57 protein-coding genes and 1 tRNA gene (2 of these 58 cut by a window edge) are annotated in these 57,671 nt (G+C 39.2%); 24 read left to right on the top strand and 34 right to left on the bottom strand.

Annotated features, from left to right (window positions below):
• The 8 genes from dusB to I6E72_RS06845 form a co-directional block, all read left to right on the top strand.
• On the top strand, positions 1 to 312 hold the 3' end of the coding sequence (dusB, locus tag I6E72_RS06880; protein WP_010553368.1) for a tRNA dihydrouridine synthase DusB. It extends 660 nt beyond the left edge of the window; only the last 312 of its 972 coding nucleotides appear in the window; its start codon lies off the left edge, out of view; the stop codon is at positions 310 to 312.
• A 19-nt stretch (positions 313 to 331) separates the two neighbouring features.
• Complete coding sequence (gene fis, locus I6E72_RS06875) at positions 332 to 622, top strand: DNA-binding transcriptional regulator Fis (RefSeq protein WP_002957804.1); 291 nt, start codon at positions 332 to 334, stop codon at positions 620 to 622.
• Between the two features lie 191 nt (positions 623 to 813).
• Entirely contained in the window at positions 814 to 2,400 is a 1,587-nt protein-coding gene (gene purH, locus I6E72_RS06870) for a bifunctional phosphoribosylaminoimidazolecarboxamide formyltransferase/IMP cyclohydrolase (protein ID WP_033031043.1), read from the top strand.
• Positions 2,401 to 2,506: 106 nt separating this feature from the next.
• On the top strand, positions 2,507 to 3,328 hold the full coding sequence (locus tag I6E72_RS06865) for a class I SAM-dependent methyltransferase (RefSeq protein ID WP_007586523.1): 822 nt from the start codon (positions 2,507 to 2,509) through the stop codon (positions 3,326 to 3,328).
• 15 nt (positions 3,329 to 3,343) lie between these two features.
• The gene (purD, locus tag I6E72_RS06860) at positions 3,344 to 4,627 is read left to right on the top strand and encodes a phosphoribosylamine--glycine ligase (RefSeq protein WP_197111581.1); all 1,284 of its coding nucleotides are present in this window, start codon (positions 3,344 to 3,346) and stop codon (positions 4,625 to 4,627) included.
• Between the two features lie 112 nt (positions 4,628 to 4,739).
• Positions 4,740 to 7,280, top strand: coding sequence for an EAL domain-containing protein (locus tag I6E72_RS06855; RefSeq protein WP_197111579.1), 2,541 nt, complete (start codon positions 4,740 to 4,742; stop codon positions 7,278 to 7,280).
• Positions 7,281 to 7,302: 22 nt separating this feature from the next.
• The gene (locus I6E72_RS06850; protein WP_010553372.1) at positions 7,303 to 8,112 is read left to right on the top strand and encodes a DUF2797 domain-containing protein; all 810 of its coding nucleotides are present in this window, start codon (positions 7,303 to 7,305) and stop codon (positions 8,110 to 8,112) included.
• Between the two features lie 6 nt (positions 8,113 to 8,118).
• On the top strand, positions 8,119 to 8,412 hold the full coding sequence (locus tag I6E72_RS06845; RefSeq protein WP_010553373.1) for a hypothetical protein: 294 nt from the start codon (positions 8,119 to 8,121) through the stop codon (positions 8,410 to 8,412).
• Positions 8,413 to 8,425: 13 nt separating this feature from the next.
• On the opposite strand, the gene I6E72_RS06840 is transcribed toward I6E72_RS06845, so the two are convergent.
• The 6 genes from I6E72_RS06840 to I6E72_RS06815 all read right to left on the bottom strand — a co-directional run bounded on the left by I6E72_RS06840 (position 8,426) and on the right by I6E72_RS06815 (position 13,468).
• On the bottom strand, positions 8,426 to 9,343 hold the full coding sequence (locus I6E72_RS06840) for a histone deacetylase family protein (protein WP_024590604.1): 918 nt from the start codon (positions 9,341 to 9,343) through the stop codon (positions 8,426 to 8,428).
• A gap of 107 nt (positions 9,344 to 9,450) precedes the next feature.
• Entirely contained in the window at positions 9,451 to 10,992 is a 1,542-nt protein-coding gene (locus I6E72_RS06835; protein WP_197111577.1) for a serine hydrolase, read from the bottom strand.
• Positions 10,993 to 11,007: 15 nt separating this feature from the next.
• Positions 11,008 to 11,502 carry a gamma-glutamylcyclotransferase family protein gene (locus I6E72_RS06830; protein ID WP_039488239.1) on the bottom strand — a complete coding sequence of 165 codons (495 nt, stop codon included), beginning with the start codon at positions 11,500 to 11,502 and terminating at the stop codon, positions 11,008 to 11,010.
• 27 nt (positions 11,503 to 11,529) lie between these two features.
• Positions 11,530 to 12,168 carry a LysE family translocator gene (locus I6E72_RS06825; RefSeq protein WP_197111575.1) on the bottom strand — a complete coding sequence of 213 codons (639 nt, stop codon included), beginning with the start codon at positions 12,166 to 12,168 and terminating at the stop codon, positions 11,530 to 11,532.
• 11 nt (positions 12,169 to 12,179) lie between these two features.
• Positions 12,180 to 12,953 (bottom strand): hypothetical protein, encoded by a 774-nt coding sequence (locus I6E72_RS06820; protein WP_197111573.1) that lies wholly within the window; start codon positions 12,951 to 12,953, stop codon positions 12,180 to 12,182.
• Between the two features lie 29 nt (positions 12,954 to 12,982).
• Positions 12,983 to 13,468 carry a CreA family protein gene (locus I6E72_RS06815; protein ID WP_197111571.1) on the bottom strand — a complete coding sequence of 162 codons (486 nt, stop codon included), beginning with the start codon at positions 13,466 to 13,468 and terminating at the stop codon, positions 12,983 to 12,985.
• Positions 13,469 to 13,675: 207 nt separating this feature from the next.
• Between I6E72_RS06815 and I6E72_RS06810 the strand changes: the two genes are divergently transcribed.
• Positions 13,676 to 14,005: a 5-carboxymethyl-2-hydroxymuconate Delta-isomerase gene (locus I6E72_RS06810; protein WP_002957818.1), complete on the top strand. Its 330-nt coding sequence runs from the start codon at positions 13,676 to 13,678 to the stop codon at positions 14,003 to 14,005.
• Positions 14,006 to 14,497: 492 nt separating this feature from the next.
• Here the strand turns inward: I6E72_RS06810 and I6E72_RS06805 are convergent, their stop codons facing one another.
• The 6 genes from I6E72_RS06805 to I6E72_RS06780 all read right to left on the bottom strand — a co-directional run bounded on the left by I6E72_RS06805 (position 14,498) and on the right by I6E72_RS06780 (position 17,600).
• Complete coding sequence (locus I6E72_RS06805; protein WP_024600168.1) at positions 14,498 to 14,899, bottom strand: hypothetical protein; 402 nt, start codon at positions 14,897 to 14,899, stop codon at positions 14,498 to 14,500.
• A complete protein-coding gene (locus I6E72_RS06800) occupies positions 14,896 to 15,420 on the bottom strand; it encodes a hypothetical protein (protein ID WP_197111569.1) in 525 nt (174 codons plus the stop codon). Before I6E72_RS06800 ends, I6E72_RS06805 begins: the two co-directional genes overlap by 4 nt.
• Before the next feature lie 172 nt (positions 15,421 to 15,592).
• A tRNA-Ile gene (locus I6E72_RS06795) sits at positions 15,593 to 15,669 on the bottom strand.
• 247 nt (positions 15,670 to 15,916) lie between these two features.
• Positions 15,917 to 16,423, bottom strand: coding sequence for a hypothetical protein (locus I6E72_RS06790; protein ID WP_101162741.1), 507 nt, complete (start codon positions 16,421 to 16,423; stop codon positions 15,917 to 15,919).
• Positions 16,424 to 16,802: 379 nt separating this feature from the next.
• Complete coding sequence (locus I6E72_RS06785) at positions 16,803 to 16,961, bottom strand: YqaE/Pmp3 family membrane protein (RefSeq protein ID WP_121953763.1); 159 nt, start codon at positions 16,959 to 16,961, stop codon at positions 16,803 to 16,805.
• A gap of 72 nt (positions 16,962 to 17,033) precedes the next feature.
• A complete protein-coding gene (locus I6E72_RS06780; RefSeq protein WP_165735438.1) occupies positions 17,034 to 17,600 on the bottom strand; it encodes a BON domain-containing protein in 567 nt (188 codons plus the stop codon).
• 328 nt (positions 17,601 to 17,928) lie between these two features.
• Here I6E72_RS06780 and I6E72_RS06775 point away from each other — a divergent pair, with 328 nt between their 5' ends.
• The gene (locus I6E72_RS06775) at positions 17,929 to 18,591 is read left to right on the top strand and encodes a LiaF domain-containing protein (RefSeq protein WP_076924056.1); all 663 of its coding nucleotides are present in this window, start codon (positions 17,929 to 17,931) and stop codon (positions 18,589 to 18,591) included.
• A gap of 38 nt (positions 18,592 to 18,629) precedes the next feature.
• Here I6E72_RS06775 and I6E72_RS06770 read toward each other — a convergent pair whose 3' ends face one another.
• A complete protein-coding gene (locus tag I6E72_RS06770; RefSeq protein WP_197111567.1) occupies positions 18,630 to 19,046 on the bottom strand; it encodes a VOC family protein in 417 nt (138 codons plus the stop codon).
• A gap of 276 nt (positions 19,047 to 19,322) precedes the next feature.
• Here I6E72_RS06770 and suhB point away from each other — a divergent pair, with 276 nt between their 5' ends.
• The gene (suhB, locus tag I6E72_RS06765) at positions 19,323 to 20,126 is read left to right on the top strand and encodes an inositol-1-monophosphatase (protein WP_002957826.1); all 804 of its coding nucleotides are present in this window, start codon (positions 19,323 to 19,325) and stop codon (positions 20,124 to 20,126) included.
• A gap of 53 nt (positions 20,127 to 20,179) precedes the next feature.
• On the opposite strand, the gene I6E72_RS06760 is transcribed toward suhB, so the two are convergent.
• The 6 genes from I6E72_RS06760 to queA all read right to left on the bottom strand — a co-directional run bounded on the left by I6E72_RS06760 (position 20,180) and on the right by queA (position 26,843).
• Positions 20,180 to 20,989 carry a substrate-binding periplasmic protein gene (locus tag I6E72_RS06760; protein WP_121953760.1) on the bottom strand — a complete coding sequence of 270 codons (810 nt, stop codon included), beginning with the start codon at positions 20,987 to 20,989 and terminating at the stop codon, positions 20,180 to 20,182.
• A gap of 314 nt (positions 20,990 to 21,303) precedes the next feature.
• Positions 21,304 to 22,251 carry a protein translocase subunit SecF gene (secF, locus tag I6E72_RS06755; protein ID WP_007586474.1) on the bottom strand — a complete coding sequence of 316 codons (948 nt, stop codon included), beginning with the start codon at positions 22,249 to 22,251 and terminating at the stop codon, positions 21,304 to 21,306.
• A 9-nt stretch (positions 22,252 to 22,260) separates the two neighbouring features.
• Entirely contained in the window at positions 22,261 to 24,120 is a 1,860-nt protein-coding gene (gene secD, locus I6E72_RS06750; RefSeq protein ID WP_007586473.1) for a protein translocase subunit SecD, read from the bottom strand.
• A gap of 19 nt (positions 24,121 to 24,139) precedes the next feature.
• Positions 24,140 to 24,475 (bottom strand): preprotein translocase subunit YajC, encoded by a 336-nt coding sequence (yajC, locus tag I6E72_RS06745; protein WP_007586472.1) that lies wholly within the window; start codon positions 24,473 to 24,475, stop codon positions 24,140 to 24,142.
• 25 nt (positions 24,476 to 24,500) lie between these two features.
• On the bottom strand, positions 24,501 to 25,628 hold the full coding sequence (tgt, locus tag I6E72_RS06740; protein WP_197111565.1) for a tRNA guanosine(34) transglycosylase Tgt: 1,128 nt from the start codon (positions 25,626 to 25,628) through the stop codon (positions 24,501 to 24,503).
• Between the two features lie 183 nt (positions 25,629 to 25,811).
• Positions 25,812 to 26,843, bottom strand: coding sequence for a tRNA preQ1(34) S-adenosylmethionine ribosyltransferase-isomerase QueA (gene queA, locus I6E72_RS06735; protein WP_010554380.1), 1,032 nt, complete (start codon positions 26,841 to 26,843; stop codon positions 25,812 to 25,814).
• Between the two features lie 187 nt (positions 26,844 to 27,030).
• Here queA and I6E72_RS06730 point away from each other — a divergent pair, with 187 nt between their 5' ends.
• On the top strand, positions 27,031 to 29,562 hold the full coding sequence (locus I6E72_RS06730; RefSeq protein WP_165722424.1) for a two-component system response regulator: 2,532 nt from the start codon (positions 27,031 to 27,033) through the stop codon (positions 29,560 to 29,562).
• Between the two features lie 181 nt (positions 29,563 to 29,743).
• Positions 29,744 to 29,956, top strand: coding sequence for a hypothetical protein (locus I6E72_RS06725; protein ID WP_197111563.1), 213 nt, complete (start codon positions 29,744 to 29,746; stop codon positions 29,954 to 29,956).
• Positions 29,957 to 29,980: 24 nt separating this feature from the next.
• Here I6E72_RS06725 and I6E72_RS06720 read toward each other — a convergent pair whose 3' ends face one another.
• The 7 genes from I6E72_RS06720 to I6E72_RS06690 form a co-directional block, all read right to left on the bottom strand.
• Positions 29,981 to 30,901, bottom strand: coding sequence for a hydrogen peroxide-inducible genes activator (locus I6E72_RS06720; protein ID WP_007586467.1), 921 nt, complete (start codon positions 30,899 to 30,901; stop codon positions 29,981 to 29,983).
• Between the two features lie 82 nt (positions 30,902 to 30,983).
• A complete protein-coding gene (locus tag I6E72_RS06715) occupies positions 30,984 to 32,252 on the bottom strand; it encodes an inorganic phosphate transporter (RefSeq protein WP_007586466.1) in 1,269 nt (422 codons plus the stop codon).
• 39 nt (positions 32,253 to 32,291) lie between these two features.
• Positions 32,292 to 32,969, bottom strand: a complete 678-nt coding sequence (locus I6E72_RS06710; RefSeq protein ID WP_002957838.1) for a TIGR00153 family protein — start codon at positions 32,967 to 32,969, stop codon at positions 32,292 to 32,294.
• Between the two features lie 150 nt (positions 32,970 to 33,119).
• Positions 33,120 to 33,821, bottom strand: a complete 702-nt coding sequence (gene phoU / locus I6E72_RS06705; RefSeq protein ID WP_007586465.1) for a phosphate signaling complex protein PhoU — start codon at positions 33,819 to 33,821, stop codon at positions 33,120 to 33,122.
• A 46-nt stretch (positions 33,822 to 33,867) separates the two neighbouring features.
• Positions 33,868 to 34,695 (bottom strand): phosphate ABC transporter ATP-binding protein PstB, encoded by an 828-nt coding sequence (gene pstB / locus I6E72_RS06700; RefSeq protein ID WP_007586464.1) that lies wholly within the window; start codon positions 34,693 to 34,695, stop codon positions 33,868 to 33,870.
• Between the two features lie 27 nt (positions 34,696 to 34,722).
• Positions 34,723 to 36,372: a phosphate ABC transporter permease PstA gene (gene pstA, locus I6E72_RS06695; RefSeq protein WP_197111561.1), complete on the bottom strand. Its 1,650-nt coding sequence runs from the start codon at positions 36,370 to 36,372 to the stop codon at positions 34,723 to 34,725.
• A gap of 15 nt (positions 36,373 to 36,387) precedes the next feature.
• On the bottom strand, positions 36,388 to 38,622 hold the full coding sequence (locus tag I6E72_RS06690) for an ABC transporter permease subunit (protein WP_197111559.1): 2,235 nt from the start codon (positions 38,620 to 38,622) through the stop codon (positions 36,388 to 36,390).
• A 380-nt stretch (positions 38,623 to 39,002) separates the two neighbouring features.
• Between I6E72_RS06690 and I6E72_RS06685 the strand changes: the two genes are divergently transcribed.
• On the top strand, positions 39,003 to 39,509 hold the full coding sequence (locus tag I6E72_RS06685; protein ID WP_024590589.1) for a glycine cleavage system protein R: 507 nt from the start codon (positions 39,003 to 39,005) through the stop codon (positions 39,507 to 39,509).
• Between the two features lie 176 nt (positions 39,510 to 39,685).
• Here I6E72_RS06685 and I6E72_RS06680 read toward each other — a convergent pair whose 3' ends face one another.
• From I6E72_RS06680 to I6E72_RS06650, 7 genes are all read right to left on the bottom strand, one after another.
• Positions 39,686 to 40,141, bottom strand: coding sequence for a hypothetical protein (locus I6E72_RS06680; RefSeq protein ID WP_007586459.1), 456 nt, complete (start codon positions 40,139 to 40,141; stop codon positions 39,686 to 39,688).
• A gap of 200 nt (positions 40,142 to 40,341) precedes the next feature.
• Entirely contained in the window at positions 40,342 to 43,461 is a 3,120-nt protein-coding gene (locus tag I6E72_RS06675; RefSeq protein ID WP_007586458.1) for an efflux RND transporter permease subunit, read from the bottom strand.
• Between the two features lie 8 nt (positions 43,462 to 43,469).
• On the bottom strand, positions 43,470 to 45,023 hold the full coding sequence (locus I6E72_RS06670) for an efflux RND transporter periplasmic adaptor subunit (protein ID WP_197111558.1): 1,554 nt from the start codon (positions 45,021 to 45,023) through the stop codon (positions 43,470 to 43,472).
• Positions 45,013 to 46,389, bottom strand: a complete 1,377-nt coding sequence (locus tag I6E72_RS06665) for a TolC family protein (protein WP_165736124.1) — start codon at positions 46,387 to 46,389, stop codon at positions 45,013 to 45,015. The genes I6E72_RS06670 and I6E72_RS06665 overlap by 11 nt, the downstream gene beginning before the upstream one ends.
• Positions 46,390 to 46,647: 258 nt before the next feature.
• Positions 46,648 to 47,010 carry a hypothetical protein gene (locus I6E72_RS06660; RefSeq protein ID WP_331459203.1) on the bottom strand — a complete coding sequence of 121 codons (363 nt, stop codon included), beginning with the start codon at positions 47,008 to 47,010 and terminating at the stop codon, positions 46,648 to 46,650.
• Between the two features lie 94 nt (positions 47,011 to 47,104).
• A complete protein-coding gene (locus tag I6E72_RS06655; RefSeq protein WP_197111556.1) occupies positions 47,105 to 47,719 on the bottom strand; it encodes a paraquat-inducible protein A in 615 nt (204 codons plus the stop codon).
• 2 nt (positions 47,720 to 47,721) lie between these two features.
• Entirely contained in the window at positions 47,722 to 48,987 is a 1,266-nt protein-coding gene (locus tag I6E72_RS06650; protein WP_197111554.1) for an EAL and HDOD domain-containing protein, read from the bottom strand.
• 150 nt (positions 48,988 to 49,137) lie between these two features.
• On the opposite strand from I6E72_RS06650, the gene I6E72_RS06645 reads away from it, so the two are divergent.
• From I6E72_RS06645 to I6E72_RS06635, 3 genes are all read left to right on the top strand, one after another.
• On the top strand, positions 49,138 to 49,887 hold the full coding sequence (locus I6E72_RS06645; protein WP_197111552.1) for a substrate-binding periplasmic protein: 750 nt from the start codon (positions 49,138 to 49,140) through the stop codon (positions 49,885 to 49,887).
• A 78-nt stretch (positions 49,888 to 49,965) separates the two neighbouring features.
• Entirely contained in the window at positions 49,966 to 50,532 is a 567-nt protein-coding gene (locus I6E72_RS06640) for a PhnA domain-containing protein (RefSeq protein ID WP_007586451.1), read from the top strand.
• A 121-nt stretch (positions 50,533 to 50,653) separates the two neighbouring features.
• Positions 50,654 to 51,472 (top strand): META domain-containing protein, encoded by an 819-nt coding sequence (locus I6E72_RS06635; RefSeq protein ID WP_121953749.1) that lies wholly within the window; start codon positions 50,654 to 50,656, stop codon positions 51,470 to 51,472.
• A 107-nt stretch (positions 51,473 to 51,579) separates the two neighbouring features.
• Here the strand turns inward: I6E72_RS06635 and I6E72_RS06630 are convergent, their stop codons facing one another.
• A complete protein-coding gene (locus I6E72_RS06630) occupies positions 51,580 to 52,419 on the bottom strand; it encodes a 23S rRNA (adenine(2030)-N(6))-methyltransferase RlmJ (protein WP_121953748.1) in 840 nt (279 codons plus the stop codon).
• Between the two features lie 238 nt (positions 52,420 to 52,657).
• Here I6E72_RS06630 and I6E72_RS06625 point away from each other — a divergent pair, with 238 nt between their 5' ends.
• The 7 genes from I6E72_RS06625 to I6E72_RS06595 all read left to right on the top strand — a co-directional run.
• Positions 52,658 to 52,888: a hypothetical protein gene (locus I6E72_RS06625; RefSeq protein WP_007586448.1), complete on the top strand. Its 231-nt coding sequence runs from the start codon at positions 52,658 to 52,660 to the stop codon at positions 52,886 to 52,888.
• Positions 52,888 to 53,193 (top strand): cell division protein ZapA, encoded by a 306-nt coding sequence (locus tag I6E72_RS06620; RefSeq protein WP_007586447.1) that lies wholly within the window; start codon positions 52,888 to 52,890, stop codon positions 53,191 to 53,193. The genes I6E72_RS06625 and I6E72_RS06620 overlap by 1 nt, the downstream gene beginning before the upstream one ends.
• A 63-nt stretch (positions 53,194 to 53,256) precedes the next feature.
• On the top strand, positions 53,257 to 54,279 hold the full coding sequence (locus tag I6E72_RS06615; RefSeq protein ID WP_197111550.1) for an MBL fold metallo-hydrolase: 1,023 nt from the start codon (positions 53,257 to 53,259) through the stop codon (positions 54,277 to 54,279).
• A 55-nt stretch (positions 54,280 to 54,334) separates the two neighbouring features.
• On the top strand, positions 54,335 to 55,804 hold the full coding sequence (locus I6E72_RS06610) for a LysM peptidoglycan-binding domain-containing protein (RefSeq protein ID WP_101164327.1): 1,470 nt from the start codon (positions 54,335 to 54,337) through the stop codon (positions 55,802 to 55,804).
• A 66-nt stretch (positions 55,805 to 55,870) separates the two neighbouring features.
• The gene (locus tag I6E72_RS06605; protein WP_007586440.1) at positions 55,871 to 56,359 is read left to right on the top strand and encodes an FKBP-type peptidyl-prolyl cis-trans isomerase; all 489 of its coding nucleotides are present in this window, start codon (positions 55,871 to 55,873) and stop codon (positions 56,357 to 56,359) included.
• Positions 56,360 to 56,380: 21 nt separating this feature from the next.
• Entirely contained in the window at positions 56,381 to 57,109 is a 729-nt protein-coding gene (locus I6E72_RS06600) for an SDR family NAD(P)-dependent oxidoreductase (RefSeq protein WP_197111548.1), read from the top strand.
• 10 nt (positions 57,110 to 57,119) lie between these two features.
• Positions 57,120 to 57,671, top strand: partial view of an amidohydrolase family protein gene (locus I6E72_RS06595; RefSeq protein ID WP_197111546.1) — the 5' portion only. The gene runs 288 nt beyond the window's last position; 552 of the gene's 840 nt are visible here — the first part of the coding sequence; the start codon lies at positions 57,120 to 57,122; the stop codon falls past the right edge of the window.

Genomic DNA, 57,671 nt, shown 5'->3' with positions numbered 1-57,671 from the left:
ATTATGATTGGCCGAGCCGCCCAAGGTCGCCCTTGGATATTTAGGGAGATAGACCACTATTTGCGAACTGGGGAACACTTACAGCCGCCTGCTATTGCAGAGGTGCGCAGTATTTTAATGGAGCATTTAACAAACCTCCATCTGTTTTACGGTGAGCCAATGGGAGCGCGAATTGCTCGCAAACATGTATCTTGGTATTTGCAAACCCATGACAGTGATGGTCAGTTTAGGCGAGTATTTAATGCGCTCGACAACCCACAAGCACAGGTCGTCGCATTAGAGCAATACTTTAAAACACTAGCAGCTAACTAAGAAAGAAAGAGACTTAATAATGTTCGAACAAAACGTGACTTCTCCATTTATCACTAACCCTCATGTTCAGTCACACGAGAAACCGCAGCCATTGCGTGATGCAGTAAAAAAAGCTGTTCACCACTATTTAAAGCAGCTTAACGGTCAAGATGTGCAAGACGTTTACGACCTTGTTCTTTCAGAGCTAGAAGCGCCATTACTTGAAGAAGTGATGACATATACACGTGGTAACCAAACTCGTGCAGCAATTTTACTAGGTATCAACCGTGGTACTTTACGTAAAAAGCTTAAAAAATACGGCATGAACTAATATGCTGGCTGTGATTTATCACAGCTAATTATTAAAAAAGCACCCTAGGGTGCTTTTTTTATGCCCGTAGTTTAATAGCCGAGTTGCAAAATGCTCACCCTCATCGGCGCTTTATAAGTCGTTTTTTGAGTTGTAATCAGTTAAAATGCCCGCTTCTAAGCTAGCTCATTAACTGAGGAAATCAAACTACAATGGATACTCATCGTCCCATTCGTCGCGCACTATTAAGTGTGTCTGATAAAACCGGTATTGTTGAATTTGCCCGCGCACTAGAAGCGCAAGGCGTTGATATATTATCAACTGGCGGTACATGTAAACTACTTGCTGATAACGGCATAAAAGTGACTGAAGTATCAGATCACACAGGCCACCCTGAAATCATGGATGGTCGCGTAAAAACTCTTCACCCAAAAATTCACGGCGGCATATTAGCCCGTCGCGGACAAGATGAAAGCGTAATGGCAGATAACAACATTTCTGCTATCGACATAGTTGTAGTTAACTTATACCCCTTTGCGAATACAGTCGCTCAAGAAAACTGCAGCCTTGAAGATGCTATTGAAAATATTGATATTGGCGGCCCTACAATGGTTCGTGCAGCCGCTAAAAACCACAAAGACGTAACAATCGTGGTAAACGCGAGTGACTACGACCGTGTTATTAGTGAAATGCAAAACAATAATGGCTCTACTACATATAAAACACGTTTTGACTTAGCGATTGCAGCTTACGAGCACACTGCCGCATACGATGGCATGATTGCTAACTACTTCGGTAAAATGGTTCCTGATTACACCGAGGAAGCTGCTGTAGAGACTAAATTCCCACGTACTATCAATATGCAGTTCACTAAAAAGCAAGATATGCGTTACGGTGAAAACTCACATCAAGATGCCGCTTTTTATGTTGAAAGTGACATTGCTGAAGCATCAGTTGCAACAGCAACTCAATTGCAAGGTAAGGCCCTTTCGTTTAACAACATTGCAGATACCGATGCAGCACTTGAATGTGTTAAAGAATTTGACGTACCTGCGTGCGTAATTGTAAAACATGCTAACCCGTGTGGTGTTTCAATTGGGGACGATATTCTACAAGCATACGAGCGCGCTTTTAAAACAGACCCTACATCAGCATTTGGTGGCATTATTGCCTTTAACCGAGAGCTAGATGCAGCAACTGCACAAGCAATTGTTGATCGTCAGTTTGTTGAAGTAATTATCGCACCTAGTATTTCGAGCGACGCTGCAAAAATTGTTGAAGCTAAAAAGAACGTTCGTTTATTAGAATGTGGACAGTGGACAGGTAAAGCAGCTGGCCAAGATATTAAACGCGTTAACGGCGGTATTTTAGTTCAAGACCGCGATTTAGGCATGGTAACGCAAGGCGACTTAAAAGTTGTTTCTAAACGTCAACCTACAGAGCAAGAACTTAAAGATTTACTATTTTGTTGGAAAGTAGCTAAGTTTGTTAAATCAAACGCAATTGTTTATGCCCGTGACGGTATGACCATTGGTGTAGGCGCAGGCCAAATGAGCCGCGTATACTCAGCTAAAATTGCAGGCATAAAAGCTGCCGACGAAAACCTTGAAGTTAAAGGTTCAGTTATGGCGTCTGATGCATTCTTCCCATTCCGTGATGGAATTGACGCAGCAGCAGCCGCTGGTATTACTGCGGTAATTCAGCCAGGTGGCTCAATGCGTGATGAAGAAGTGATTGCAGCTGCTGATGAAGCTGGCATGGCAATGGTACTTACTGGTATGCGCCATTTCCGCCACTAATCACACAAAGGGTTAAACGTTGGTTTAACCCTTTTTGTTTGCTATAAATTCACGTATTCTGATTATTCAATAACCTATTTAAAATTATAATGTGAAGGAACAAACAATGAAATTTGCGCTAAAATCGCTACTTGTAGCCACACTAACGATGACATCGACTATGGCGCTTAGCCATAACCACGAATCGAGCCTTGAGCATGCACTTCAATCAAGCGAACGTAGCGCTAAAAACAGCGTTCGTGACGAATATCGTCACCCGGCTCAAACACTGGCATTTTTTGGCTTTAAACCCACTATGACAGTTGTTGAAATTGCGCCAGGCGGTGGTTGGTATAGTGAAATTTTAGCGCCAGCACTAAAAGAGCAAGGTACTTATTATGCCGCGCACTTTCCTGCTGATTCATCAGTTGGCTACTACCAACGCTCTCTTGCGGGCTTTAAACAAAAAGTAGCTGAAGATGAGCGCTTTAGTAGCGTTAAAATTACTGAGTTTGCACCTGTAACACATTTAGATATTGCGCCAGCTGGCAGTGCCGATATGGTTTTAACTTTCCGTAATGTGCATAACTGGTATATGGGCAAAGATAAAAGCGGTGCATTAAGTGCATTCCAAGCTTTTTATAAAGCCCTTAAACCAGGTGGTACATTAGGTTTAGTTGAACACCGTTTAGCTGAAGAGCGTGCTGACGAAGATCAAAAAACATCAGGTTATATGAAGCAGAGCTACGTAGTAGACCTTGCTAAACAAGCTGGGTTTGAATTAGTAGCAAGCAGTGAAATAAATGCAAATCCAAAAGATACAGCCGATCACCCTAAAGGTGTATGGACGCTACCACCAAGCTTAAGACTCGGCGAACAAGATGCTGACAAATATAAAGCCATTGGTGAAAGCGACCGCATGACGCTGAAATTTAAGAAACCGCTTTAAATAGGAATTTTCGCCATGAATGTTTTAGTCATTGGCAGCGGCGGCCGCGAACACGCACTTGCGTTTAAAGCCGCTCAAAACACCAAAGTAAATACTGTATTTGTAGCCCCTGGTAATGCAGGTACTGCACTTGAACCAAAACTTGAAAACGTAGCAATAAACGTTGACGACTTAGATGGTTTACTTAGTTTTGCACAGCAAAACAAGGTAGAGCTTACTATTGTAGGTCCAGAAATACCGTTAGTACTGGGTGTTGTTGATAAGTTTCGTGAACATAACATGGCTATTTTTGGCCCAACGGCAGGCGCAGCCCAGCTTGAAGGCTCTAAATCGTTTACTAAAGATTTTTTAGCGCGCCACAATATCCCATCAGGCGATTATCAAACGTTTGAACAAATTGACCCAGCCCTAGCTTATTTAAAAGAAAAAGGCGCGCCAATTGTTGTAAAAGCAGATGGTTTAGCTGCAGGTAAAGGCGTAATTGTAGCAATGACGGAAGCCGATGCCGAAGATGCTATTCGCGATATGCTTGCGGGTAATGCTTTTGGCGATGCGGGAAGCCGTGTTGTTATTGAAGAATTTTTAGAGGGTGAAGAAGCGTCTTTCATTGTAATGGTTGATGGCAAAAACGTATTACCATTTGCTACCAGTCAAGACCATAAACGCGCTTACAATGGCGATGCCGGTCCTAACACGGGTGGCATGGGTGCATACTCACCTGCGCCAGTTGTTACGGATGAAATCCACCAGCGTATCATGAACGAAGTGATCTACCCAACGGTAGAAGGTATGGCAAGCGAAGGCCATCCGTACACCGGCTTTTTATACGCAGGTTTGATGATTGACGAAACAGGTACCCCTAAAGTAATTGAGTACAACTGTCGCTTTGGCGACCCTGAAACTCAACCAATGATGCTACGTTTACAATCAGACCTAGTTGAATTGATTGAAGCTGCTAACCGTGTAGAACTTGATAAAACAACGATTAAGTTTGACCCACGCGCAGCCGTTGGTGTTGTACTTGCAGCTAAAGGTTACCCTGGTGATTACCCTAAAGGTGATGCAATTTCGGGGCTAAAAGTTGATTACCCTGCGGGTGAAAAAGTGTTTCATGCGGGTACTAAGCAAAGTGGCAATGACGTTGTAACCGCAGGCGGTCGCGTATTATGCGCAACAGCACTTGGTAACACTGTTACAGAAGCGCAGCAGCGCGCCTATGAGCTTGTTAAACAAATTAGCTGGGATGGTATGGAATATCGTACTGATATAGCTTACCGTGCTATTGCACGCGAGCAATAGCCTGTAATACCTATTCATTGGTATAACCAGTTAATTTAACTACAAAAGCGCAGTTTATCTGCGCTTTTTTAGTGCTACACTAATTAAAAGGTTTTTTAAAAGTAAATTAACGTTGGAACTAAGAACTTTACGTTACCATGCAATTGCTGTTGCCATACTGATATTTATATTTTTTATAATCAGTACATTGGCATCAAACCTTGTCGTGCCTACACGATATACAATTGATAAAACGGCTCCAATGTACCTCGATTACGCCTACTATATTGACGAAACCAAAACTAAAACATTCGATACCATCATTAACCAACCTGAATTACTTACTCATCAACCATTTTCAGATGTTCCATGGAGTTTTAGCCAGCAAAACTATTGGTTGTTTCTTGATTTAGAAAATAAAAGCCTTAACAAGCAAAATGTTGTGGCACATTTTGACAACCCTATGGTCGATCACCTTACGGTGTATCGCCTCGATAAAAACAACAAACTAATTGAAACATACAAACTCGGCGATAAAGAAGAAGCCCTCTCTTTGTTTGAATACAGCGTACCGCATATTCGTTTTTTAGTAGAAAGAAAATCGTCACAGCGCCTAGTAATGAAAATAGACACAGTCGGCATAAGTAAAACACCTGTAAACTTATATCGTGATAAAGAGTTTATTGACTTAGTGCGCTCTCAAACTGGGATCTGGGGTATTTTTGTAGGCGTGCTATTGATGGCTGCGCTTTATAACTTGGTGCTTTATTTTGGCATAAAAGACCGTGTTTATTTAATTTATATTGGCTATATCATTAGTGCGTTAACCTTATTGGGTGCAGTGCTTGGTTTTGGATTTTATTTATGGCCAGTGCAATGGCAGTTATATATTCACGAAAAAGTCATATTTTTTAACTACGCAATATCATTTTTCACTCTCGCCTTTTGTACTATGTTTTTACGCTATCACAAGGACAATTGCTGGCGATACAAAATGAGCGTAAAACTGCTTTTGTTTATGTCAGTAATGGCTATAGCTAGTTTATTTATTCCTGAGTACATTGCAGCCCCGTTGTTTTTTTGTGTAATGGCACTTTTATACGTTGTTTGTATTATTTTAATTTATAACAAGCTACGTAGCGGCTTTAGGTGGGCTAAGTTTTATGTACTCTCGTGGATACCGCTGATATTTGGTGCGGTAATACAGCCTATGGAGCTCACCGGCTTTTTGGCTTATAGCTTTACCTCCCGCCATGCCTTTTTAATGGCTATTTTGTGCGAAGTTATTTTAATGGCAATGGCGTTAGCTGACCGAGTAAGGTATCAGCGCGAACGTGCGCTTTACCATGCCACGCACACACAACAAACAAAGTTACTTAATAGCTCCAAGCTAAAACAAGCATTTATGGCGCTACAAAGCCAAAACCGCTCAACAACTTTATGTTTAATAAAAATACGTCACTTTAATTCGCTCAATACAATTATTACCTCTTCTCAGGGCTACACACTTATAAAGCATGTAGCCAAAGAGCTTGAATTAGAACTCAGCCATGAACGCGAATTTACAAACCTCGAAACAGATTTAAACACCAGCCCACGCTTAGCCGATTTAAGCAGTGGCGTATTTGCCTGTATTTCTACTAAAACACAAAACCAAGAAATGCTAGAAGCACTACTGACTAAAATAATTAGCAGCCTACCAAAACAATATGAAATTAAAGGGCTAAACCTGCAGCTTAGTTACAGTATAGGTATTAGTAGTGCAGGTAAGAGTAACGACTTTGAATATTGGTTAAAGCGTGGATATTTAGCGCTTAAAAAAGCAAAAGGTAGCGTTAATCAAGTTGGGTCATCGTCAAACGGTAATAATCTAATGATGGACGTTGCTCTAGCCGCTAAGCTGCAACAAGCCATCAAAACAAATCAACTGGCACTTTATTACCAACCTCAAATAAACTTATTAAGTAACCACGTAAGTGGTGCTGAAGCTTTATTACGTTGGCCCGACCCAACTTACAGCAACTTATCAATTGAAGAACTAATAATACTTGCTGAGCACACAGGCATTATTAACGAGCTAACACTGTGGGTAATAGAGCAAGCCTGTAAAGACATAGTCAAGCTTACAAAAAATGGCTATAACGAGCACACAATTAGCGTAAATTTAAGCGCTAAAAACTTAACTATAAATAACTTAGCCGAAAAAGTAGAAAATATTTTAATTAAATACCAAGTGCCGGCACAGTTACTTAAATTTGAACTAACCGAATCAGCCTTCGTAGATAGCCAAGATGCACTTATAAAGTTAGTTGATGAGCTAACCGCATTAGGTATTAAAGTAGTACTGGATGACTTTGGGACAGGCTATGCGTCACTTAGCTACTTAGTCAATTATCACTTTAGTGAACTTAAAATAGATAAGTCATTTGTTTTTGATTTACCTAATAACCCTACTCACCAGGTTATTGTACAAACAGCCATTGATATGGCGCATAACCTCAATTTATCAATAACAATTGAGGGGGTAGAAACCCAAGAAATCCATCACTTGCTCAAAGATATGAATGCTGATTGCACCCAAGGTTATTTATACGCAAAAGCACTGCCTTACACCGACTATTTACACTTCTTAAAAAGCCAATATAGCTTAAAAATGTTAGACTCCTCTTTTTAACATCTTTAGGGGCCAAGTAAAGATGCAAGGCACACTGCGTAAATTAAAATCGAGCTTAACCGAACCAGTACAATATCACTTACCTGTAGGTGAACACCTAGTAGACTTAAATGCATTTATAGGTAAGGAGCTTACGCTTACCTTTAGTGGCACTATTTTATGTTCTAACTGCGGTAAAAAAACCAAAAAAAGCTATTCTCAAGGTCACTGTTTTGTATGCATGCGCAAGCTCGCTAGTTGCGATATGTGTATTATGAAACCAGAAACCTGCCACTACGATCAAGGTACTTGCCGAGAGCCACAGTGGGGCGAAGAAAACTGCATGATCCCGCACTATGTATATCTCGCTAACACCTCTGGGTTAAAAGTAGGTATTACCCGCCACACACAAATACCGACTCGTTGGGTTGATCAAGGCGCGACTCAGGCATTACCTATTTTTAAAGTGCAAACTCGCCTGCAATCAGGTTTAGTGGAAGTTGCATTGGCTGAATTTATTGCCGATAAAACGAATTGGCGCAATATGCTAAAAGGTCAAAACGAAGCAATTGACTTAAAAGCAGCTGCAGCCGAGCTGATCCCACAAATTAGTGAAAAGCTAAACGAGCTCAGTGAATTATTTGGCGCAACAGCAATAGAACAACTTGATGAAGATGTGGTTGATTTAAACTTTCCAGTAACCGAATACCCAACAAAAATCAGCTCATTTAACTTTGATAAAGACCCTGTTGTAAGTGGTGTTTTACAAGGTATTAAAGGCCAATACTTAATTTTTGAAAAAGGCGTTATTAATATTCGTAAATTTACGTCTTATGAAGTAACCGTAGGTTAACGGGCTATGTTAAACAGCTACCCACAGTTATTGGTTATTTATAATGAGCTTGAGATAGCCCATAACCAACAAGAGCAACAAGAGTGCTTACACAGCGTTATGCAAAGTGAACTAAGCGATGTGCGAGTACTTAATAAGCAAGGTGACTACCTTAATTTACAAGGCACTGCTTGCCCTGAATTGAATGGCGAGCAACTAGCACAGCTTGTTACAGCTTACTTATTAAATGAAGGACAATGCTGCCTTGGTAAAATCAAAACCCTAAGCACAGCGCAGGCGTTTGATTTATTAGGGCTATAAACACTCTCTTTATTTAAACCTCAGTAAGCACTTTTATATGCGCTACAGCACTGCGACCTAAAGCTGATAGCGCATAGCCACCTTCTAAATACGAAATAACACCTTTGCAGCCGCCCTCTTTAGCAACACCACATAGTTGCTCGGTAAGCCAAATGTAGTCATCCTCTACAAATTTTAAGCTCGCCATATCATCTTCTAAGTGTGCATCAAACCCTGCGCTTATAAAAAGTAATTCAGGCTTAAATGCTTTTAATTTTGGTAACCATTGCCCAGTAAACACCTCTTTTAAATCGTCGCCATTACTAGCAATTGGCAGAGGTGAATTAACTATATGACTATTATTTTTAACCGCTGTATTTGGGTAAAACGGATACTGAAATAACGAACAAAGCAGTACGTTTTCGTCATCAATAAAAATGTCTTGTGTGCCATTCCCATGGTGTACATCAAAGTCAGCAATCGCAATCCGCTTAATCCCTTTGCTTTGTGCGTACTTAACGGCAATAGCTAAGTTATTAAACACACAAAACCCAGATGATGAATCTTTATTAGCATGATGCCCTGGCGGGCGTACTGAGCAAAAAGCAGCATCGAGTTTATCGGCAAGTATTTCATCAACAGCTAACAACCCGGCACCTACTGCCCGCTCAATCGCTTTAAACGAATCGGGGCACAACCACGTATCGCCATCTAAATTAGCGAGTCCTTCGGTTGGTAGTGTAGTTTCTACGTGTTTAACTAAAGCCTCATCGTGAGCAAGTAAATAATGCTCACGCTCGGCCTTAGGTGCCTGCAGGTGTGTTAAGCCAACATCTACACCGCTGGCTAATAATCGGTCGGTAATTGCATCTAAGCGCTCTGGGCATTCTGGATGGTCGTCTATCATTTTATGTTTACGGCAATGAGGGTGTGAAATAACTGCAGTACGCATAAAATGCTCCTAGCCAAAGTAAATTGAGTGTTTAATATAACAAAGCCACCTAATGGTGGCTTTGCGACTTTGGTGTATATCGATACCTTGAATATCAATATTATTAGCTATTTTGCTTTTAAATGCAGGTTTCTAAAATCAAAGCTAAAGTCGGTAACTTGTGTTGATACTGCACGCATTTTAGCGCTGTTTACACGGTTTTGTGAGCTCATTTCAAAACGAATAAACGCATCCGCTTCAAGCAGCTTTTCATCCCACTTAACTATAAATGTATTACCAGTGTAATGCTCAAGTGTGCCTTTTAAGCGCTTGGTATGCGTAAAATCAATATGCAATTTACTATCAAGCTGCTCAATAATTACATCGCCATACCAATCATCATGTAATGTACCGGTATAATTAATGTTTGGTAATTGTGGTTGGTAGTCAGCGGGGGCTTCTGGTTTTGCATTAGCATACGCTTGTTGCTTGCCTTCAAAATGACTTTTAGCTAAATCTTCTACCCAGTCTTTATCTTCAAGTTCAAGTGCATCTTCAAGCACTTCATGGGTTACTGCCGAAAGTGCACCAAAAGCTTGTTGATTAGATAAAATAACAATACCGAGGTTTTTCTCAGGCAATAAAGTAACTTGCGATACCATTCCCAAAATACCACCGCCGTGACCTAGCTTTTTAAAGCCGTGGTAGTCTTCAATACTCCAGCCTAACCCATAACCTCTAAACTGTTGATGATACGATTCAAACGCACTTTTAGACGCCATAGATGTAATATGTGGGTGCCACATTTGTGCTTGTTGCTTTTCGCTAAACAGCTGCTCGCCATTAGGCATTTTACCGCCCGCTAATTGCGTACGAAGCCATTGGCTCATGTCGCTTACACTTGAAGCAATGGCGCCTGCGCCTCTAAAGTCCTCAAGGTAGTTCACAAAAAATGGATGAAGCGTGCCATCCATAGGAATATGACCTGTCGCCCAGTTTTTATTACTTTTAGGAATACGTGAAAAGCCCGCGCGTGAGTTATCCATGTGCAGCGGCTGTAATATATCTTTTTCGATGTAATCGTTCCAGCTCATCCCCGACACACGTGCAACCACTTCACCAGCGGTAACAAACATCAAGTTGTTATAAGCGTACTTACTACGAAAACTGCTCGCTGGTTTTAAATACTGTAATCCCGCTAAAATTTCATCAACTGACTTGTCGGTACTTGGCCAAATCATTAAATCGCCTTGCCCAAGCCCAAGCCCACTGCGATGGCTTAATAAGTCACGAATACGCATTTCGCGTGTTACGTACGAGTCGTACAATCTTAACTCTGGTAAATGATCAATTACGCGGTCATCCCAGCTTAATTTACCTTCATCAACCAACTTTGCCAGTGCCGCAGTAGTGAATGCTTTTGTGTTTGAAGCAATACCAAATAAAGTGTCTTTGTTTACTTTTTTGTTGGTATCGAGATTAGTTACACCAAAGCCTTTAGCAAATATTACTTTATCATTTTCAACAATGGCAACTGCCATACCGGGTACGTCAAAACGTGCCATTGACGCTTTAATTACCTCGTCAATTTTGTTGGTATCAACTTGTGCCCAGCTGCTAAACGTAGTGCCTGCTAATAGTGCAATTGCGGCAAGTTTGGTTAATTTCATATCAATCCTATTTTATTATTTTTGATGAACTGCAAATTCAATTGCTGCGCGCTCTTGATTGGTGTCGCTTTTTTGTGCGCGATTTAATATGGCATCACTGTATTCTTTTGGTACGCCCGCTTCAAGTGAACCGCGATGAACGTGTTTTATGTACCAATCATATGGGAGTACATCGCTGTCATGGGTATTAGCTATATAACAATGTGCGGCTACAGTCTCACCCGTTAAAAGCGTTGGGGCTATATCTACACAATCGTAACCTGGCCCTTCAATACTGTCTAAAATAGCTTTTTCTTCTTCATTGAGCTCATAAATAACGCCGTAAACCAATGCATCTTCTTTATCGCTTGGACAAATACTGCATTTACCTGAGCCATCTTTAAATAGCATATCAAAAGTAAGCTCGTAGCCTTTAAGTACCGCAGTTCCTACACGCTTTACATTGGGCAAGCGCGCTAACAAACGATTAGATGACATATTAGAACCAAACGAAAAATTATATAGCGGCATTTTTATCTCCTGCGCTTTTTGAATAAGTTAAATAACAACACGTACTGCAAGTGCAATTAAAATAATGCCAATTCCACGGTCAAACCAATAACCGCGTTGTTGGAAAAAGCCCCTTACATTATTTCTAGAAAGTATTATTGAAAGCATTGAAAACCACGCCCAAGTAGCCAATGCCATGTACACACCGTAACCGACCTGTACGCTAGTCGGTGTTGTTGGGCTAATCACGAGTGTAAATAACGACATAAAAAATAACGTGGCTTTTGGGTTTAATGCATTTGTGAAAAAGCCGCGCCTAAAAGCAAGCCAAACGGATTCTTCTTGGACGGTTTTGTTTTCAACATCTTTTGCAGCCTCGCCTTCATTACTTGCTGGAGGTTTTGCAGCTCTGAGTGCTTGTACGCCTAAATAAGCTAAATATGCACCGGCAAGATACTTAAGCGCCATAAATAAACTAGGCGATTGCGTTAAAATAAGCGCAACACCTAAAACGCAATAGGCAACGTGCAGTAAAATAGCAGCGCCAACACCGGCGCTTGTCCACAATGCATTGCGCCTACCTTGTTGCACACTTTGCTTGAGCACAACGGCAAAGTCAGGCCCAGGGCTTGCTACTGCAAAAAAATGAGCAATAACAATCAGTAAAAATTCATCTAAGTATTCCACGCAAATCCTTGCTAGTTTGGCGAATAAGCTAATAACAGCGGGTTGGCCGAGTTATTTACCAATGCTTTAATTTCTTTTTGTGCTTTTTTAAACTGGCCACGTAAATGCGGCTTTAAGTGTTTTTTAGACACCTTATCGTTTTTAAAGTAACTAATTAGGGCATGCATAAATACCGTATGCGTTTCACTTAACTTAGCTTCACGGTTAGCGTATGGGTTGTAACAAGAACCACAACCGCCCTTAAACTGATACACCGTGTTGCTCATCATCACACCAAACCCTAAAAAACAGGCAAGCGCATCGGCAGCTTGTGGTAAATACTCCCTACCACCTGGCGGTAACACACCAACGTGATGAATAAGTATGGTGGCAAGCGTGCCTGCATAACTTGCCACTAAATCCTGTGGCTGATTAATCTGATTAGGATTAAAAGAAATATTAATAGTATGGCTAGGCGGCACAATTAAGTGGCTTCCTTCTCCACGTATTTCATTGCTAAATTCAAAGTGTGGAAAAACTTGCGGTTGTAATTGCTGCGGTGCAACTAGTTGGATAGGCCATGCGTCCATACCCGCGTAATTAGTAACGCGGTTAAAAACATTACTCGCCATTTCCTCAATGCTCGATACCGAATCAGGGAAAAAAGTGGCCGTTGGCAGTATTATTTGAGTGTGCTTTGTAAAAAATTCAGCATCAAAGTTTTCTACAGCCCAAATAAATGTATCAATAAGCCATTGCTGCTCTTGATCTTCCAATAAAGGTGCCGATTTAAATAAAGCTAACATAAGGTGCTCTTATAAGTTTTAGTGCTAGTTTAGTTTTTTTGTGTAAGCGCCCAATCCCACGCTTGAGTATTGTATAGCGGCACTGTTGATAGTGCATGGTGGTGGCTACCACTGGATTCTTTAGTTGAATACGATAAGTACAATAAAGTACGATTCTCAGCATCGTAAATACGGCGCACTTTTAGTGATTTAAATAATATACTTTTAGATGATTTGAATATCACTTCACCTGATTTACTGCGGTCTATTTTTTGTAGCTGCTGCGCTGTAATAGGACCTGTTTGACGACATGCTATAGACATATCAGAGGGATCAGAAAAGTCCAAATTAGCCTCTATATGACTAATATGACAAGTAACGCCTTCAAGGATTGGATCTTGCTGCGAATTAACCACAACATCTTTAGTTGTAAATAATCCCAGACTTACCGATGCAACATCGTCAGAGCAAGCACTTAATGTAACAACTGCACCTGCAAGTAAAGCTAAACGTTTAAATTTTTGTGGTAATTTCATACTTATCCTTAATTAATATATAAGTAACTTAGCACATACGTTACTAAGCGAAGGTTCACCTGTTTGTTTTTATACTAACATCAAAAATAAATACGACTAAATTAGTTTAAAGTAAAGATTTTAGATAGCTCAGGGTTTAGCGAACCCTGTTGTATTTGATACAATTAACTCTCGCTCATGCAGTAACTCATAATAGGAAACGCCTAAATGCCGCACATTATTATTGAACACTCAGAAGACCTCCCCGTTTTACCACAAGTACTGGTAGAAAAAATTCATACTACCGCTTTCGAAAGTAACTTATTTGAATTAGAAACCATCAAAACACGCGCCATTGCTTATCAGCAATATCAACTTGGCGCAGGAAAGTCAGGGTTTATACATATCGCGGTACATATTTTAGCGGGACGCTCAATTGAGCAAAAACAAATGTTAAGCGAACTGCTACTTTCATGCTTAAAAACATATTGCAGAGCATCAGACAGTCTAAGCGTAAATATTTACGATATTGAGCATGAGATATACCGTAAAAATTAGTTAACTCTTGTAGTTTTGAGCAATAAAAGTAAACACTAGTAAGTAAAAAGCCCCAATAAGGGCTTTTTTAATATTAAATACTTGCTCACAGCTGTTTATAAAAAACTTCTGATGAGTTACAAACGCCAGTAGATAAAATTACTAATAAACAAGAATAATGCGCAGAGCACACTGTGAAAGGACAAAGGCGCTTAGAGCAACCTATGACAGTACCTGGTAGGGAAATTAACTATTTGCAACGCTATGATACTGACAGAGGCCATAAATATTCACTTTCAAAAGCATCTAATCGCGATCTGCTCTTTGCTAACAGCATCAATGGATTTAGATATAGTTACGCATAAGGAAGGATGACGGAGCTAAAAAATTATGACTTAGCAGATCGCTAGCTCTTAGAGTTTTACCAAAAGAGCTAGACTACTTTAGAGCTGAAATTACTGAAACCTATTTAAAGTAATTACCAATATCAAATTACTTTTGAGATAACTCTATTTATCTACCGGATCTCTCTGATACTAATTTTTGTAACCAATAACCATCATGCTTTTCAAAAATATTAAGCCCTTCTTTGGTCTTGACTAAAACATTATTACCAACAGTAGTATAATAAAGTGGGTTTGGATCAATCGATATTAATGCATGTACAATTCCTATCAAATCATCCGAAAGATGCTTTTCTAAAACACTGACGTCTTTGATACCAATAGTTATGTAGTCATATAACTGTTTAGCAGTTATCTCAGACTTTAATTTATGCACAGAGGCATCTGCGACCCCCACACAATTTGTATAAAAATCCAATCCAAGCATAGTTTGTTTGTTTTCACATAACGATAAGTCTGAAAACTGTGCAAAACATGTGCTGGGTAGTAATAAAATTAATAATTTTTTCATCGGTCCACCTGATAACGCTCTTCAATATTCCAGCTTCTCCAATCGGCAAATAATTTTTCAAACTGTTTTGGGGTTTGAGCAAAGCCATCTTCGATCGCTTGAATATCCCACATAGTTTTAATCTGAATACCAGTACTTAATGCATTTAAAACAGCAGCTGTTTTAAATGCTGGTATACCTGTCTTCACCTCAAGAGCCTCACCAGTAGCGTCTGCGGTAGCTTCGGCCATAAAAGCAGTTTTAGATAAATCTGAGGTTGGATCTGCAGCAGATAATATTTTAGGTATGGCCTTTTCAGCAATTAACTTAGTTAAATCTTTATACAGAGCGGTTTTTATTAAGTTACATCGCTGACGACTGTTAACAATGAAGCTATATTGACGTTTAGATAATTTTGCACCTGATAGCATATCAGCGCTTGTCGCTATCGCAACACACCCCATGACAGTTGTTGTATCTGCGTTTCTAATTTTTTCGCGCAAGACACCGATATTTCGTTCGATCATAATTTTATTTGACATAACATTCCCTCGTTCAGTAAAAATAAAAGGGTACATCAATTTTTTATTACTTTCCACATTTGAATTATTTTGTCGATTAGATACTGATAATAGCTTTTCATCTTTTTCTATTTAAAAAAAGAGCACAGGGTAATTTCGGTTAGTAGGTATTTACTTGGAAAGTTTGTAAAAGTGGTGGCCCCTCCCAGACTCGAACTGGGGACCTAACGATTATGAGTCGTGTGCTCTAACCAACTGAGCTAAGGGGCCAACTTTTATATAACTGCTAGGCAGTTAATTTTTGAAGCGTTCAGTCACAGAGCGACTAAAGCGGGTTGCAGTATAAAAACTTTTTAGGTGCTTGTCACTACCAAACACCTTTATTTTAACAATCAGTAAGCTAACTGCTTAAATAGTAATCTTTTAGGTGGGTATAAGCATAAAATGTAAGATATTTCCCATGATATTTTCTGCATTAAATTATAAAAACCTTCCCCCCACATGTAGTCTTTTATATTTAACGCTCTACTTTTTTAAGTAAAGCTAACATATATGTGTAGGCATACAAGGCTGTAAAAAATATGCTTGGGGCTACTGTAAGTGCCAAATTAGGTGTCTGATTAATTACATTCACCATAATCACTAAGCTCGATTGAACAGTAATCGGAATAATAGGCGCAAAAAGTACACCTGCTATTTTTTTGTTACCTAAATACGAGGCGCTAGAGTTAATTGCATTATTGAAGCTTTGTCGTATTGCTACGTTTTGTGGTGTTTTAGAATGAAACATACAAATAATTGGAGTTACAAACGCAAGCGTTACATAACTAGACTTATACTTGTTGACGACCTTTTCTAAAATAAAAGTAAAAAACAGCGTTACAAATCCACTATACAAACCTTGTACTAATGCAGCTTGAAACGTGACAGATTTAGCAATATCTGCCGAACTATTTGCCCAGTAGGCCCAACTAAAATAAAAAACGAATGACACAACGCCTGACAGTATAAGTCGAATATTCAATTAGCTACCTCAATATGCGTAAAAACTTGGTTTAATGATAACACTAGAAGTGATGGTAATATTGCCACTTAATAATAGAGTAATTAATCGCGTATTGTAGATATATAAACAAACTAATGTTAAAGACTTCCTAAATGGCATCAATACAGAATCAGAACACTGCTGTTAGTTAGAAAGCTTAATTGAAGTAAACGATAGGTGTGGCTGAGGGAATGTTGGGAGTGAGTTACAAGAAATAAATCACTTAGTTTGAGTCAATTAAAAATTAGATTTTGATAAAAAATATTTACTTTAAAAACTGATATTGTGAGCCGATCAGTACTGAAGTTTTTATTTAGCTAAACCTCAGTAGTCGGCTTACACAATATATAATCTGTCATTATTTTTTCGCAATAATGTAGATTGCATGTATTAACCCTGGGAAATAACCTAACAGTGTTAATACAATATTTAACCAAAAATGCATACCTAAGCCAACTTGCAAAAATACACCTAATGGCGGCAATAAAACTGAAAGTATTATACGAATAATATCCATGACTAAACTCCATTTAAATTAAGCATTAAAAAGGCGTAAAGCCCAGTGTTAGTGGGCCTTAACTATACTGTGTTATTCAGCAGTAATAGATAGTTTATCAACTACGTCACGAACATCTTCAGCATTTTTAGCAATTTTAACTGCTAGCTGCTTTTCAGCTTCAGACTCTACTGAGCCATTCAGAGTTACTATACCGTTGTCGGTATCAACATCGATGTCTGTACCACCAACTTCTGAATCAAACAGGAAGCGAGTTGTGATTACAGTGGTGATTTTAGCGTCCGTTAAGTCGTTATCATCATCGTCCATCATGTCTTTGCTTCTATCTTTTGTGTCCATGCTTTTAACAACGGTAAGGCTGTTTTCAACATCAGATACGCCATCTAGGCTAAGTACAAGTTCTTCTGCTAGCTCTTTATCAAGCTCGCTATTAACTTTACCTGTAAGTACTACCTTGCCATTTTTTACATCAGTGTTAATGTCAAAGTTGTTTAGATTAGTGTTCATAAGTAGAACTGTTTCTGCCTTACCATCAATCCAAGCATCTTTACTTTCGTTTTCCCAGCTGTTTGCTTGGGCACCCATAGCCGTAGTACCAAGAACTAAAGCTGCGATAATAGACTTGTTAAATGTTTTCATAATCTTTCTCCTTTTGATTAAAGACACTTTAACTAATGCGAGCTTTGGGCCAACTTTATTTATGCTTACATTTCAACAGCTTGAGTTAATTTCGGAGCGAGGCATTATCTATAGTTGTGTAACTATTTACAGGCTACTCGGTAAAACTTTCTCAAATAGTGAAAATAGCTAGATAATTGCATTTTTGGTTAATCTATCGTTAATATAACAAAATAAAAAACATCATTATAAACTAAATTACTGATAATTATGGTGATTATATTTGGTGCGTGCTTTGCATATAAACATTAAGAGCAGTATCAATAGTAAATATAATAAGGAATGCCCCATGTCTGTAAAAGTTGAAGACCGCCCAATAGAGCAAGTACGCGAACAAGTAATTGACCAATTAATTTATAATTACAGTCATGGGGTTATTTCTGTTGATGCATTTGAGAGACGCTTAGATAACGCGATGGATGCACCTAATAACGAAGCTCTTTTAGCCTTAGTAGAAGATTTAACACTTAATACTGATCAGCAATATAAAGCAGAAAAACAATCGCAATTTACACCACATTATAGTGCACAACAAAACAGTGATGATGATTTTACATTACGCAGCATTTTAGGCTCTAACGAGCGAAGCGGTCAGTGGGTCGTGCCAAAGAATATATATTTGAGTAACTTTATGGGATCGGTGGTGCTAGATTTTACCGATGCCATTTTTGCGCATCAAAATGTAACTATTCACGTTAACTGTATTTTTGGTAGTGATGAGATTTACGTACCAGAGCATGTAAATGTAGTGTCTAAAATGTTTTGTATTTTAAGTAGCCTTGAAAATAAATCTGTGTCGCTTAACAAACGCCAAGGTCCTACTATTCATATTGAAGGAAAGGCAGTAATGGGCTCAGTCGAAGTAAAAATAAAGCGCACAATTAAAGAAAAATTTATGAGCTTTGCTAATGAGCTAAAAACACAACTTGGCGCTGGAAATAATCGTTCATAAAGCCTCGTTAAGCACCGCACTTTGCGGTGCTTAACCTATTATAAATCGTTATTTCGCTCACTTGGGATATCACTTAAATATTCTACAAATTCTACTTCAAACCCTGCGGGGTCAATAAAATAAACATTCTTTCTAAAAGGGCTCTCACTACCTTGCTTACTTATCCCAAAACCCGTTTTATTTAAGCGTGCTACTACTTCATTTAAGTTACTAGTTACATAAGCAAAGTGTGCAAAACCAACTTGATGACCCGATAAGTTTCTGTTTTCACCCTCACCATGACTGCTTATCGCAATATAATGCGTGTCATCTCCAAAGTGTACCCAGCGTCTTGGTTTTCCATGCCAATCGCCTCTGCCCTCACTTCTAATCGACCAATGTGGAAATACAGCGCGATAAAATTTAAGCATACTATCTATATCACTCGCGACTAAGTTTACGTGCTCTAAATACATTATGTTGTCCTATCAATTAAGTTAGGAGCACGATAAAACCTCAAGCTAACTTTAGGTAAAGCGTTATTTAAAATTAATTCGATTTAATAAACACATAAAGGAACATAATGACTTATTAATTGCTCATTATTATTTTTTAAAAATATATACACATTTCAATCTTGTATAAAAAACAAACATAAGTATTTGGGGTTTATTGTTTACTTTATGTCAAAAGTCGCTAAAATACGCCGGCTGAAATATATAAACGTTCTTTTACAACCCAAAGGTAATACCATGCATCCAATGTTAAACATTGCGGTTCGCGCTGCGCGCAACGCAGGCAAAATTTTACTTCGCGCAAGTGAAGATTTATCAAAAGTTGAAGTGCAACAAAAAGGCGCTAACGACTTAGTAACTAACATTGATAAAGAAGCCGAAGCCGTAATTCGTGACACTATTTTACAGTCTTACCCTACTCACTCTATTGTTGGTGAGGAATTAGGTGAGCATAAAGGCAAGGATGATGATTACCAATGGATTGTAGATCCTATCGATGGAACAACTAACTTCATCAAAGGTATCCCTCATTACGCGGTTTCTATCGCACTTAAAGTTAAAGGTCGTTTAGACCAAGCTGTTATTTATGATCCAATTCGTGGCGAGCTTTTCACTGCGTCTCGCGGACAAGGCACTCAGTTAAACAGCAAACGTCTACGTGTTAGCAAAACGACGGTCCTTGCAGGCACTGTACTTGCTACTGGCTTCCCTTTCAAAAACAAAAACCACATGGACGCATACACTGAAGCGTTTAAAGCATTGTTTGTACACACTGCAGACATTCGCCGCGCAGGTTGTTCTGCTTTAGATATGGCATACGTTGCAGCTGGTCGTGTTGATGGATTTTTTGAAATTGGTTTAAAACCTTGGAACTCTGCTGCAGGCGAACTTATGGTTAAAGAAGCGGGCGGTATGGTTGTAGATTTCGCTGGTGGTAATAACTATAACCACAGCGGCAATATTATCTGTGGTTCACCAAAATTGACTCAAGCAATTATTCGTGAAATTCGTCCAGTACTAACTGAGTCGTTACTTCGCTAATTTGATGCTATTAATAGCATGCTAAAAAGGAGCTCAGGCTCCTTTTTTTGTGTCTAAAAATAAGGATTATCTAGCTTGAGTTCTACTGTTTTACCTTTTTCGTAAGGTAATGTATTTAAATCCTTCGCAAAGTATTCATCAAACAACGTATCAAACTCACCATTTTTTTGCATTATTTTAAGCCCTTTTTCAATTGCCACTGCAAGCTCTGGCTTACTATTTGATACAAAATAATAAAATCCTGTTGGGTAACTTATATATAAGTTAGGTACTATCACTAGGTTGCTTTCTTTATTAGCTAGAAGCTCTGAATTAACCTCGATAAATGAACGTGGGAAGTAATCAATACGCCCTGCACTTGTTAAGGCAAACATAGCCTGATAATTTGCAAACGGTCTTATATGCAAGCCATTAAATGCCATTATTTTTGTATCTGGCCAATCATGACCTTGCACCGCAGAAAGCTTACCTAACTGCCCTAAGCTAGTAATACCTTTAAATCTAGCAATGCTGTTCTTACTTGTTAATAGTGCCCTTTTACCTATGTAGCCTTTAAATAATGGGATTTTAATCGCAATAGCTAAAGACTCTCTTTCGGGACTGCTCATACTCCAGTATAAATCTAAATTTTTTGTATCTAGTGCTATTAAAGTACGTTGTTGATGGGGATGAATTAAAACGGGGTTAATCTCTGCAGGGTATTGTGCGCTAACCAATGCTTTTTCTAATAGCTCGTTAAGGTAGTCGTCACGAGCATATTGCACACGCTGCTCCTGGGCTACATTTACGATATTTACCTCACTCGCTAAAGCGCTGCATACAAACAAACTTACTACGTTAATCAAATACTTTAATGGCAACATAATTATCACCTTAGTTATTATCGGTAGTTTTAACAGTTATTATTGATAGTTTAAATTATCGCGTTATTTAAGCTAAATAGCTTCCAGCGCCTAAATATAAGATGACGATATTATGTAACTGTACTTATTAATAACCGCGCTATTAATACTTATTTTAAATACATAGTACGACGTTACACTCATGGCGTGCTCTACAAAGTTAGCACTGTTTATTCATACTTGCACAGTAAAGCTAAAACAATCGTGAGCATAAATATATTACAGGCAATAAAAAACCGCTCAATGAGCGGTTTTTTAAAGTAGTTACAAAACCATTACGGCATTGCGTCTAGGTCTGCACCTTCTTTTTCAATTACTTCTGGTATTAAGTCTTCTTTGCTTACGCCCATTGCTATAGCAACAGAGCTCGCAACATAAATCGAAGAATAAGTACCAATAAACACACCAAACAGCAATGCAGTTGCAAAGCCATGAATGGTTTGTCCGCCCCATGCAAACAAAGCAATCAATACTAAAATAGTGGTAATTGAAGTTACAAGTGTACGGTTAAGTGTTTGCGTAAGTGAAATATCAATAATTTCTACAGTATCGTCAATGCGCACTTTACGGAAGTTTTCACGAATACGGTCAGATACAACAATCGTATCGTTAAGTGAATAACCTATTACCGCAAGAATTGCCGCTAATATAGTTAAATCAAACTCTAAACCTAATATCGAAAATAAACCCACAGTAATAATAACATCGTGTAGTAGTGCACCTACCGCACCCACAGCAAAGCGCCATTCAAAACGAAATGCAACGTAGATTAAGATACAAATAAGTGCAGTTAACATGGCAAGGCCACCCTGCTCTTTTAAGTCTTCACCTACACTTGGGCCCACAAACTCAATACGGCGCATTACTACGCTGTCATCAGCTTTTTTAAGCGCATCGATTACTTGGTTACCAATTACTTCAGCTTTAACATCACTACCGCGCGGTGCTAAACGAACTAAAATCTCTTGGCTTGAACCAAATAGTTGTACTGATGCATCAGCAAAACCATTATCAGCTAGCGCAGCACGTACTTTTTTAAGGTCTGCTGGCTGTGAAAAACCAACTTCTACCGCAGTACCGCCGGTAAAATCTAAACCAAAATTTAGACCTTTAACAAAAACTGATGCAAACGACGCTAAAATTAATAACGTCGAAAAACCCATAGCCACTTTACGAAGAGACATGAAACGAAGGGTTCTACTACCCAAACTTAAAATTTGCATGTCAGCTCCTTAAATCGAAAGTTTATCAATACGTTTACCACCAACAAATAAGTTGATTACCGCACGGGTACCAACAATGGCTGTAAACATTGAAGTTAAAATACCAATCGCAAGTGTCACTGCAAAGCCCGCAATCGGACCTGTGCCTACTGCAAACAGTATAATGGCAGCGATTAACGTGGTGATGTTAGCATCAAATATAGTGCTAAATGCGCTATCGTAACCGAAATGAATCGCTTGTTGAGGGCTGCGGCCATCGGCCAGCTCTTCACGAATACGTTCAAAAATAAGTACGTTAGCATCAACTGCCATACCTACGGTTAATACAATACCTGCAATACCAGGTAGCGTAAGTGTCGCGCCTGGAATTAAAGACATAACACCAACAATCAGTACTAAGTTAGCCGCAAGCGCAAGGTTTGCAACCATACCAAAGCCTTTGTAGTACACAAGCATAAACACAAGTACAAACGCAAAACCAAGTGCAACCGCAGTCATACCCGCTTCAATATTTTCTTGACCTAAACTTGGACCTACAGTGCGCTCTTCAACAATTTGAATTGGTGCTACAAGCGCACCTGCACGAAGTAGCAAACTTAAGTTATGTGCTTCAGCTGGGTTATCGATACCTGTAATACGGAACGAGCGATCAAGACGTGCTTGAATTGTTGCTACGTTAATAACTTCTTCAACCTTAATAGGCGGAAGCGCTTTACCGTCTGCATCTTTTTTACCTGATGGCTTGTACTCAATAAATACCGTTGCCATACGCTTACCAATAGCACGTTTGGTAAAGGCATTCATTTTTGCCCCACCTTTGCTATCTAGCGTAATACTCACTTGCGGGCGTTGGTATTCATCAGCGCCAGATTGCGCGCCAGTTATATGGCTGCCTTCTAGAATAATACGCTTTTTAAGTACAACAGGGTAACCGTCGCGGCTCATGATCATTTCAGTACCCGCAGGGATACGACCTTGAGCAGCAGCGCTAATATCAGCGTTTTCGTCTACTTCACGAAATTCAAGTGTTGCTGTTGCGCCTAAAATTTCTTTAGCGCGTGCTGTGTCTTGAATACCAGGTAGTTGAACAATAATACGCTCAGCGCCTTGGCGTTGTACGTTAGGTTCTGCAACACCAATTTGGTTGATACGGTTACGAATAATCGTTTCATTTTGCTTGATAGCGTAGTCACGAATTTCTTTGAGTTTTTGCTCACTCATTGTCGCAAAAAATGCTTTATCGTTACTGCTGTCATCAATGTAGACATTTAGCGGGTAGCGAGTTTCTAAGAAGCTCTCTGCTGCATTTTTGTCTTCTTCAGTACGCATTTCTACACGCATACGATCAGAGCCTGCTACGCGGCGAACACTACGGTAACGTAGTTTTTCTTCGCGCAGGTCGCTACGAAAATCTTGTTCCATTTGCTCAAGCTGGTTATCAACCGCTGTTGCCATGTCGATTTCCATGGTGAAATGTACGCCACCACTTAAATCAAGACCTAGCTTCATAGGGTTACCACCAACCGCTTTTAACCAAGCTGGTTGAGCAGGTGCCATATTAATAGCAGAAATGTAATCATCGCTCAGCGAATCACGCAGTAAGTCATGCGCTTTAAGCTGTTCTTCAACATTTTTTAAACGAACTAAAATTTGCCCATCTTCAAGTATTGTCGATTTAGCGGTTACATTATTTTTTTCAAGGATTGCGTTTACTTTGTCTACAACACTGAGATCGACATCAGCGCCTTTAGCACCTGAAACTTGTATAGCCGGATCGCGACCATACAAGTTTGGAGAGGCATATAAAAGGCCAATGGCTACCACAGCTAAAACAAGTAAATACTTCCAAACTGGAAACTTGTTTAACACGGGGTCGTCCTTATTATTTTTATAGCGACTTCATTGTGCCTTTTGGCAATACTGCAGATACTGCAGATTTTTGTACTGTTACTTCTGCCTGCTCGTTTAAAGAGATAACGATGAAATCTTTCTCTTCAGAAATCTTCACAATTTTACCCACTAAACCGCCTTGGGTAAGTACTTCATCGCCTTTAGCCATCATACTCATTAAGCTTTTGTGCTCTTTAACGCGCTTAGCTTGCGGGCGGTAGATTAAAAAGTAAAAAACCAAACCGAAAATAGCTAACATTATTAGCATTTCCCAACCACCGCTTGCCGCAGGTTGACCAGCTGCTGCGTGTGCATTTGAAATAAATAAACTCATGATACTTCCTCTTTAATTTTAAAGTTTAATTTTTTATATCTACTAGCTCTGGCACGTCTTGGCCTCGGCGAGCATAAAAATCTTGTACAAATTCTTCTAATTTACCTTCGCTAATTGCATTACGTAAACCTTCCATAACACGTTGATAGTAACGTAAGTTATGAATTGTGTTTAGTCGCGCACCTAAAATTTCGTTACATTTATCAAGGTGATGCAAATAAGCTCGTGAATAGTTTCCACACGTATGGCAATCACACTCAGGATCAAGTGGCCCTGTGTCTGTTTTATGTACTGCGTTACGTATTTTAACTACACCTGTGGTAATGAATAAATGGCCGTTACGCGCATTACGTGTTGGCATAACACAGTCAAACATATCAATACCACGGCGAACAGACTCAACTAAATCCTCTGGCTTGCCTACACCCATAAGGTAGCGTGGTTTGTCTTCTGGCATTTTAAACGCACAATGATCAAGAATATTCATCATTTCGTTTTTAGGCTCGCCTACTGATAGACCACCTAATGCATAGCCATCAAAGCCAATTTCTTCTAAGCCTGCTTGCGATTGTGCACGTAATTCTGGGTACATACCACCTTGAATAATACCAAACAAAGCAGATGGATTGTCGCCATGCCCTTCTTTTGAACGCTTAGCCCAACGAAGAGATAACTCCATAGAATCTTTAGCTTCTTTTTCAGTTGCTGGGTATGGCGTACACTCGTCAAAAATCATAACGATGTCTGAGCCTAAGTCGCGCTGTACTTCCATCGACCTTTCAGGCGACATCATAATTTCATCACCATTTACTGGAGATTGAAATAACACGCCTTCTTCAGTGATTTTACGCATTGCGCCTAAGCTAAATACTTGGAAACCGCCTGAGTCAGTTAAAATTGGGAAATCCCAATTCATAAAGTCGTGTAAATCACCATGTTGCTTAATGATTTCAGTACCTGGGCGAAGCATTAAATGAAAGGTATTACCTAAACATATTTGCGCACCAGTGGCTTTTACTTCATCTGGCGTCATACCTTTTACAGTACCGTAAGTACCAACAGGCATAAATGCAGGTGTTTCTATTACACCACGGTCAAAAATTAAGCGGCCGCGGCGCGCTTTTCCGTCAGTACAATCTAATTCAAATTTCATATCATCCTCAATGTCGGAAAAACAGTCCAACAAGCTATAATTTAACCGCTCGATTCTACCCTTTTTGCCTCATTAATACTATTAGCTGCGATAAATTCAATCTTGCTTATTACGCTAAACAAAAACCCCAGCAACGAAGCTGGGGTTTTTAATGTTTTTTACTGAGTATTAAATAACAAGCTGTTACTTGCGTGTTAAAAACATCGCATCACCGTAACTAAAAAAGCGGTATTTTTGTTCAATTGCGGTATTGTATGCGCCCATAATATTGTCTTGTCCGCTAAAAGCACTTACTAACATAATGAGTGTTGACTCAGGTAAGTGAAAATTAGTGACCATGGCATCAACAACATTAAATTGGTAACCCGGAAAAATAAATATATCGGTATCACCAAAATACGTATCTAACTTGCCGCCGTGAACTTTAGCTGCCGACTCTAATGAGCGTACTGAAGTTGTGCCAACCGCAATTACACGCCCGCCACTTGCTTTGGTTTGTGCAACGGCAGCAACTACATCATCGGGCACTTCTATGTACTCGGAATGCATTACATGCTCATCAACACTATCCACTCGTACTGGCTGAAAAGTACCGGCGCCAACGTGCAAAGTAACAAAAGCCATGTTTACACCTTTATCTTTTAGTGCCGTCATTAACTTATCGTCAAAATGTAAGCCCGCTGTTGGCGCAGCAACTGCACCTGGCTTTTCTCCATAAACAGTTTGGTAACGCTCGCGATCAGCTTCGGTATCAGGTCGGTCAATATAAGGAGGCAGTGGCATATGACCAATATCATTAAGTATATCTAGCACGTTTTGGCTATGATCAAACTCAAGCTCAAATAATGTATCGTGGCGTGCAACCATTATTGCCTTGGCTTTGCCTTCAAGAATAACTTCGTTACCAACCTTAAGCGACTTGCTCGCGCGTACGTGCGCAAGTACGCGATGTTCATCTAGCACTCGCTCTACAAGCACTTCAACTTTGCCGCCAGAGGCTTTTTGACCAAACATACGTGCTGGAATAACGCGTGTATTGTTAAAGACTAACAAATCGCCTTCGTTTACTAAATCAAGTATGTCGCTAAACACTTTATGTTCTAGAGTTCCGCTTGGGCCATCTAAAGTAAGTAAACGGCTGCTAGTTCTGTCCGCTTTAGGAAAACGAGCTATTAATTCATCAGGTAAGTCAAAGCTAAAGTCAGCCACGCGCATAATTAGTAATCCACATCATTTAAAATCGCGCCAAGTGTATATGTATCGGATATTAAGCTCAAGAAATCAGCCAAACTTATAATATCTTGTTTGCGTGTTTATCATTAAATTTTCTTGTTCTTATGGTTAAATGTCACTATTCTTGTTCGGCTGAATTATTATAAGTTACATTAGGGGTGTTCAACACGTGCCAAACCAGCTTAAATTGCTAATATTAAACGCAAGTAGTGCTGAACGCCGCGCGATTAAAGGCACTTTAGATAGCTTAAATGTATTTACCTTTATTGATGCGCAAGATAGCCAACAAGCTTTAAAGCTTTTAAAACAACACCCTGTTGATATTATAATAACGGGCATTAATGTTGGGAAAATTGACGGCTGGCGCTTTTCGAGGATGATCCGCTCAGGATTATTAAAAACACCGAAAAACACCCCAATTTTACTTATTCCGCCAATTTACTGTGAGCGTATTGCAGAAACAACAGCCCGAAGCTACGGGATAGATGCTGTACTGCCGTTTGAACATAAAGACATGCTCCCTCAAGTACTTGCGAATGTTTTATCTACTCACTTAGAAAAAAGTAGCCGGCTAAACTTATTATTATTAGAGCCACTTCAAAATACGGCCGACAAAATAAGTGAACAGTTAAAGTTAAACTTTGCTATTACTCACGTTACCTCAGCCAAAGCAGCACTAAACGCTTACAACCAACAGCAGTTTTCAATTGTGCTACTCGATGCCACTACATCAAGTGCAGAGAGCTCGAGTGTACTCGTTGAAGAAATCCTACAGCACAATTCTAAACAAGCTATTGTTACAATTATAGAAAGTGATGATGCTGATTACGCTGAGCAGCTTTTGCTGTCTGGTGTTACCGATTTTATTAGAGCCCCATACGACCCTTCATTTTTAAATAAAGTGTGTGACCATGCCGCACGACGTGAAGATTTTATGGTGAGTTATGCTGAGTTTGCTTACAAAGTAGAGCAGCTAAGCGTGAGCGAAGTGCGTTACAAAGAGTTATTTTCGGCTCATCAGCGTATTTTATTGCATTTGAATACGGTTGTTTTAGAGCTTGATCAGCAAGGGCATATTCGTTTTATTAACCCTGCATGGGAGACATTAAGCGGTTTTGGTGTTAAATCATCACTACAAACCCCATTAAGCGCTTATTGTAATAACGAAGATAAAGGAAGACTAAATTATACTATTAATGACATTTTACATGGTGGCGAGCAACAGCAACAAATAGAAGTAAAGCTCACCCATAAAAATGGCAATTTAATCTGGGTCGAATGCAGATTACAGCTAATCAAAAATAGTCGTAATAACGCGACCATAACCGCCACTATCGACAACATACACGAACGTAAACAAGCAGAAATTCAACTACGTCATTTAGCACACCATGACCCATTAACTGGTTTACATAACCGTTATTACTTTGATCAACAGCTTAATAAAATATGCCAAGATAAATACACGTATGATGGCATAGAGCATGCTGTTATTTATATTGACCTCGATCACTTTAAAATAATAAACGACAGCAAAGGTCACCACCAAGGTGACATAGTATTAAAAGAAGTGGCGCAATTATTTAAAACAAATATTGGCGAAGACCATTTGGTGTGCCGAATAGGCGGCGATGAGTTTGCAGTCATACTTACCGATATGAATTTACTGGATGCACACCTTATTGCTGAAGGTGTGTGCAGCGCGATAGAAAAACATGCTTTTAAATCAGAAGATCAGATATACACTATTAGCTGCTCTATTGGTTTAACTCAAATCACGACACAAAATAACGACCCTAATGAGTGTTTAAAACAAGCCGATATTGCTTTGTATATTGCCAAAAATTTAGGGCGTAACTTAGTACATTGCTACTCAAAAGAGGACGCTCAAAACAATACGCTTCAAACTGGGCTTGAATGGGGTCACGAAATTCGACAAGCACTGCAGCAAGATAATATTGAACTGCATTACCAACCTATTTGGGATTTTAAAGAGTGTAAAGTTGCTTATTTTGAAGCGCTCTTACGCTTAAAACTCAAAGGTAAACTTGTGTACCCAAATCAATTTATTCCCTCTTTAGAGATGCTTAACGACACATTTTTGATGGATCAATGCGTTATACGTAATGCCGTTGCTTGTGTGTCTAAGCACCCAGAGTTAAACCAAGTTGCTATTAATTTGTCAGCACAATCATTCTTAGATGAACGCTTATTGCCATTAATTGAATCAAATCTTGAAAAGTATAACGTGCCCCCTTCGCGGATAATTTTTGAAATAACTGAATCAGCAAGTATTAACAACTTAAAAGCGACTCGTAAAATGATTGAGAAGCTTAATAGCTTAGGCTGTCATTTTTCTATTGACGATTTTGGAACTGGCTTTAGTACATTTAACTATTTAAAGCAGCTTCCAGCACAACATGTAAAAATTGATGGCTCATTTGTAAGCGACATGCTTAATGACCCTATAGACTTAGCGTTAGTAAAAGCAATAAATGATATTAGTCGGTCTCTCGATAAGCGCTCTGTAGCTGAGTACGTTGAAAACGAAGAGATATTTTTTGCACTAAAAGAGATAGGTGTTGATTATGGACAAGGCTACTTTATTGCACGCCCAGTACCTGTTGAAAAAGTAAAAGATGAACTTGAAAAAATTTCAAAAAATAAAACGTTTTACCAACAACAAGCTAGCCCAAAATAAACAAAATTAAACAATTTGTTACTACCAATATTACCTTTCTTGCCTATACTTTCAGTATCAAATAAAAAATGTCGTGCGTTTTAATGTATTTCACTTTAAAAACATGACATTACCTTTTGGCGACGTAGTACTGATATTTATAGTGGGTTTCAAAGCTATTTAAGCTTTTAAGGAGAAAGGTATGACACAGCTAGTTATGTTATTACTGATTATACATTTTGCAATCGCGTATCAGTGTTATCGTTACGCAAATATTAAAGGCTACCCAGTTAAGGTTTTTACTGTATTAGGTTGCGTGCCTTACTTTAACTTGGTGGTATGGATTTATTTACTATTTTTACCCGGACTTGAGCCTTTTGAAAGCCATCTTAAAAATCAAAAGCAGCCTTTATAGGCTGCTTTCATTCATTTACTATTCTTATTTAGAAAAATCTAAACTACATTGGCGCTTTAAAAATATCTCAAGCTGTTGACTAAATAACTTAAAGTCGCGGATCCGCCCCGTAGTTTTCCGCCACAATATGCCAATATCTCTATATGCATCGCTTTGTGATGGTGTTGCCACCATATTTTTATTATCTAAAATTCCGGCGTTAATCGCCATTTGTGGTAAAAAAGTCACCCCGAGCTGATGCTCAACCATACTCAATAATGTATGCAAGCTTGCTGCTTCAAATGGGTTAATACAACTAGCACGGTTTAAATGACATGCACTAAGCGCATGGCCTGTCATACAGTGCTCACGCTCGAGTAAGAATACGCTAGCCTCTGGTAATAGATTAAAGTCGACTACGCCCTTTGCAGCGCTGTAGTCCTTATGGTGCACTAAACTAAACTGATCTTTTGCCAATACTTGTGTATGAAATTTATCGGTTTCGTATGGTAGTGCAAGTAGCGCTAAATCAATATGCCCATGCTCAAGTTTATCCAGTAGCTTATCACTCGTATCTTCTATTAATACCAACTCTAAATCACAAAAGGTTTCTTTACAAAAGTGATACAGAGGAGCCGCTATAAAGCTAGCAATTGTAGGTATAACACCCACTGTTAATTTACCACTCAGCGGTGTTAAAAAGCTTTTAGTGAGCTCTTTTAAACTAATTGTATCGTTAATTATTTTACGAGAGCGCTCAACAACTTCTTCACCAATACTGGTAAACATAAGGCTGCGATTTTCGCGTTCAATAAGCTGGCAACCCAACGTTTCTTCAAGATTTTGAATAGCACTGCTTAAAGTAGATTGCCCAATAAAACAGGCACTGGCAGCTCTGCCAAAGTGCTGATGTTGATGAACAGCTAATAAATACTGTAGCTGTTTGATACTTGGAAGATTGGTCATTTTTTCTTTCCACAAATAAAAAGACCCCAACACCTAGGGCATTGAGATCTTTTCAAGCTAAAAGTCTTTGAGTACTTTTTTGTTAAACCCCAAATGCGGTTCTTAGTACGTAGAAAATAACAATAGCAAGGGCAGCGCCAACTGGCAATGTAATTACCCAAGAAACTACAATGTTTCTGATAACACCCATGTTAAGTGCACCAATTCCACGTGCCATACCTACACCTAATACCGCACCTACTAAGGTTTGAGTAGTAGAGATTGGCATACCAGTACCTGATGCAATTACAACGGTAGAAGCAGCGGCTAGTTCAGCAGCAAAACCACGGCTAGGCGTTAAATGTGTAATGCCTTCACCAATCGTTTTAATTACTTTTTTGCCCAAAATAGCAAGACCCGCAACAATACCAAAACCACCTAGAGGTAGAATCCACCAAGCAATAGCCGCTTTTTTAGCAATTTCACCATTGTTTTCAACAATATTTACAACAGCAGCTAGTGGACCGATTGCATTAGCAACATCGTTAGAACCATGTGCAAAGGCCATACAACATGCTGTTAATACCATAAGAACAGCAAACACTTTTTCAACATTGTTGAATTGCATTTGTTTATCTGCTTTTGGATCGATATTTAAACGAGAAATAGCAATTTTACCAATTATAGCAACGACAACTGCTACAGCTATTGCTAAGGCGTACCCTTCGGCTGCACCTAAATCAACACCAACATGCTTTAAGCCTTTTTTAATTGTAACCAAGGCCATTATAAAACCTGCTAAACCCATATAAAGTGGTACATAGCGTTTAGCATTTTTTAGTGGTGCATCTGTATTAAAAATAAGTTTTTGTGCACTCATAAATATTAAGTATGCAATAAAGCCTGATATGGCGGGCGTTATAATCCAACTACCAACAATACCACCTACTTTATCCCATTGAATCGCCTCAGTACCAACAGCAACTAACGCAAAACCAATGATTGCACCAATGATTGAGTGAGTCGTTGATACTGGCCAACCCAAGAACGAGGCCATTAATAACCAAGCACCCGCTGCAAATAAAGACGAAATCATACCCAGAACCATAAGTTCAGGAATGTCTGCAAATGGTGCGGCATCGATAATTCCTTTACGAATTGTTGATGTAACCTCACCACCTGCTAAGTAAGCGCCTGCAAATTCAAAAATCATCGCTATAAAAATAGCTTGTTTGATTGTTAGCGCTTTTGAACCTACAGATGTGCCCATGGCGTTCGCTACGTCGTTCGCGCCAATACCATAAGCCATAAAAAAGCCGACTGCTGCGGCAATTAAAATTAATACCGTGCCGTAAGATGCAATGATATCCATTGTAAAACCTTAATCTTTCGTGTTTGAACTGATTTTAAATTAACGAGCTAACATCAGCTCAAGACGTGATCCTACGCGCTCTGCAATATCTGCAAGCTCGCCAACCCATTCAATGATTTTGTACAAAAACATAACATCAATTGGATTTAACTCACCCTCTACATCACGTAGCTGGCGGCGTACTTTTATCTGCATTTCGTCCGTGTCTTGTTCTATGGCATCCAATTCAACTAACATTTTTTCTACTAAGGTGACTTCTCGACCTTTAAAACCCGTTTCTAGCAATTCTTCTAATTCGTTAATTGCTTTAGATGCTTGTTTAGTCGCATCTACACAACGGGTTAAGTAAGCTAAGAAATCAGCTTGCATAACTTTTGGAATGGTCATTTCACGACCAATCACTCGCCCTGCAATATCTTTTGCTTTATTGGCAATTTTATCTTGTTGAGTTACTAGTTCGAGAAGATCTGTACGCTCTACCGGCATGAATAAACCACGCGGTAATTGTAAACGTATATCTCTTTTCATATCATCAGCTTCACGTTCTAAATTGCGAATAGTGATGCGAAGCTCTTCTGCTTGTACCCACTCTTCTTTAAATACGTGATTAAAAAAAGGTATCAAAGCTTTACTTGCTTGATGAACCTTCTTGATGTGTTCTTCCATTGGTTTGATAGGAGATTTTGCAAATACTCCTAAAAACGCGTTTGTAGGCATAACTGACCCTTTAATCAAATTGATATGCTTTGCAGCATGAATTTTACAGTATTAACCAAGATTGTGAACGCTTTTTATTACTTCACTAAAGCTTGCAATACACAAAGCGGCACTAAGCCGCTTTAATAGAAATACATGATGGATAAAAAATCATAGTGATTTTTCTATATCTTCTTGAGATGTATGGCGAATATCTTTGCCATTAACAAAATAAATAATGTATTCAGCAATGTTCTGACAGCGATCACCAATACGCTCTAATGAGCGAACAGACCAGACTAAGTCCATGATTTTAGGTATTGAGCGTGGATCTTCCATCATGTAAGTCATTATTTGACGTGTGATGGCTTCATATTCGCGGTCAACTTTTGCATCTTCTTTATGTACTTGAAATGCACGTTGCACATCCATACGCGCAAATGCATCTAGTACGTCGTGTAGCATTTTTAAAACCTGGCGGCCCATGTTTTCAATATTTACTAATAAATCTTGCTGATCTTTGGTAAATGAGTCTAGTGCAACTTTAGCAATTCGCTCAGCTTCATCGCCAATACGTTCTAAATCGGCGATTGTTTTAGCAATTGCAATCACTAAACGCAGGTCACTTGCTGCAGGCTGACGACGAGCAATAATACGCGTACACTCTTCATCAATACTTACTTCCATTGCATTCACTTTATAATCGTTCTGACGTACCTTTTGAGCAAGCTCTGCATCGTTACGACTCACCGCATCAAGCGCACTATTTAACTGCTGCTCAACTAAGCCACCCATACTTAATACATGATTACGTACATTTTCTAGTTCTTGGTTAAAACGCCCAGAAATATGTTTATTAATATTATGTTCCATAGTTACCTTCTCTCTTAATCTTGCACAACACGCTACAACGGGCTAATTAACCGTAACGACCGGTAATATAATCTTCGGTCTTTTTCTTCGTTGGTGTAGTAAATAAGGTATTTGTGTCTGAGTACTCAATCAATTCGCCCATATACATAAAGGCTGTTTGATCAGATACACGTGCTGCTTGTTGCATGTTATGTGTAACAATAACAACGGTAAATTGGTTTTTTAAATCGTTTATTAGCTCTTCGATTACCAAAGTAGAAATAGGGTCAAGTGCTGATGTAGGTTCATCTAATAAAAGAACTTCTGGCTCAATTGCAATTGAGCGAGCAATAACTAAACGCTGTTGCTGACCACCCGATAAGCCAAACGCGCTATCGTGTAATCTGTCTTTTACTTCATCCCATAAAGCAGCACCACGAAGTGATTGCTCTACCACTTCGTCTAACTTACGCTTCTCTTTAATGCCTTGTAAGCGTAGGCCATAAACCACATTTTCATAAATTGATTTAGGAAATGGGTTAGGACGCTGAAACACCATACCTACATTACGACGAAGTGCTGCTACATCTACGCTCTTATCGTAAATATTTTGACCGTGAAGTAATATTTCACCTTCAATACGGCAAATATCAACCAAATCGTTCATGCGGTTAATACAACGTAATAGAGTTGATTTACCACAACCAGATGGTCCAATAAACGCAGTTACTTGGCCTTTTGGAATGTTCATATTTACTTTATTAAGCGCTTGCTTATCACCGTAGTAAAGATCGAGATCTTTAATCTCTAGCGCTTTTTGGTCATCTGTTAAATTTTCTAAGTCTAACTTCTGGCCTATATTAGCTTGGTTTACTTTTGGAGCGACTGTAATCATTTTTGTTACCTATAAAATCTTTACTAATTAGTGTTCAAGCGATCTGAATTTTTCACGTAAATGGTTACGTATACCAATGGCCGTTATGTTTAGGGTAATAATCACCGACACCAATAAAAAGGCCGTTGCGTATACCAGCGGGCGTGCCGCTTCAACATTAGGGCTTTGGAAGCCAACATCGTATATATGAAAGCCTAAGTGCATGAACTTTCTATCTAAGTGAAAATACGGGAAGTTGCCATCAAGTGGTAATGTAGGGGCCATTTTTACGACGCCTACTAGCATTAACGGTGCAACTTCACCTGCAGCACGCGCAACTGCCAGTATTAAACCGGTCATAATTGCAGGGCTTGCCATTGGAATAATTATGCGCCATAACGTTTCTACTTTTGTTGCGCCAAGCGCTAGTGAACCATCACGTACGGTACTTGGAATACGAGATAAACCTTCTTCAGTCGATACAATAACAACTGGCAGCGTTAGTATAGCGAGCGTTAATGCCGACCACATTACACCTGGCGTACCAAATACTGGCGTTGGCGACGATTCTGGATAAAATAGTTGGTCTAAGCTACCACCTAACATGTATACAAAAAAGCCAAGGCCAAATACACCATATACAATTGAAGGAACACCAGCCAAGTTAATCACCGCGATACGAATCATTTTAGTGATTGCATTTTTAGCGGCGTACTCGTGTAAGTAAATTGCAGCAACAACGCCAAACGGTGTCACTATTACAGCCATCAACATAACCATAAACACAGTACCAAATATAGCAGGGAAAACACCGCCCTCTGTATTTGCTTCACGTGGATCATCAGATACAAACTTACCTAGCTGTACAAAATAGTGACCTAGCTTTGCAAAAAAGCCCATGTCGTTTGGAAACCAAACATCAAGTACTTGGTACATTGGAATCGTTACAACCTCACCGCGCATATCTTTTACAGTTACGTGGTCACGCTTAGCTTGCTTGCGTAGTGCAAATAAATCTTTTTCAAGTACACCATACTGTGCACGTAATTCAGCACGCTCTTGAGCAAGCTCAGCAACACGCTCATCAGTAAGTGCATTATCGAGTAAGTAGCCCTTTTCTTTTAAACGAAGGCGTTCAAGTGCGTAGTTAATATGCCCAATGTCACCATTTTGCAAATCAAGTGCTTCGTCATTTAAGTCAACTGCACGCTCTACAAGCTCATGTAGCGCTTCAATCTTATCGCCTTCGACTGGTTTACCATCTTTAATTACACTTTCAACATAACCATAAAAATTACCGTTTTTACTACGCTCAAATACAGCAAGCGCCGCTGGTGCTGTTTTATTTGTTATGTCGGTTTCTAATATCCAACGAAAATCTAAATCTACATATTCGCGGTTACCTGTTTTAATAAGTAAGCGCTCTATTTCTTCTTTTTCAAACCCGCTAACATCAATACCTGTCGCGGCTAAACGCGTTTTTGGTACTAATTCACGGTCGTAAACTTCGCCAATAACGGTTTGCTTTGCAATCGACCCTTCAAGTTCAAACTGTACAACTTCTGAAGGCCAGAAAAAGCTTAACCCTTTCCAGGCTATCATTGCCAATAAGCCTAAAACTGAAATCAAACTGATGCTCACTGCACCACCGGTCATCCAAATCCAAGGAGAACCAGACTTAAACCACTGCTTTACCATGTCATGTCTCTCCGCTTACATTGAGCTGTATTTTTCACGCAGTTGCTGGCGAACAAACTCAGCGACTGTGTTAAAAATGAATGTGAATATGAATAATACAAAGGCCGCTAAGAACAATATTCTATAGTGCGAACTACCTACTTCTGACTCTGGCATTTCAACTGCAATATTTGCTGCAAGCGTACGCATACCTTGGAAAATGCTCCAATCCATAATCGGTGTATTACCGGTTGCCATAAGTACAATCATGGTTTCGCCAACTGCTCGGCCAAGTCCCATCATTACCGCAGAGAAGATACCTGGGCTTGCTGTTAGTAATACAACACGTATTAGTGTTTGCCACTGCGTTGCACCTAATGCTAATGAGCCATTTGATAAATGCTTTGGAACACTAAATACCGCGTCTTCTGCAATTGAGAATATAGTAGGAATAACCGCAAAACCCATCGCAATACCTACAACAAGCGAGTTACGTTGATCGAATGTCATACCCAGCTCATTTGTTAAGTACTGACGCACATTGCCGTCAAACATCCAAAGTTCAACAAATTCGCTCATAGCAAACGAAAACCAACCAATAAGTAAAACGACCGGAATAAGGATGATTGAATGCGAACCATCAGGAATTCTATGGCGTATTTTTGTTGGTAATTTAGTCCAGGCTAAACCTGTCGCTAACATGCCTAAAGGTAATAATATGAGTAACCCAACAATGGCAGGTAAGTGCTCTTCTATTAATGGGGCTAACCAAAGACCCGCTAAAAAACCTAAAATAACGGTTGGTAATGCTTCCATTATTTCAACGGTAGGCTTAACCACTTTACGTAATTTGCTCGACATAAAGTATGCCGTGTAAATAGCCGCCGAAAGCGCGATTGGTACAGCAAACAACATCGCATAAAGTGCTGCTTTTAATGTACCGAACGAAATTGGCACAAGTGAAAACTTAGATTCAAAGTCGTCACTGGCTGATGTTGACTGCCAAATATAACCTGGCTCTGGGTAACCTTCGTACCACACTTCTTGCCAAAGTGCTGACCAAGTAACTTCTGGGTGCTCGTTATGAATGTCTAACACTATTAGCTTATTATCCGCTAAAATTAACGCAGCATTTGAACGTGGTGCAATTGCAAAGTTTTCTATTGCGCCTTCACTTACTTTTCCCTGCCAAAGTTTTGCTTCGCTGGTTGTGTAGTACACACCTAGCTCACCATTATTGCCGGTAGTAAAAAAAGTACGACGATAAAACTCAGTAAATACACTTAATTTACTTTGCTTAGCTGTTTCAAATGAGCGAATCTTTTGATATTCACGGCCTGTGTCAGTGTTTACTTCAAACCACTGCGAAATCTCACCGTTATCATTAGCAAGCATGAGTGAGTTTGCGCCCGCTAGCAGTTGTGCAGATACAATATTTGCATTTTCTTCGTTAGCCGAAAGCAACTGAATTTGCTCTACATCACTTGGGTCACGCGTATCGTATACATACACTTGATTAGCAGAACGTACAAAAGTACGTGTTGTATCTGGCGACATTAATAACTCGTCTACACGTCCATTAACATCAAGTTCTGTACGCTCAACAACCCACTCTACTTCACCGGTAAACATATTCTCTTCAGCAATAAAGCTGCTAAATAATACACGCTTATCTTCTGTAAGAGCTACAACCGCTGTTTTGTCTTCATAGTGACTAAATGCAAAGCGTTTAATAGCTGCACCTTGTTCATCTACTTCTAAAGCCATTTCCCCTAGAGGAAAACCTAAGCGAGGTGTTAATTTACGCTCGTTATTTGGAAAGGTAACTAAAAATTTAGGTGCAACAACCATTACGGTGCCATCTTCTAAACCAAACGCATAATGCCCTTGAAAAGGCGCGCTTGTTGCAAAGCTTGTTGCATCACTTGGTAAATCTGCATTAAGTGTTTTGAGTTTTTTACCAAAACTACCTGACTCAACACTGTAAAAATCAACCTGACCCTGCTGACTTAGTAAATAAGCTACTTCAGTTTGCTCTTCTACGCCTAAACCTACTATTTGCTGTGAATTAGCAACATGAAAGCTATCGCGCTTTTCTACTTTTGCTGATTCAAAAATTGGCTGTACTACATAAAGAAGGTAAAAGAATATTAATAGCAGCGCTACCAATACCATTATCCCACCTGCGGTTATCCCAAATTTAGCAAACCGATCTTTAAATAGACGGCTTCGATCCGTATTAAAAGTCGGCTTATTCGGATTTGAAGTCATCAAAACACCCTTAAATCTTAACGTTGCATAAATTATATTTCATCAAGATGACAGTATTGTTACAACGGTAACAATAAGCACTTTAAAACGGTTTTAAATAATACTAGGGAGATAAATGTCTAAATTAACTTCAAATCGATGATTTATAAGTGAACTAAATTATAAAATAATTGGACAAAGTATTTATCGAGGTCAATACTAAAAGAGTACTTAGTAAATAATAATGACTATTAACACTGCGTATAGTCAACACAACTATATTCATTTTTTTAATTTATAATCAAAGATTTATAAAAAGTGCAACAACACACAATTTAAATTAGACAACATACTTAATGCCTATGCATTTACTTTCTTTGGGCTTAAAAAGAGAATTATTTATGAAGCAGTTGGTTATAACTATTTTAGGGAAAGATCGCCCTGGTTTAGTAGAGAGCATCTCATCAGTCGTATTACAAAATCATGGCAACTGGCTTAGTAGTAACTTAAGCCATTTATTAGGTCATTTTGCAGGTATTATTCAACTTGAAGTTGCTGAGGAGCATTTTCAATCATTACAAAGTGCTTTAAATAAGTTACCTAAGTTAGACGTTCGTATTGAAACCGGAAACACAGGGATTGAACCATCAACACTAGAGCAAATTAATCTAGTTATAACAGGTAACGACCGTCCTGGTATTGTTCAAGAACTGGCAAGTGTAATACGTCATAAAGGCGCGAATATTACTCACTTAAATTCAAGACAACAAAGTGCACCTAATTGGGGAGTGCCTATTTTTAGCGCTGTTGCTACCGTTACTTTGCCAAATGGTATGGATAAAGACGAAGTTATTGAAGCATTGGAATCAATTACAAGTGATTTAATTGTAGATACGGAAGAAGTTTAACCTCCATTTATGCGTGCCATACAACTGACACGCATACCATTTTAGTCCATCAAAATGCTCTGCAGATTATTTAACGCAGACATAAAATAAGCCGATGCAAGCATCAGCTATTTTAAATAATCACCTTAAAGCTAATAAGAGCGAGATAAACTCAGTAATCCCGCTCTTTTATAAAGCTACATATCCATATGACGATTAGTACTTTGCATCATTTGCTTTATACCTTGCTTTTCAAGCTCTAGTATTTGTTGAAGCTTTTCTTGCCCACTTTCGGTTTCGGCGCGTTCAAGTAAGTATTCATATAACTCAATCACTTTTTGATGTTGCTGTGCTAAATAGCCTTGAATGACTTCTTCATCGAATTGCTGATCTTTACTAATGTCTTCAAAAGTAATTAGCTCAGGATTTTTAGCAAAGTATTCATAACTGTACGTATCGAGCGTATTTATTTCAGTTATCGCTTTAAACCCGACTAAATCTTCGGCGAGTTTTTTTTCGTAATTTAGGTAGTAGTCCACCAGCATTGCATTATGTTCATCGAGTAAATCCTTTACGCTATAAAAATTAGCCGCCATTTGCGTATGAAACAAAACGGTCCAATCGTATACCTCTTTAATTGTTTTAACTTGCATGTGCATTCCTTACTTAGTTGACTGTATAAGTAATACACTGCGTAAAGCGTGCCAATTAAAAAGCTATTTAAAAACAGTTAGTTAATTTAAATATGAGTAATAACTAGCTATTTAATAGAACAACTTACAAATTATAGGTAATTTTTATAGAGCAATGCGTGAGTAGTAACAGCATTGCTCTATAGTCTTGTTGTTTTATATTATTTAAGTCCTTGTTTGCGCCACAGCAAGTAAACAGCAGGAATAACAAGTAAGGTGAGTACAATTGCACTGCCCATACCGCCAACCATAGGCGCTGCTATTCGGCTCATTACTTCGCTTCCGGTGCCTGTACCATAAAGTACAGGTAATAAACCGATAATAATTGTCGCGACAGTCATCATAACCGGGCGTACTCGAAGCCCTGCACCTTCAATAATGGCTTGCTGTAATTGCACTAAGCTAAGCGGTTTTCCGGCTTGCTCTGCTTCGAGGCATTTTTCTTGATAGGCTTGGTTTAAATACACCAACATAATGACCCCTATTTCTACCGCAACACCGGCTAAGGCAATAAAGCCTACACCTACTGCAACTGAAAAGTTAAAGCCCTCTAAATACATCAGCCATACGCCGCCAATCATTGCCAGTGGCAACGTAGCCATAATAATGGTGACCTCAGCAAAGCTTCTAAAATTAAGGTAAAGCAATACAATAATAATCGCTAATGTAAGAGGTAATACATAAGTCAGTTTGTCTTTAGCGCGCTGCATGTATTCATACTGCCCAGCCCACGTAATTGAGTAGCCAGCAGGTAGTATTAGGTCTTTATCGAGCACTTGCTGAGCGTGCTCAACGTAAGTACCAATATCAACGCCATCTATATCAATAAAACTCCAACCGTTTAAACGTGCATTTTCGCTTTTTATACCAGGCGGTCCATCTTCAATAAATACATCGGCTACATCACCAAGTGCTATACGCTGCCCTGTAGGCGTTACAATAGGTAACAACATTAACTCTTCTGGCGAGTCTCTGTATGCTTGCGGATAACGTAAATTAACAGGGTAACGCTCTTGCCCTTCTACCGTTTGTGTTACGTTTGTACCACCTATTGCAGTAGATACAACTTGCTGTACGTCGCTGATGTTTAAGCTATAACGCGCGGCTTTTTCACGATTTATATCTACTTTTATATAACGTCCACCGGCTACTCGCTCTGAGTAAACCGATGCGGTGCCTTGCACATCTTTTAAAAGCACTTCTATTTGTTGACCAATTTTTTGAATTTCACTCAACTTTGGTCCCGCAACTTTAATGCCCACGGGAGTTTTAATACCGGTTGCGAGCATATCAATACGTGTTTTAATTGGCATTACCCACGCATTCGTCAACCCCGGAAACTTAACCAAACCGTCGAGTTCTTTTTTAAGTTTTTCAAGAGTCATACCCTCGCGCCATTCGTCTTTTGGCTTTAGCTGAATAAACGTCTCTATCATTGTAAGCGGCGCAGGATCAGTTGCAGTTTCTGCTCGCCCAACTTTACCAAATACTGTTTTAACCTCGGGTACTGTGGCAATTAACTTGTCGGTTTGCTGTAGTATTTCGCGCGCTTTACCTACCGATAAACCAGGATACGTTGTGGGCATATACATTAAATCGCCCTCATCGAGTGGCGGAATAAATTCACTGCCTATTTTATTTACCGGGTAAAAGCCAATAACAGAAACAACCACCGCGAGTACCAGTGTCATTTTTGGAAATTTAAGCACCCAGTTAAGTAGTGGTCGATACGCTGCGACGAGTAATCGGTTAACTGGATTTTTTTGCTCCGAAATAACTTTACCTCTAATAAAGTAACCCATCAATACCGGCACTAAGGTAATCGCAAGCCCAGCAGACGCTGCCATAGCATAGGTTTTAGTGTAAGCCAGTGGCGCAAACATACGTCCTTCTTGCGCTTCTAAAATAAATACCGGCATAAAGCTGACGGTAATAATTAATAAACTAAAAAATAATGCAGGACCCACTTCACTCGCCGATTTAGCCACAACTTCCCAGCGGTTTTCGTTGGTAAGGGGGGTTTTTTCCATATGTTTATGCATATTTTCAATCATAACGATAGCACCGTCAGTCATTGCGCCTATCGCTATTGCAATTCCTCCTAAAGACATAATATTGGCGTTAATCCCCTGCCAATACATAATTATAAATGCCGTTAAAATTCCAAGCGGTAATGTAATAATCGCCACCAGCGATGAGCGCACATGAAACAAAAACACTACACATACTAAGGCAACTACAATAAGCTCTTCAATTAGCTTACTTGTTAAATTATCTACCGCGTTATTTATTAAGTTGGAGCGATCGTACACAGGGACTATTTCAACGCCCTCTGGCAATCCCTTTTTAAGCGATTCTAATTTTGCTTTTACGAGCTCAATGGTTTTTTGTGCATTTTCGCCATAGCGCATAATAACAATGCCGCCGGTTACCTCGCCTTCACCATTCAGTTCTGCAATACCACGGCGCATTTGCGGTCCGACTCTAATATCGGCTACATCACGTAATTGCAGCGCAGTACCGTTGGCGTTTACACCAAGCGGAATAGCTTCCAAGTCGGCAACACTCTTAATGTAGCCTGTGCTTGTTACCATGTATTCTGCTTCAGCCATTTCAACTACTGAGGCGCCCATCTCTTGGTTGCCTTGTTGAATAGCGGTTTGAATGAGGCTAAGCGGGATACCATAAGCACGTAATTTATCGGGCTCTACATTGACTTGGTATTGCTTAACCATGCCACCAACAGCAGCCACTTCAGATACACCGGGCACAGTTTGTAGCTCAAACTTTAAAAACCAATCTTGTAAGCTTCGTAGCTGACTAATATCGTGTTTATTTGTTTTATCAATTAGTGCGTATAAGTAAATCCAACCTACGCCTGTTGCATCAGGGCCAAGCTCTGGCGTAGCGCTATCGGGTAATCTACTCGCTACTTGGCTTAGGTATTCTTGTACTCGGCTACGCGCCCAATACAAATCGGTTTTTTCGTCAAAAATAACGTAAACGTACGAGTCTCCAAAAAACGAAAAACCCCTTACAGTTTGTGCACCCGGCACAGAAAGCATTGCTGTGGTGAGCGGAAATGTAACTTGGTCTTGCACTACTTGCGGCGCTTGCCCCGGGTAAGTGGTTTTTATAATGACCTGAACATCAGATAAGTCAGGCAAGGCATCCACTGGAGTATTTTTTACAGCAAACAACCCTCCACCCAGTAAAATTAATGTAAGCAACAACACAAAAAAGCGATTGCTAACAGACCAGCGAATAATGGCAGTTATCATAATGGCTCCTAGTGAGAACTATGTTGCATAGTAGAATGATCAATCGGCTCTGCGTTTTGCGCTTTAGTAATTACAAATTCATCGTTAATAATGCTAAAAGTAAAATTAATATACTGGGCATTTTCAAACTTAGTAATATCAATATCTGGCGCTAATACAAAGTCCATTGTGGCGGGTTCTCGATTCCATTTTTCAATGGCTTCTCGGCTAATATTAATAATGCGATTTTGTGTATCTATGGCGTTAATAGTACCGTTAACAGTCGCATTTTGTGGCTGCATATCCATGTTCATATTTGAGTCTGAACCAGAATCCGAACTCATACCTGAGTTAATACTAGAACTAGGCATTTCCATTCGTTTAAAGTCGGAGCTTTTACTCGATTCAGAGTCTATTAAAAATTGCGCTGAAGTCACTACCGTGTCACCTGTCATTACACCTGACAAAATGACCGCTTCATTACTATTAATTTGCCCAACTTCAACTTCTACCGATTTAAAACGACCCTCACCTAATGCAATAACCACGCGGTTTTGATGCTGCGTGCGGATTACCGCTTCTTTAGGGACTGTAAATTGCGCCTTACTCGCTTTAGCGTGAATGCTCACTTGTGCAAACATATTTGGTTTTAACCGATGATCTGCATTTTCAAACCTAAGCCTTACACGCAGAGTCCGGTTTTTAGCATCAAGCGCGGGGTAAATGTAATCAACCTTACCTTCCCACTTTTGACCTTTTAAGTAATCAAGCGTCATTGTAACGGGCAACCCAACACTCACTTGTTCTGATTGGCGCTCGAACACTTCCGCCTCTACCCAAATTTCATCAAGCTGGGCAATACTCATCATTGATGTGCCTGGTTTAACGTAAAAGCCCTCTCGTACTGTTAGCTCATCTACCACACCACTTTGTTTTGCGTAAAAAGTAATATTTTGCATTATCTTTTTATTTTTTTGTAAGCGCTCGATAAATCCATCAGACACATTTAAAGACTCTAAACGCGCCTTTGCAGCGCGAATTAACACGGTATTATTACGATTAACCGCCAATAAAAGCTCTTCCTGTGCGTTCACCAATTGTGGTGAATACAATGTATATAAAGGCTCACCGGCTTTAACTTCTGCGCCTTGTGCTTTAACGTATAAACTTTCAATCCAGCCTTCTACACGCGGATGAATGTGAATAAGTTGGTCTTGGTTATATTGCACATAACCCACAGTATTTATATCTCTGTGAAGTGTTTTAAGCTGCACTTTGGCAGTTCTTACACCAAAGTTATTAACGACTGCAGGCGAAATAGTTACAGCACCTGGTCCATCCTGAGCCTTGCTAGCGTTTTCATACACAGGTACTAAATCCATTCCCATTGGCGAAAGCCCTGGCGCGTCACGCCTGTAATTACTATCCATAGGGGCTACCCAATATAAGGGCTGTTTTTCAGCGCTTTGCTGTTCATTCATTGCCGAGTTGCTAGGTAAAAACTGCATTACTAAGCCGCCTATTAACCCAAAGGCGCCTGCGCCAACTAAGGCGGCAACAAGTAACTTTAAATTAGTATTCATTGTGTAATTCTCCAGTTTGCTCGCTCATTACTTGGGTGTCTAAGCTACTTGCATAATAATTAAGGCGGGCGGTAATAATATGTTGATCTACTTGAATATTCAGTGCATCAATTTTGGCGTTAAGTTCACCAATGCGCGCGCGCATCACGTCAGAAAAATCCCCGTCGTCGCGTGTATAAGCATTTAGTGTTGCCTGAGATTGCTCTGACATTTGCGGTAATAACGTATTTTGATAAAGCGCATCGCGTTTTTGCAAACGAGCGAGTTGGCTAAACTCCTTAAAGTACATGCCTTTGAGTTTTTGAAGCGCCACCAGCTTTTGTGTTTTAGTAGCTTCTGCACTAGCAATAGCCGATTTAACCTGTTGATCTTGTCTGTTATCAGTAAACAATGGCAAATCAATACTAAACCCTACAGAGAGTAAATCAGCTCGCGACTCACCCATCGGGGTATCATCTCGGTAACCATAACCCACATTAACGCCCATTTGAGGTTTGTAGCTTTGCTTAGCGAGCGCAACTTCGGTTTGCTTTGCCGTTACGGTTTTATCTATCGCAATAATTGCGGGATGCGCCATAAGCAACTGTATTAGCTCATCAAATTCAAGGCTCGCAAAATCAACCAGCCCTGTGGTTTTAGTAAACTCAGTATTTAAAGGCTGCATAAGCATATTCATAGGTAACCACTGTGCTAAACGGTTTTTAGCACTTTCAAATTGCTGCTCAAGCATAACCAGCTTATCTTCAAGACGGGTGAGTTCTAATTGCGCACGAATAATATCTTGCTGACGTGTTTTACCTAAGGTGCTTGCGTAGCTTGCTTCGGTAATGTCAATAAGTTGAGTAAATAGCCCTTTATCTTGCTCAATTAAAGCAATACTTCGCTGAGCACGATACGCGTTTAACCACGACTCAATCACAATTGCTTTTACTTGTGCTAAGCGATCGGCGCGCTGCCAAGGGTATTGTTGAGCAGACTGTGCTAATGCTTTTTTTCTAAGCGCTAAACTATTCCCTCGGCTAAACTTTTGGCTCAAATCAACTTTAAGCTGCGTCATCCCTTCTTGGTCAAACGCATAACCGTTAGTAGGTAAGTTGAGTAAGCCAACCGTTAAAACAGGATCGGGTAAGGTGCCTGCGGCAATGCTTTGCGCTATTGCTGCATCTTCTTGGTAGCCACTCGCTTTTAGCCATGGCTCATACGTTAGCGCATAATTAAGCGCTTGCGTTAAGCTAAGCGTTTGCTCATTACTAGTTTGCTTTAGTATTTCGGTATTTAGGTTATTTTGATTGTTTTGCGCATTAACAGCTGTGCTAAATAACACAACACTACATAATACGACTTTAATACTTACAGCGTGGTTCATCACCTGCTCCATCTAAAAATAAAAGAAAATCTTAAATTAGAAAGCAAAAAAGGTGTTTAGGAGTTTTACAAAAACCTTTTATATCAATTGCATTGAATTAATGATCTATTATTGCGGTAGGGAAATAGCTCTATAACAAGGAAAAAATTACGCAGTATAGTTGCTTTATATAAGTAATTTTTAACGCAGTTAGAGAGTTATTTAACTCGCTAGAATGAGCATGTTTTCAATAAAATTGATATTACACCTATCCTGCTATTAAGCAGACATAGGAGGGCGATAGAGTGAACGAGGTATATTAATTTGTGTAGTAAATACACGTACATTTACTTTTTCAGATTCAAGTAAAGTAACGCTAAATAAAGTATCAACATTAAGCATTGAGTTAGCAGCGCAGCCACTCATAGGGCATTTACAGTCATTTTGTGGCGTACTTTCGTCGTCGCAACAATCCATCTGCATCATATTTTCAGACATGCTAACGACAGCTGTTACATCACTACTTTGTATCATTGGCATTTGGGCATGCGTTGCTGTTTTAGTTGGCATATGTGGCATTTCGCATACCATAGCTACAGACGCAACTGCCTGACCCACAAAAGTGAGCAGTAAAGTTATCATGAGTAAACTAGAGTAAAAACGTTGCAACATTATGCCTTTTAATAAACTTTAAAATAATTGTAAGGCAACCTAACGGCAACCACAAATACTTTAATTATGTAGACTGCGGTTTAGCAGGTGTTTTAATTAAGTTACTCGCGATAATTGCAAATATACAATATGCGCTAAAATACCAAAACCCTTCACCAAATTGTGCATTCATAACAAGTAGCTCGCCACTTTTACCATGGGCGTTACCTGCTAAGTAAGTCACTATTAATGCAATAACAAATACATCAACCATGCTCCACTTACTTAATGCACAAATAACCAGACCGAGCTTTTGCTTAAACCCATTCAAAGGTAGGCAACAATAAAGCAACTGTAATAATAGCTTTAAGCTTGGAATAACAATAGAAAACAACCCCACTAAAGCGGCTACAAATAAATTATTATTGCTAGCAAGCTCTTTAACTGTGCCTAAAATACTTTGTGTTTTGTTATAGGCGCTAATCTCACCTTCTAACTTATCAAGCCCTAGCATGTTCGAGAACATTATTAGCATACTGCGAGTTCGACCATCGCCCTCTTCAGCCAGCATTTCAATACCCGCTTGCGCTAGTTTTGATTTATCTATGTTGCCCTCTATTGTTAATACTGGTTTTGTAATACCAGGAAACAATAAACAAAGAGCAACCACTACACTTATAACCGACAACCAATTACGCATATTTATTCTGCTATTGCCTCAATAATATCGTCACTGTATAAAACAGCATCCAGTAAAAAATTAAATATATCGCCAATGTGTAGCTCTGAGTTTATGTTGGCCAAATGGACCATAGCTTCATCTACATTATCTAATTCAAATTCTTTTATAAGCGATAAACAGTTTCCTAAAATGCCGCTCTCTAATAGTAACGCATCAGATATAGCTGCATCTAAGGTAAACTCTTTAACTATGTCTTTTAAATCAGCATCTAAAATAGCATCAAGCACCGAGAACAAACCCACTAGATACCCTTGCTCGGTCAGCTCTTTATTATTTTGCTCTAAAATAAGCGACATAAATTGAGCCCGCGTTAAAGCAAGCTTAGTTAATTCGGTTGGTTTTTCGACCCCCAACTCACTAATTGCTAATACACGAACAAATTGCCTTATTGTATCTTCACCTAAATAAATAACCGCTTGTGAAATAGAAGTAATAACTAAATTTGCTTTTCCTGAACGCGCGTTTGCCAGCTTTAAAACCCTGGCTGTTATGGCTACATCTCTGGCCACTCGTTGATAAACTTCTTTAAAGCAAAGTTTTTGTTTTGCTGTAAAACGCAATAGATCAAAAACAGTTAACTTTGAAGGCTCTACACCTTTATACGTAATCATTTCTGGGCGAGAAAAAAAGAACCCCTGAAATAAATCACAGCCTGCCAATTTTAATATATTAAATTGTTCATGCGTCTCTATTCGTTCAACAATTATTTTTGCATGTGGATTTGCGCGTTTTATTTTTTTAATGCGCATATTGGTTTTAATAACCGGATCATCTATCTCAATTTTTATGTAATCAACATGTGCTAATAGTGGCTCCCATTTTGGATCGCCATCGTAATCATCAAGTGCAAAAACATACCCTTCTTTTTTAAGTTCTTGCACACGCTCAGCAACCGCAGGAATATTGCCCGTGCGCTCTACTATTTCAATAACACTATTTTCTGGCAATAAAAGTTTGGGAAAGTTATCGAGAATAGTTTCTGATGACAAGTTTATAAAAGCTAAATGATGCGCGGTAAGTCTATCTAAACCTACCAACATTAATACATTAAAAAACAGGCGGCTTGTCGCATGCACATCAGAAGTGCCCACAGGAAACGCATTGTTGGCTGAGTCTCGATAAAGCAGTTCGTAAGAGAAAACATTCTGCTCTATATCAAAAATAGGTTGCCGCGCGACAAACTGAGTTATTTTTTGTACCTCATCAGGTATGTTATTTAATTTCACTTGGCTCTAAACCTATAAATAAGAGATGGCAAAACAGCCAATAATATGTGTACTTTAATGCAACTCGCATAAGATAAACATAGTCGTCATTGCAAAAATGTTAAAATTACATAACACTAATATAAAAATATTAATATAAAAGGTGGAGATTTGGCTAACTTTATTCGGTTATTAGTACTGAGCCCTCTGCTATTTGTATTTTTTAGCTATGCCAGCATTAACCCTACTCCTCTCAAATACAATGTTAGCGCGTCAGGTAGTCATTATCCATATTATACAAATGATCCAGAAAAGCCTGGTGTATTACCCGAAATTATTGAAAAAGCACTCGATGATGCAAATATTGCAGCTTCTCATATCGACCTACCCACAAAGCGTATTACCAAATATTTACAAGATGAAATAATCGATTTTGATGTTATTTCATTAGAATGGCTTCCAAAGGATGAGAGAAATGACTCTCGTTATGTTTTTTCAGAGCCCCTTATTTATGCCACAGAAATGATTGTTACCTTGCCTAAAAATGCCCGGAACTGGCAAAGCGCTGATAGCTTAAAGGGCAAAAATATAGGAACGGTACTAGGTTACTATTACTTTAATGACAACACCTTTGAGCGTGTTGACTTTCCATCCGAGAAAGAACTTATGACCGCTCTATCAAGAAACCGTGTAGAAGCAGCACTAATAGGTAAGTTAACTGCGCTCTATTGGGCAGAGCAGTTAGAGATAAACATTGCCTTTGGCGCACAGCATTCCCATGGTTTTTTAAGAATTCGTTTATTGAGCAAACATAAAGGGTTATTGCCCCAAATAAACCTAGCAATTAAAAACCTTCACGCTCAAGGATATATAAAAAGTATTGAAGATAAGTATATGAGTAATATACCCACACAAAATTAAGGGACTAATGGCGCAGAGCTCGTGTTTTGGAGTATAATAGCAGCAAATGTTAACTCGACCAGAATCAGAAAGAGCCCCATGAGTATTGAAAAAGCCTTAATCGAACGTAGTAATAATCAATGTGAATTGTGTGCAGCCACCGAGAACTTATCTGTTTATGAAGTACCACCGGTAACTGAAACCCACTCAGATAAATGTATTTACACGTGTCAAACATGTAAAGATCAAATCGAGAATAACAGCGAAATAACGCCTACACATTGGCACTGTTTAAACGATAGCATGTGGAGTCAAACTCCTGCAGTACAAGTTGTAGCTTACAGAATGCTTTCGCGTTTAGCGCCTGATAATGGCTGGGCACAAGATGCGCTAGACATGATTTACCTTGAAGAAGACACGCTAACCTGGGCTAAAAAAGCACTTGCCGAAGATGACGATTTAAAGCATGTAGATAGCAACGGTGTAGTACTTCAAGCAGGCGATACTGTTACCCTAATTAAAGACTTAGACGTTAAAGGCAGTAGCCTTACCGCTAAACGTGGAACAGCTGTTCGTAATATTGGCCTAACCAGCAACCCTGAACATATTGAAGGGCGAGTTGACGGCCAGCGCATTGTTATTTTAACTAAGTTTGTTAAAAAATAATCGTTTGTTTTTAATTATTAAAGGCGCTAATGCGCCTTTTTTTATGTTTAAAATAAGTTAAGGAATGATTAAGTAACTAGGTAATACACTAAGGACATAATATTGAGTAAGGATAACCAACATGGAAAAGCATCAAGCAGTATCTTCGCGTAAAAAAGCAGTTGCAGGGATTGGCTTATTGGCGCTTAGCGCTTTTGCAGTAACTGGCTGCGGTGAGCAAACTAAATCGACTAAAAACACAGAAATTGCAGAAGCAATAACCAGCCTAACTATCCAAGCTAGCTACAAAGATCGCAGTATGCTTCGCCCTGGCTCGCAATTAATAGTTACGCTTTCCAATGTATCTAAAATGGATGTAAAAGCCGATATAATCACACAAGAAGTGATTGATGTAACCCAAGCCCCGCCATTTACCGTTGAGCTAATTTATGATGCCAGCAAAATTAGCGATAAACATCGCTATAGCCTAAGCGCCAGAATTATAAATAAAGACAAAGTGCTTTACACAAGTACAACAAATCATGACCCGTTTGCAGAATCACAGTTAACTACCCCCTATAAAATTGAGCTTTCAAAAGTGTCGACTCAAAAACCCGATGTAACACTCACAAATACTTACTGGAAAGCAATAACAATAAATGCTCAAACTGTGAATGTTACAACTAAAGAACCATTCATTCAGTTCAATAAAGACCACCGCGTTAATGGCTTTTTAGGCTGTAATAATTTTAGCGGAAGCTATAGCACCGAGCAGCAAACAATTACACTTAGTCAGCTAGCAAGTACAAAAAAGATGTGCTCGGATAATATGAGCCAAGAAGCGGCTATGTCTGACGTACTTAGCAAAACTTCAAAGTGGGAAATAACAGGTGAATCACTAAAACTTAAAAACAGTCGCGGTAATACACTTGCTACTTTTAGTGCGGTTTATTTTAATTAATATTTAGCTCCCTTATATAAATATTACCTAACACATTCGTATTGATTTTAAATAAAATGCCCAGCAAAGCTGGGCATTTTATTATTCGTTATAAGCGCTATTTAAAGTTACTCATCAACGAGTTGTTCACTTCGGTAAAAACCACTTGGCTCACTTAACAAACCAACAAGCTCAGGCATTATTGCATCCATTGTTTGCTTTAGCTTCCATGGAGGATTAATTACAATCATGCCCGATGCTGTCATACCGTGTACGTCAGTATCCGCTTCAGTGCCTAATTCAAATAACTGAATGTTGCGCATTCCTGAATCAATTAAGCCCTGCTCCATATTATCAATGCGTTCTCTATCAACAACCGGATACCAAATCATGTAAGTACCTGTAGCAAAGCGCTGATGAGCTTTAACTAAGGTTTTTACAACCGTTTCGTAGTCATCTTTAATTTCGTATGGAGGGTCAATTAATACACACGCTCTGCGAGATGCTGGTGGTAATAAACCAACTAAACCTGCAAAACCATCCTCTCCACGTACACGAATAGATCGCTTACCTTGCATGTTTTCTTCAAGTAATAATAAATCGCGCGGGTGCAGTTCAAAAAACCAACCCTTATCTTGGCGGCGTAAGTAGTGCTCTGCAATTTTTGGTGAACCTGGATAAAACGCAAGTTCGTCAGTGTCGTTAAATGACTTAATTAATTCAATGTATTCATTAAGCTCAGCATGCTCACTTTTATGATGCCAAAGTTTTTCAATACCATCTTGATACTCTTGCGTTTTTTGCGCATCGGCAGCTGCAAGTTCAAAAAAGCCAGCACCTGAATGTGTGTCTATATAATCAAGCGGTTTATCTTTAATTGTTTGATAATTTAGCACTTGTGCCAGTACTAAGTGTTTAAGTACATCGGCAGGATTACCCGCATGAAATGAGTGTCTGTAACTAAGCATTATTTATTTTCGCCATACGCAATTTAATATCGTAAGTGAACCATAAGCACTAGGCTTTGGCAACTTACACCAAGATAAGAGAGTGTTTAAGTGAACCATTTCTGAATGAAAAAGCCCATATGCTGAATTATCCCTTAACGCAAAAGAAAAATCAGCTAAAACCACCGTAAATGCTGGCAAATCAACACACTTTGCTTTACATTTGCATGACATTAATTACAGTTATATGAGCGCCTTTATGAATAACACTACTCTTCAACAACTCGAACAACTGATCGATTCTTTAATCGAACGTAATAACCAATTACAAACAGATGTTGTTACTTTAAAAGAACAGAACACTAAACTAAGCGATGACAACGAATTGCTACAACTTGAAGCTTTAGAAAATGAAGAAAAGCAAAAAGATGCCAGCACTACTTTATCTGGTCTTCTTGATAAGTTACAAAGCGCACAACAGGCTAGCTAATGTCTGAGCTGCAAAACCAGCGGGTCACTGTTGAGTTGCTAGGTAAAGAGCAGCAATTTGCTTGCCCTGAAGGGCAGGAAGATGCATTAATAGCAGCAGCTAAAAATCTAAATGACTTAGTTGAGCAAATGAAGCAACGCTCAACCGTTAGAAACGATCAAAAAGCCCTACTAATGGCAGCATTAAACTTAAGCCACGAATTGCTAGAAGCAAAAACACAGGCGACAGTTGAGCAACAGCATCAAGACCAAATGATTGATAAACTCAGTCAGCATTTGGCAAATGACCCCAAACACCAAAAATAAAAAGCGCATACTGCGCTTTTTGTTTATTATTAAAGTAATTAAACATCAGCGTAGAGATAATAAATGAAGTTAAAACTTTCAAACATAGCCTCTTCATGTAAGCACTTACTATTAGCATGCACTTTATTATCAATAGTACCTAGCACCTATGCTGCCGTCACTTGGAATACAATAAACCCTCATATTCAGTTTTTAAAGCAACAAGACAAGCTTCGCTTTTACGACTCTAACCAAGTATTAATTGAAGGCGAAAAATGTGCCCTACTTGTTGATACGAGCGCCAATTTTGCCGCAGTTGAACAACTTGCTGAAGATTTAAAGAAACGCCTTAAAACACCCTTATGCTATTTAGTGGCTACCCACTTTCACGACGATCACTTGCTGGGCATGGCGGTTATGCAAAATTTTTACCCTGATGCTAAGCTCATTGTTCATCAGCAGGTAAATAAAAATTTTAACCTTTATCAAACAGCATATACCGACAAACTAGACACGTATGAAAAGAGCATTGAGCTGAGCTACCAACGATTAGCGAATGTGCCCAAAGAAGAGCAAGCTAAATGGCGAAATAAGTTAGAGCTTGCAAAAAAACGACTTTTTCGCTGGCAGGAGTATCAGCTTAGCAAACCCGAAATAGTAATTGATAGTCGTAAAGTTATCGACCTTGGTGATTTTGAGGTAACGCTTGAGCCGCAACAAGCCCATACTAACGGCGATTTAACTATTACTACTAATAATGGCAGTGTGCTGATTGGTGGCGATATCGTTGACTGGCTTCCTTACCCTGGACACGGTGAACTTAAAAGTTGGCAAACGTTGCTTAAGCAATATATTAACGACGAAAAGCTCACTATTATTTTACCTGGGCACGGCGGCACATTAACAAAAGAGCAGCTGAAACAGCCTCTATCATTTTTAACAGCCATAATAGAGCACGTTAAAAACAATAAAGATCAAAGTATTGAGCAGTTAATGCTATCGTTTCCTGAATCAGTTATTGAGCCTTATAAACAAGAAGCGCTTAATATAAAATCGAGCAACTTCTTTTTACAAGCTGGCCTAAATCGCGCAAAAAGCGCAGAATAACTCAACACAACGGATTGTGTTAAAATAATAAAAGGAATTTACAAAAGTGATCACTATGCGCAGTTTGGTTTTATGTTGTTTGGGTATTTTGTTATTTGGTTGTCAATCAACGGAGCAAGAACCACAAGAAGCTCCACAAATATTTACTCATTTTGAGCCTGACTATACTTATGATATTGATGATGAAGTAGCTCAAACGCCCCAAGTTAGTGAGCACGTTACGCCACTTCAATTCAAAAAAACAATCGTAAAAAAGCGCCCACCAAAAACCACCGATCTGTGGGTGCATATAGCCAACAATCTACACTTTACGGTTTATCAAAATCGCGCGTTAAAAAAGCGTATCAGCTGGTACGCAAAGCAACCTAACTACTTGCAAACTGTGAGTAAACGCGCAGCGCCTTACCTGTATCATATCGTAAAAAAAATTGAGCAAAAGCAACTACCTATGGAGCTCGCTTTACTACCATTTGTAGAAAGCGATTTTAGACCAACGATAGCCTCATCACAGCAAGCTGTTGGTGTTTGGCAGTTAGTTGGCGCAACAGCGCATCACTTTGGAGTTAAGTCAGACCAATGGTACGACGGGCGCCAAGACGTACTTGCTTCAACCGATGCTGCACTTGATTACTTAAGCTACTTACATAAACGCTTTGATGGTAATTGGCTACATGCTTTGGCTGCTTATAACAGTGGTGAGGGCCGCGTTAAACGCGCAATCGAAAAAAACAAAAAACGCGGTAAAAGCACGGATTACTGGTCACTCAGTCTGCCAAAAGAAACCGCCGACTACGTACCCAAGTTACTCGCTTTAAGCTATTTAGTTAAGCACCCACAAAAGGGCATAAAACGCCCAAAGCTTGCATATAAGCCATTTACAACACAGATGAATATAGGCCAGCAGTTCGATTTTTCGGTTATAGCTAAGCTCTCTGGTATAGGCTCAAAGCAGTTACACGCGATTAATCAGGGATATTTAAAAAATCAAAGCTCACCTAACGGGCCGCATACTTTACTGCTTCCTATAGGACAAGAGGCTTTATTAAAAAGTCAGTTTTTTAAATCAAACTTTGCTGGAGAGTACATCGTTAAACAAAACGACACGCTTTACGGTATTGCTAGACGTTTTAGTATGTCGGTAAAAGCTTTAAAACAACTTAATAACAAAAATAATAATTTAATAGGCGTTGGAGAAAAGTTATTAGTTGGACAACCTAAAACCCTGCCAAGCACATTAACAGTTGATTACAAAATTAGCCCTTATTTAGAACACCAAGAGATTGCGATTCCCACCATTGAAATAGATTACGAAGTTAAGTCGGGCGATAGCCTTTGGAGTATAAGTCAGCTTTACGATGTACCTCATAGCGACTTGGCAAAATGGAACAAACTCTCTGCATCTAGCATTTTAAAGCCTGGTACTCAATTAGTGCTGTTTATACCACAGGCTGAAAAGCAAAAAGCAGCCCCAACAAAAAAAGATTTTCTGCTAAATTTACAAAAAACACTAAATCAGCCACGTTAAGTTTATAAACAAGTATATTTCGCGTAAAATTGCGCCCTAACATAGTTATTATTTGAAGAGACAAGCATGCAAATTAGCAAAAATTCAGCAGTTGAATTTCATTACACCCTTAGCGAAGCGGGCGAGCAAATTGAAAGTAGCACAAACGAAGCGCCACTTACTTACATTCATGGCAGTGAAGGCATGCTTCCTGGTTTAGAAAAAGCACTTGAAGGCAAAGAAGCTGGCGAAAAATTTAGTGTAACTCTAGAGCCAAGTGAATCATACGGCGAGCGTGTTGATGACTTAATTCAACGTATTCCGCTTAAGCACCTACAAGGCGACGTTAAAGTATGGAAACCAGGTATGACAGCAATGGTTAGCTCTAATCAAGGTCGTCATCAGGTTACTATTGTTAAGGTTGGTCGTTTTAACGCAGATTGTGATTTAAACCACCCATTTGCGGGCAAAACACTAACGTTTGACGTTGAAGTTATATCGGTACGTGAAGCAACAAGTGAAGAAGTTTCTCACGGACACGTGCACGCTGAAGGCGGCTGTGGTCACTCTCACTAGTTAGCAATAAAGGAAGTAAGTATGTCTAAAGTTGCAGTCGTTACAGGTGGTACAAAAGGTATTGGCTTAGCCGTAGTAAAGCGTTTGCTAAACAATGACTATGAAGTACATAACCTTGATATAGAGCTGAGCGAAATCGGTATATTTCATCAGTGTGATGTAAGTGATGTATCGGCGGTACAAAGCTGTATCAACGCTATCTGTGAACAAAGCAAACGTATTGATGTACTTGTTTCTAATGCTGGAAAACACTTAAGCGCAAATATAGAAAGCACCGACGAGCAAACTCTCGATGCACTTTTTGCGCTTAATGTTAAAGGCGCTTATGCCGCAATACAAAGCGTATTGCCAAGCATGAAAGCGCAAAATGGCGGCGCTATTATATTAGTCGCTTCCGATCAGGCAATTATAGGTAAGCAAAACTCTTTTGCGTATAACCTAACAAAACATGCCCTTGCCTCAATGGCTAAAACAACAGCGCTTGATTACGCGGGTTTTAATATTAGAGCAAATGCGGTATGCCCTGGCACAATAGAAACCCCGCTATTTCATAACGCGATAGATGCGTACTGCGCAAAAAGTGGCGCAAACAAAGCTGAAATAGTTGCCGAGGAAGCAAGTCTTCAACCGCTTAACCGATTAGGTCAAGCCGACGAGGTTGCCGCCCTTGTGAGCTTTTTAGCAAGCGACGATGCCAGCTTTATTACTGGCAGCCTACAAAGCATTGACGGTGGCTACACTGCTCAATGAGTAATGTGCAATGAGCCTAAAAATTATTGACCCACACGTACACTTTTTTAATTTAGTAGAAGGTCAATACTCATGGCTACAAGGCGCTAACCCACCAGCGTGGCCTAACCTAGAAAAAATTAAACAACCAGTAAGTGCACAGCAACTTGTTAAAAGTACTGACTTTGAACTCGTAGGGCTTGTTCATATAGAAGCCGGGTTTGATAACATCTCCCCTATTAACGAGTTAAATTGGCTAAGCTCGCATTTAAAAAGCCTTTCATTTAAGGCTATTAGTTACACCCAAATTGACTCATCGGCTGATCAGTTTATAAACTCGTTGGAAGCTTTAACTCATCTGAGTTTGTGTGGCATTAGAGATATAACCGAAGGTACTGACGCAAAGCGTTTATTAGATGCTAATAGTTTTAAAAACCTAACAACGTTATCAGATACCCAACTGCATTTTGAAGCTCAATTTGATATTGAAAATAGCGAAATAACCAAACAAATAGCTTACTACGCTAAGCAGCTACCGCAGCTTCAAATTATAATTAATCATGCAGGACTACCAAGTAATTTA

Origin of the sequence: Pseudoalteromonas sp. NSLLW24, from assembly GCF_015864725.1 — a bacterium.
GTDB classification, from domain to species: domain Bacteria; phylum Pseudomonadota; class Gammaproteobacteria; order Enterobacterales; family Alteromonadaceae; genus Pseudoalteromonas; species Pseudoalteromonas arctica.
The sequence above is the reverse complement of the archived record's forward strand: the minus strand, read 5'-3'. Positions and strand labels throughout refer to the sequence as shown.

What these genes read in the sequence shown, in the direction of transcription:
- I6E72_RS06800 (WP_197111569.1), bottom strand. Translation starts at nt 15,420, where the DNA reads ATGTCAAATAAAATTATGATCGAACGAAATATCGGTGTCTTGCGCGAA.
- I6E72_RS06625 (WP_007586448.1), top strand. Translation starts at nt 52,658, where the DNA reads ATGAATAACACTACTCTTCAACAACTCGAACAACTGATCGATTCTTTA.
- I6E72_RS06690 (WP_197111559.1), bottom strand. Translation starts at nt 38,622, where the DNA reads ATGACTTCAAATCCGAATAAGCCGACTTTTAATACGGATCGAAGCCGT.
- I6E72_RS06685 (WP_024590589.1), top strand. Translation starts at nt 39,003, where the DNA reads ATGAAGCAGTTGGTTATAACTATTTTAGGGAAAGATCGCCCTGGTTTA.
- I6E72_RS06780 (WP_165735438.1), bottom strand. Translation starts at nt 17,600, where the DNA reads ATGAAAACATTTAACAAGTCTATTATCGCAGCTTTAGTTCTTGGTACT.
- phoU (WP_007586465.1), bottom strand. Translation starts at nt 33,821, where the DNA reads ATGGAACATAATATTAATAAACATATTTCTGGGCGTTTTAACCAAGAA.
- I6E72_RS06805 (WP_024600168.1), bottom strand. Translation starts at nt 14,899, where the DNA reads ATGAAAAAATTATTAATTTTATTACTACCCAGCACATGTTTTGCACAG.
- I6E72_RS06680 (WP_007586459.1), bottom strand. Translation starts at nt 40,141, where the DNA reads ATGCAAGTTAAAACAATTAAAGAGGTATACGATTGGACCGTTTTGTTT.
- yajC (WP_007586472.1), bottom strand. Translation starts at nt 24,475, where the DNA reads ATGAGTTTATTTATTTCAAATGCACACGCAGCAGCTGGTCAACCTGCG.
- I6E72_RS06820 (WP_197111573.1), bottom strand. Translation starts at nt 12,953, where the DNA reads ATGTTAGCTTTATTTAAATCGGCACCTTTATTGGAAGATCAAGAGCAG.
- I6E72_RS06655 (WP_197111556.1), bottom strand. Translation starts at nt 47,719, where the DNA reads ATGCGTAATTGGTTGTCGGTTATAAGTGTAGTGGTTGCTCTTTGTTTA.
- I6E72_RS06660 (WP_331459203.1), bottom strand. Translation starts at nt 47,010, where the DNA reads ATGATAACTTTACTGCTCACTTTTGTGGGTCAGGCAGTTGCGTCTGTA.
- queA (WP_010554380.1), bottom strand. Translation starts at nt 26,843, where the DNA reads ATGCGCGTGGCTGACTTTAGCTTTGACTTACCTGATGAATTAATAGCT.
- I6E72_RS06665 (WP_165736124.1), bottom strand. Translation starts at nt 46,389, where the DNA reads ATGAACCACGCTGTAAGTATTAAAGTCGTATTATGTAGTGTTGTGTTA.
- I6E72_RS06710 (WP_002957838.1), bottom strand. Translation starts at nt 32,969, where the DNA reads ATGCCTACAAACGCGTTTTTAGGAGTATTTGCAAAATCTCCTATCAAA.
- I6E72_RS06620 (WP_007586447.1), top strand. Translation starts at nt 52,888, where the DNA reads ATGTCTGAGCTGCAAAACCAGCGGGTCACTGTTGAGTTGCTAGGTAAA.
- fis (WP_002957804.1), top strand. Translation starts at nt 332, where the DNA reads ATGTTCGAACAAAACGTGACTTCTCCATTTATCACTAACCCTCATGTT.
- secF (WP_007586474.1), bottom strand. Translation starts at nt 22,251, where the DNA reads ATGCAAATTTTAAGTTTGGGTAGTAGAACCCTTCGTTTCATGTCTCTT.
- I6E72_RS06610 (WP_101164327.1), top strand. Translation starts at nt 54,335, where the DNA reads ATGCGCAGTTTGGTTTTATGTTGTTTGGGTATTTTGTTATTTGGTTGT.
- I6E72_RS06850 (WP_010553372.1), top strand. Translation starts at nt 7,303, where the DNA reads ATGCAAGGCACACTGCGTAAATTAAAATCGAGCTTAACCGAACCAGTA.
- I6E72_RS06770 (WP_197111567.1), bottom strand. Translation starts at nt 19,046, where the DNA reads ATGTATTTAGAGCACGTAAACTTAGTCGCGAGTGATATAGATAGTATG.
- I6E72_RS06865 (WP_007586523.1), top strand. Translation starts at nt 2,507, where the DNA reads ATGAAATTTGCGCTAAAATCGCTACTTGTAGCCACACTAACGATGACA.
- I6E72_RS06630 (WP_121953748.1), bottom strand. Translation starts at nt 52,419, where the DNA reads ATGCTTAGTTACAGACACTCATTTCATGCGGGTAATCCTGCCGATGTA.
- I6E72_RS06605 (WP_007586440.1), top strand. Translation starts at nt 55,871, where the DNA reads ATGCAAATTAGCAAAAATTCAGCAGTTGAATTTCATTACACCCTTAGC.
- I6E72_RS06600 (WP_197111548.1), top strand. Translation starts at nt 56,381, where the DNA reads ATGTCTAAAGTTGCAGTCGTTACAGGTGGTACAAAAGGTATTGGCTTA.
- I6E72_RS06635 (WP_121953749.1), top strand. Translation starts at nt 50,654, where the DNA reads ATGGAAAAGCATCAAGCAGTATCTTCGCGTAAAAAAGCAGTTGCAGGG.
- I6E72_RS06830 (WP_039488239.1), bottom strand. Translation starts at nt 11,502, where the DNA reads ATGCCGCTATATAATTTTTCGTTTGGTTCTAATATGTCATCTAATCGT.
- pstA (WP_197111561.1), bottom strand. Translation starts at nt 36,372, where the DNA reads ATGGTAAAGCAGTGGTTTAAGTCTGGTTCTCCTTGGATTTGGATGACC.
- I6E72_RS06670 (WP_197111558.1), bottom strand. Translation starts at nt 45,023, where the DNA reads ATGAATACTAATTTAAAGTTACTTGTTGCCGCCTTAGTTGGCGCAGGC.
- I6E72_RS06845 (WP_010553373.1), top strand. Translation starts at nt 8,119, where the DNA reads ATGTTAAACAGCTACCCACAGTTATTGGTTATTTATAATGAGCTTGAG.
- I6E72_RS06615 (WP_197111550.1), top strand. Translation starts at nt 53,257, where the DNA reads ATGAAGTTAAAACTTTCAAACATAGCCTCTTCATGTAAGCACTTACTA.
- tgt (WP_197111565.1), bottom strand. Translation starts at nt 25,628, where the DNA reads ATGAAATTTGAATTAGATTGTACTGACGGAAAAGCGCGCCGCGGCCGC.
- I6E72_RS06675 (WP_007586458.1), bottom strand. Translation starts at nt 43,461, where the DNA reads ATGATAACTGCCATTATTCGCTGGTCTGTTAGCAATCGCTTTTTTGTG.
- I6E72_RS06760 (WP_121953760.1), bottom strand. Translation starts at nt 20,989, where the DNA reads ATGTTGCCATTAAAGTATTTGATTAACGTAGTAAGTTTGTTTGTATGC.
- pstB (WP_007586464.1), bottom strand. Translation starts at nt 34,695, where the DNA reads ATGATTACAGTCGCTCCAAAAGTAAACCAAGCTAATATAGGCCAGAAG.
- I6E72_RS06840 (WP_024590604.1), bottom strand. Translation starts at nt 9,343, where the DNA reads ATGCGTACTGCAGTTATTTCACACCCTCATTGCCGTAAACATAAAATG.
- I6E72_RS06725 (WP_197111563.1), top strand. Translation starts at nt 29,744, where the DNA reads ATGACACAGCTAGTTATGTTATTACTGATTATACATTTTGCAATCGCG.
- suhB (WP_002957826.1), top strand. Translation starts at nt 19,323, where the DNA reads ATGCATCCAATGTTAAACATTGCGGTTCGCGCTGCGCGCAACGCAGGC.
- I6E72_RS06715 (WP_007586466.1), bottom strand. Translation starts at nt 32,252, where the DNA reads ATGGATATCATTGCATCTTACGGCACGGTATTAATTTTAATTGCCGCA.
- I6E72_RS06720 (WP_007586467.1), bottom strand. Translation starts at nt 30,901, where the DNA reads ATGACCAATCTTCCAAGTATCAAACAGCTACAGTATTTATTAGCTGTT.
- I6E72_RS06775 (WP_076924056.1), top strand. Translation starts at nt 17,929, where the DNA reads ATGTCTGTAAAAGTTGAAGACCGCCCAATAGAGCAAGTACGCGAACAA.
- I6E72_RS06640 (WP_007586451.1), top strand. Translation starts at nt 49,966, where the DNA reads ATGAGTATTGAAAAAGCCTTAATCGAACGTAGTAATAATCAATGTGAA.
- purH (WP_033031043.1), top strand. Translation starts at nt 814, where the DNA reads ATGGATACTCATCGTCCCATTCGTCGCGCACTATTAAGTGTGTCTGAT.
- I6E72_RS06815 (WP_197111571.1), bottom strand. Translation starts at nt 13,468, where the DNA reads ATGAAATTACCACAAAAATTTAAACGTTTAGCTTTACTTGCAGGTGCA.
- I6E72_RS06835 (WP_197111577.1), bottom strand. Translation starts at nt 10,992, where the DNA reads ATGAAATTAACCAAACTTGCCGCAATTGCACTATTAGCAGGCACTACG.
- I6E72_RS06810 (WP_002957818.1), top strand. Translation starts at nt 13,676, where the DNA reads ATGCCGCACATTATTATTGAACACTCAGAAGACCTCCCCGTTTTACCA.
- I6E72_RS06785 (WP_121953763.1), bottom strand. Translation starts at nt 16,961, where the DNA reads ATGGATATTATTCGTATAATACTTTCAGTTTTATTGCCGCCATTAGGT.
- purD (WP_197111581.1), top strand. Translation starts at nt 3,344, where the DNA reads ATGAATGTTTTAGTCATTGGCAGCGGCGGCCGCGAACACGCACTTGCG.